This is a genomic window from Fructilactobacillus florum DSM 22689 = JCM 16035, from assembly GCF_001436645.1.
Taxonomy (GTDB): domain Bacteria; phylum Bacillota; class Bacilli; order Lactobacillales; family Lactobacillaceae; genus Fructilactobacillus; species Fructilactobacillus florum.
Genome location: NZ_AYZI01000003.1, coordinates 115,344 through 172,590 on the forward strand (window position 1 = coordinate 115,344; position 57,247 = coordinate 172,590).

Genomic DNA, 57,247 nt, shown 5'->3' on the forward strand with positions numbered 1-57,247 from the left:
CCACGCGGTGTTCCTCAATTTCAATTCCTAAGTGACCCTCAAATAAACCCGTAAGCGTTTTCATGAGTGCTACCCTCCAAAATAAAAAATTTTCGTCCCACCACCCCAACCTAAATTAAGGGTATGAGCCGAAAATCACTAGTATTACCACCAAAAATTTTAAATACTTTCACAGCTATTCACTCGATCATGATCAAAATCAATATCAGAACGATAACCGGCACTAGTTTGAACTTTTTCAGTGTTCCAGACCTTTTTTATTGAGACTTCCCACTGACCTTAATATTGCTAGTAATTCTAGCGAGAAACCAGTAGTTCGTCAATACTTAATTAACCTCTGCCCAATTAGTTAGATTCACTGGCTTCGTAAAGTAATGCTGTCGTCCGTTAATAGTAACTTTCAAGTGCTGATCAACCGTAACCATTACTGGGAAACCTAACTGTAAAGCTTGGAGATACATTCCATGAAACTTAGTCGGAATTTCAGGCATGGCTTGGTCTGCCGTTTGGTTGGCATAACTAGTTTTAATTTGACAGCCACGAACTTGTGCATAGTGGGTAAGTGACTGCCCTCGCAAGAAGGGTAATAATTGGCCTGCCCGGGTTTGGTTAGGGTGTGCGATCGTCTGAGCCAAAAATTTTTGACTTGCTGCTAACGATGACCGTAGCACTACCGGCGCTCGAGTGATTAAACCGGAGAGCCGGTGCTCGAGTTGGAGGGCTTGCTGATATAATTCAGGCGCAAGCGGGGTCTCTGGATGCGCAAGAGCAACGCTTTCATTGGCTTGCATGGCAGCTTGCAAATCGGCGGCAGTCCAGACTGGTCGATTTACAAGCGCATCCACAATCAACAAATGGACCAAATTTAGCGCCTCCGCTGAAATTCCATTGTTGCTGAACGGGTCGTCATCAAACAGCCTGAATTCAACGTACTGTGGTCCAGTTGCCTGTAACTTTGTAAGTGAATCCCCACCTTTCAACCGAACGGGACCATAAAATTCGCTGACACTAGCTAACTTTTGGGTAGCTACGGCCGCTTGTAAATCTCTAAAGAAAATTGTTGGACTAGCATAAGAAATCTGAACTTCTGATCGATTAGCATAGCCATAGCTACTAGAACGCAGGGAGCGAACTGGAAACTGCTGGATTATCTTTGACGGGAATTGACGGTTAGCATTTTCACTGACCGGCGTTGCTCCAAACAAATACGTAATCAACCAACGATAACCAACTAGTTGCTGGGCTAGAGAAAATAACAACGCCGTTTGTGCTGCTTGCCGATCAGCATAGGAACCTTGCTGTTGAAAGGCGGAAATGATCGCGGCTGTAGGTGAGTAATTAATGTGAACTCCGGCAATTATTTGTTGCAAGGATCCATACTTTTCCAACAAATAATTCAAATAATCAGCATACCATGGACGCCGTTTAGCACTACTCTTGACTAATTCTAAATCCCGATCAGTAACCGCTGGTGGCATTGATAACGGCCACATGATTTCATCAGATCGTAATGATTGTTGCAATAATGATTGCAGCGTATGTAATTGGGATAAGGCTGCTTTCGTTGATGGCTGTGGAGTCGTCACTAATTCCTCCATGCTTTCGGTAAAATCACTTTGAAAGTATGGCTGGGTTCTGCGATCGCCCAAATTAGTGGGGTGTGGATAGCGCGACAGGCGTTGTTGCTTTAAATCATAGCGTTGTGCTTCAACTTCTAAACCAAATTTACCGGCAAACCAATTTGGATTGGAACTACTCGTACCCCGTTGTCTCTGCATCATTCCTAACCCCATCATTTTGTTTTTTATAGTCTAGCAATTTAAAATTGGGTCGTCAAACTACTGCACCCCAACAAAAAAAGAATTCCGAAAACCCATGGTGTTTTCGAAATTCTTTGTTCAAATGATTAGTTGTTTTTTTGTGCGACAACTTCTTTGCCGTTGTAATAACCACAACTTGGACATACGTAATGTGATTTACGTAGCTCACCACAATTAGGACAAGGAGACATCCCCGGTACATTTAATTTGATGTGTCCCCGTCGCATATCACGCCGAGCTTTTGATGTTTTTCGTTTTGGAACTGCCATTTGCAAAACCTCCCTTAAATTTAATTTCCACAAGTGAATTATTAATGCTTGTCTGGCTTGTCAGTATAAAAACCCTGTAAGTCGGCAAGCCGTGGATCAACCTGATTAGTCCGCGCTCGTTGCTTTCGATATTCATCCTCAGAAACGACCTTCCAGTCTTCACCAGCCGGCATATCTGCACCTGCTCGTTCTGAAGGCGTAAGAACTTGCATCGGAATTTGTACAAGTACGTTGTCAACAACCGCCGTTTCAAAATCAATTGTGCCAGAATCATCAACTATCAGCACAATTTCATTATTTTCGTAGCGCCGTAAAGCTGCCTCGGCTGCAACATAAATTTCTGTCACATGAAAATCCAATGGCAAGGTAACTGGAATCAACGAGCGACTCGAAGGAACTGTTACCGAACCACTAATATCAGCATCGACAATTACATCGCCTTGATCAGCTCGTGCAACCACTGATACCTCAAAGGCGGTGGCACTGATAATCTCATCCGGATAACGTGCTTGTAGCTGCTTTTGGATTGTCAGAGTTGCTTGCTCTGTAAATGGTTGCTTGACGTAGCCTTGTAATTTTTCAAACGACCACTTCATCTTAACCCCTCCAGTCCAACGAAGCCAATTATACGAATTTTCTTTTTCGATGTCAAGGTCTACTCCTTGATGGAGTATCATCAATTCGAATTGGCTGCCGATACAAGTCCTGTCGCAGATGGGTGACTTGTTCAGTTAATAACCCAGCCTTCCACTCCAACCACAATTGGTGTTGCAATGCCCTTTTACTAACCCGCGTAATCATTGGCAAATCAGTCTGTCCATGAACTTGATGTAGGTAAGCTTGCCCCTTTGCCGTCATTCCCAAGATTCGAATACTGGCTGGTTGGTGCTCAAGGATCTGATCAGTAACTTGTAAGAGCGTGTACACCGCCAGCCGCTGTAACCGAGCATATGTATACCGCTTAGTTTTTGCTTTATTCAAAAAATCTTGAAAACTAACAGCCTGTAGCGCCGCCTGCTGCAACCGTTGCTCCAAACCTTCGGTCATTTGGTAAATCCGCCGTAATTGGGCTAATGAACTCTGCGTCAACTGATACTGCAAGAGTGGCCAAAATGCATTCCAACTAATGGCTGGTTGTGATTGCAGTGCGGTAGCGGTCACTGGCATTGCTTGACTCGCCTGCTGTAATTCTCCTTCGTAAATGGACTGCCGAATTGCGGTTCCACTAGCAATGGTACCCGCAATCGTCGCATCATTATGATGACTTTTAAGTCGTGGAAGTGGAACTAAATGCAACGGTTGCTGCAACTTTCCTACTGCTTGAGCATACCAAAAACCTAACGTATCATTAGGCTCGTCCAACTGCAAGCCGTGCTGCTGTAACAAATCTTTCTGGAAATTAGCAGCAAATGGGGCATTATAAGTAGTCTGAACAGAACTAGTAGTCAGTTTCCAAGTCGAAAACCTAGTGAAATTCCAATCGGGATGTTCACAACCAAAGGCTAAAAACTGGCAGTGTAACGCAGCCAGGCGCTGAATTGCTTGTTCCGCGAAAATACTAGCTGGTTGAACTGCAGAGCCCACGGGCAACTCGATTACGAGATCAACCCCGGCTTGTAATGCCCACCGGGCTCGCGTCCATTTGTCAAAAATTGCCGGTTCCCCCCGCTGCATCCAGTTACTACTCATAACCGCAACGGTTACGTCGGCATTGGTTTGCAGCCGGGCTTGCCGTACTTGCCAAGCGTGCCCATTATGAAAAGGATCGTACTCTGTTACAATCCCAACTGCCGTGAGCGCTGTCATGCGTTCCTCTTTTCTGCTACCACAAACCAGCGGGTTGTGGTTGGAGTTGGCTCGTTTTCCCCAAAATCACTGGTGACGATCACATGTGAAAAACCCGCAGCCTGTAACAGTCGCCGATAAGTGGTAAGCGGATAAGTACGTTCATGGTGCAACTCTTCATAACGGGCAAAGGCTTGCTTAGCCGGTTCATACTTAAAAAAAACTAGTTCGTGATCAACCGAATGTTCCTGTTTACCAGCGTAACTACTCCACAAAAAAGCTTGTTCCTCATCATGGTAATTATACATATAGCCTGGATACTTCTGGTCTGTTTGATAAGGAGTAATGACATCAAACAAAAATTTACCACCACTCTCGAGATGTTGATAGACTTGTTGAAAAACTTGTTGCATCTCAGCTTGATTAGCCAGATAACAAAGCGAATCATCGAAACAAGTTATAGCAGAAAACTGGGGAAAATCAGTTAAGTCCAGCATATTTGCTTGAACTAGCAAAACATTTTCACTGCCAGCAGCTTGTAAATGCTGATCAGCAAGCGATAGCATTTCAAACGACAGATCACAACCGGTCACAGTAAAGCCTGCGGATTGCAAACGAACCAATAATTGACCCGTTCCGCATGCTACATCTAGAACGGAAGCTGGCAAGGGAACTGTTTGTTGGACAAACCTTAACCAGCGATCGTACAGCCGTTCATCAAACAACTGATCATAGAAGCTAGCAAATTCAGCATAAATCATGAGTTAATCCTCTGTTACCCAGGCTGAAATATCTTCGTTAGTCGCATCAGCCCATAACTTCTCTAGCTTGTAAAATTCTCGCGTTTCCGTTGTAAAAATATGCACCAGAACGTCGCCTAAATCTAATAAAATCCACTTGGACTGATCCTTTCCTTCCAAGTGCTCCACTTTAATTTTTTGAATTGCCAATTCGTCAATAACGTGGTCAGCAATCGCTTTTACCTGTCGACTTGAACTTGCATCCATAATGACAAAATAACGCCCAACGATACTCAATTTTTCAATATTTAAAACTTCAATGTTGTGCGCGCGCCGATCATCGGCGGCAGTTACTACTGTTTTTAAAATTGCTTGATTATCCATAAATTCTCCCATTGATTATGACTTAGGTACCAAAGCATTATATGCTTCAAGCGCAGCCGGATAAATTGCTTGTCCCCGCTCAATCAAAAAGGTCATTGTTTGCTGATTCTGAAAAACAACTCCCTCATCTAAACTAGCCTGGGTTTTAGCACGGGCCATTTCAACCCCGGAAAATGAGCGGTTAGGCTCAAGATAGTCAGCCATATACACAATTTTGTCATACACACTCATGACCGGTGCTGCAATTGTATGATATTTCACTGCGTTTAAAATCCGAATATCATTAATTCCCAATTCCTGTTGCACTAACAAATAGCCGACATAACCGTGCCAAATCGCACGACTATACTTTAATAATTCTGGATCAAGCTGAAACCGCCGAATCAAGCCTTGAAACTCAGCCACATCCCGTTGCTTAGCATAGTCGTGGACTAACCCAGCTAACCCAGCAATCGTTTGATCAGCTCCGTTAGCAGCTGCTAACTCTCGGGCGGTAGCTTCCACACGAACACAGTGATCAAAACGATTTTTATCAAGATGTTTTTTCAATTTCGAAATAATTACGGCTCGTGAATCAGCGGCGTATTGTTCATAATGATCAGGTTCTAGACTCATATAAATTATGCTCCTTGATATATTTTCTAACCGTTTCTGGGACTAAATAGCGAATTTTCTCATGATGACGGATTTTATTGCGAATCATTGTCGAAGAAATTTCAATTTCCGGAACCGTAACCCACACAACCGCTTCCTGTAGTGCTTGTGGCACTGAGGTGCGCGGTCGCCGGACCCCCACAAATTGAACCAGTTGTCGAAGTTCGTCGCTACGATGCCAAGTCGGCAGATCAGCCACCATATCGCTCCCAATAATAAAATAATACGTAGCGGTGGGATGCTCGTCTTGCAATTTTCTCATGGTGTCATAACTGTAACTAATCCCCGTCCGCTCCAGTTCAGCTGTTTCTAACTGAAAATCCGGATTATCTTGAATGGCTAATTGCACCATCCGTTTTCGATCAGGAGCAGCAATTGCGCTTTTATGCTGATGGTGCGGCGGCAAATAGTTTGGTAAAAAACGTACTTGATCTAGGTGGAGCTGATCTAACACCTGCTCCGCCATGATAAGATGACCAAGATGAATCGGATTAAAAGTACCGCCCAAAATTCCAATTTTCTCTGTTTCCATCAGCGACTCCTACAATTGAAAGACTCCATGTGAAATAGTACGACGCGCCGGATTGCTCGATTCACAAAACAGTAGCAACGTACGTCCTAACTCTTGCACCACCGTCAGTTGACTATGTTTAGTAATGTACGCGGCCACTTCGGTTGTCGTAACGGTCGCACTTTGCTGTAAGGAAATTTTGACAAGTTCACGCCGATCAACAGCTTGCACCACTTCTGAAAGCCACGCTTGATTCAAACCGTGCTTTCCAATTGAAAAAATCGGACGAAGTCGATTCCCATGTGCCCGCAAAAAACGTTTTTGTTTCCCAGTTAATTTCAGTTGCCCTTGTACCATTAAAACATCGCCTTTCGTAACAAAACTGATACCCCAGCTGGAGCATAACCGGCCACCAAACAGCCCTTTGGAACTGTAACCCAACCCAATCCTTCAAAGACTAAATCACTCGTGTCGGTTACCTTAAATTCGTGGCGCTGTAATGGCTGCAATGTTTTATTCCCAGTCGGTGGGGTTAACAGCTCGCCCGCATGTTTAGCAAAAAAATCAGTCGCGTTTTCCAGCTTGGTACGATGAACCATTACATTATTATCAGCAAAAACCGTGAAACCGCTTTTTTGTCCCTGAATAAAGTCAAAGCGACCCAGTGCCCCTAAAAATAAGGTCTGTCCCGGGTTTAACTGATATGAGCGCGGCTTAATTCTTTTTTGGGGGGTAACATATTTTAAATCAGCTGGCTGCAAATAATGAGCCATTTGACTTTCCTGAATAATCCCCGGTGTATCAATTAATTCTCGACCATTATCGAGCGGGATTTTAATCAAATCAAGCGTCGTCCCGGGAAATTTTGAAGTCGTAATGACATCCTTGATGCCGGAACTTTCCCGAATAATTTGATTGATTAATGTCGATTTCCCAACATTAGTAACCCCCACAACGTAGACGTCACGACCGTTGGCAGCTTGATTCACCGCTGCTAGCAACTGATCAACTGCTTGATTAGTTTTAGCAGATACTAGTTCGATTGCTACCGGACGTAATCCGGCTTGGTTAAGCATTTGCCGCAACCAATCCTTCATTTTCTTAGGTTTAAAAGAAGCCGGAAGTAAATCCACTTTATTACCAACTGCTAAAATCGGATTATCACCAACAAACCGTTGGAGTCCCGAAATCAAACTACCATTTACATCAAAAATATCAATAACGTACACCACGAGGGCTTTGGTTTCTCTAATCCGGCTTAACAAGCGTAAAAATTCATCATCGGCTAATGCTACTGGCTGGATTTCATTATAATGACGGAGCCGAAAACAACGTTGACAATATAGATCCCCGCCGGAAGCCAATCCCTTCTCTAAAGCTGATTTAGGGGTATAACCAGCTGCATTAGGTGAGGTCGTCTGAATCAAAGCACCACACCCAATACACTGCAAGGGCTCCCTTGCCTGTTGCTCGAGTTCTTCAACCATTAATCAATATCACCTTTCCATCCCAATTCGGGATATCGTTTTTTAAGTTGCCAGTAGACAATGGTTTCCAAACGACGATTGACCCGAGTTGGCAACAAATCAGTTTTAACTAGGGGACGAACCCAGATGCTAGCAATCCCACAGTTATTTGCAGCCCAAACATCGGTCAAAAGCTGATCACCAACCATAACCACCTGATCTTTACGGAGTGAAAACCTTTTCAACGTTCGCTTAATTCCAATGTTCATTGGTTTAAAGGCTCGAGCTACGAATGGTAATCCCAGGTCAGCTACCGCCCGACGCACTCGTTTGGGGTTATTATTTGAAATCACAATCACATTAATCCCATATTGCTGGAGTAAGCGAACCCAATGAAGAATATCTCTATTGCTACCCGCATGATTCCAAGGAATTAGCGTGTTGTCCAAATCCGTTAGAATCGTATCAATTCCATGCTGCTGTAATTTGTCGGGGGAAATATTATAGATGCTTTGAATCATCCATGTTGGTTTAAATGATGCTAACCTCATTCAACGTCTCCTTGTTGATAGCTTGCTTTTATTTTAAAACATTTACAGTTGCAATGGGAGATTTCAAGCTAAAAAAACTTTCACCAACGGCTGCTGATGAAAGTTTTTGGCACACTCGAATTTTAAAGTGCTTTTTTGGCTGCATCAACCAAAGCGGCAAAGGCATCCGTATCATTGACAGCTAAATCAGCCAACATTTTACGGTTGACATCAATGTTAGCTTCTTTCAGACCATGCATCAACTGACTGTAACTGATGTCGTTAATTCGGGCAGCAGCGTTAATCCGTGTAATCCATAGTTTCCGGAAATTACCTTTATTGTTCCGACGATCACGGAAAGCATATTCACGTGATTTCATCACTTGATTTTTAGCAGTTTTAAATAAACGATGCTTCCCGCCGCGGTATCCTTTAGCTAGCTTTAAAACTCGTTTACGCCGATTACGTGTGGTAGTTCCACCTTTAACTCGTGGCATGTCAAAATCCTCCTAGAAATTAAATTATTTTTTCAAAAGTTCACTGTATGATTTAACCCAGATTGGATCAATCATGCGAGTTCCGCGCAAGTGACGACGTTGTTTCTTAGTTTTTCCGTGAAAACGGTGACTAGTAAAAGCATGGGCACTTTTTAAACCACCCTTAGCAGTTTTCTTGAACCGTTTGGCAACCGCCCGGTTTGATTTCATTTTTGGCATTAGTTAGTCCTCCTCGTCGTGTTAAATGTTAATTTTTAGTTTTATTGGTAGGAGCCAGCATTAAAAACATACTACGTCCATCCATCTTAGCTCGTTGCGTTACAGTGGCAATGTCACTTAGGGCATCCGCCATCCGGTTCAATACCTGACGTCCAATTTCCTTATGTGTAATGGCACGTCCTTTAAATCGAATTGAAACGCGAACTTTTTCTCCCTTGCTCAAAAATTTCTGTGCATTTTTAAGCTTAGTATTGAAGTCGTTGGTATCAATCGTTGGACTCAACCGAATTTCTTTTACGCCAACCGTTTTTTGTTTTTTTCTCGCTTCACGATCTTTTTTTTGCTGGTTGAAACGATATTTCCCATAATCTAGAATCTTGGCAACCGCTGGTTTAGCGTTAGGCGCCACTAACACTAAGTCAAGATTAGCTGCTTCAGCAATTTGAAGTGCTTCTTGCTTTGATTTTAGACCGAGCTTATTTCCCTGGTCATCAATTACCATCATCTCATGGGCACGAATGCTATCATTCACCGTCTGATCTCGTTTTGCTATGGTCCTTCACCTCCAAATATTTTTAGCAGAAAAATAGCGGATCCTCTTAACAGAGAACCCGCTATTTCTATCAATAGTAGTTGATAGATTTTGCATCGAAAGCCCAGCAACTAAGCGTTACTCAGGCGAGAAGCGGGAAACTTCTGCTTTTAACTGTTTAAGCTTATCAAGAAATCAACTACTTGTCAACTAAAGCTATTCATTTCTGGAGTAGGTTGCAATATCCTGCAAAATCTCTTTTTCAAAATCTGCCACTGAAAGTGACCGGCTGTCATTTTCACCGTACTTTCGCACAGAGACCGTCTGCTGTTGCTTTTCGTCATCACCTACCACAATTGTGTATGGAATCTTGTGAGTTTGCGCATCTCGAATCAGATAGCCCATCTTTTCACCACGTTGATCAACTGATGACCGCAGTTTCAAGGCTGTAAACTGTTCATTCAAATGATGCGCATAATCACCGTGTTTTTCTTCACTGACCGGAATAATTTGAATTTGTTTGGGCGCCAACCAGGTTGGGAAAGCTCCTTTATAAATTTCAATTAGATAAGCTGTAAATCGTTCCATGGTTGAAACTAACCCTCGGTGAATCATAACCGGACGATGTTCTTGACCATCCTCACCAACATATTTCAAATCAAATCGTTCTGGTAACATGAAATCCAGTTGAATTGTGGATAACGTTTCCTCGTTGCCAAGCGCCGTCTTTGTTTGAACATCAAGCTTAGGACCATAAAAAGCGGCTTCACCCTCGGCCTCGACATATTCAAGCCCCAAGTCATCCATGGCACCTTTCAGCATTGCTTGTGCCTTGTTCCACATCTCGTCATCATCAAAATACTTTTCTGTATTTTGTGGGTCACGATAGCTTAGTCGGAACGTGTAATTGTCAATGTCAAAATCATGATAAACATCAACCATTAGGTTTAATATCCGCTTGAATTCATCCTGAATCTGTTCGGGCGCAACAAAAGTATGCCCGTCATTGAGTGTCATCTCACGGACTCGTTGCAACCCACTCAGTGCACCAGATTTTTCATATCGATGCATCATGCCAAGTTCAGCAATACGTAATGGTAATTCACGGTAAGAACGAATGTGATGGTTATAAATTTGAATGTGGGAAGGACAGTTCATTGGTCGTAATTCAAGTTGTTCCTCATCATCCATCGTCATTGGTGGAAACATATCTTCTCGATAATGATCCCAATGACCAGATTGTTTATAGAGATCTAGGTTCGCCAATACTGGTGTATAAACGTGCTGGTAGCCATTTGCAACTTCTTTATCGGTAATGTAGCGTTCAATTGTCCGCCGAATCGTAGCTCCATTGGGCATCCAATAAGGTAATCCCGCACCAACTTTAGGATCAACAAAGAAAAGATCCAAATTATTTCCAATAACCCGGTGGTCGCGCTCATGTGCTTCTTGACGTTGTTGTAAATCAGCTTGTAAATCTGCTTCTTGATAAAAAGCCGTTCCATAAACTCGCTGTAACATCGGATTAGACGATTTTCCTTGCCAGTAAGCTCCTGCCACGGATAATAGTTTAAAGTGCTTCAAAGCTTTCAAACTAGGAGCAATCACTGTTTGAGCTAATGTCAAAACTCCATTAATTTTGTAAAACAAAAATTTAGTTTGCTGACGTGCTTCAAGTAATGCCCGTTGGTACTGATCGGAACCAATTTCTGCTAGGGCATCCTCTTGACTAAGCCAGTGCCGCTCAATAACCGCATTTTGCTTGATCATCTGTTGCATCTTTTTAGTAATAGTTGCCAACTCATCAACGCTAATTTGGCGATCTGCCTTGTCTGTATCAACATAAAAGCCATCTTCATCAACTGCTAATTGACCAAGTTTAATCTCAGAAAACTGTTGCTTAACTGCCGTCGCCAACAATTGAGCTCCCGTTGCTCGTAAAATCTGCAGTGCTTCTGGATCTTGATCTGTAATAATTTGAAGGTGTCCCCCTTGTTCTAAGGGTTGTTCCAGATCAACTAGCTGTTCATCAAGTTTACCAGCGAGGGCTTTTTTACCCAAACTAACTGCAATTGACTGTGCGATCTGAACAACCGTTACCGGCGTCTCAAATGCTCGCTGGCTACCATCTGGAAACTCAAATGTTAACTTTGCCATCGTATCTTCCTCCTATGAAAAAAGCCCCCAGTCCAAACAGACTAGGGGCGTCAGTGACGCGGTTCCACCCAAATTAATTCGTTATAACGAATATCTCAGTTAACCACTTCTTTAATTTTTACAAATACTAGCAAGGCGGTAAGTTAAAATTTATTTTAAATGACTCCCAGCAAATGCCACTCTCTCTGAAAAATAAATTATAACCCATGTCCTATAACTTAATCTTACCCAGTTAGGTGCTACCTGTCAAGCACTAGCTTTCTTGGCGACGATTCTTACCATCAATTTCAATGGGGCGGGCTAAAAAATGAATTCGCTCCAACAACCGCTTAGCTTTCAACGGCTCGACATCGCCACGACTAGTAGTTGCTAAGTGCTCATCGCCCAGCTGTTGAATTGTGAAGTTCGAGGTAAAAAAAGTAGAAAGCTCATGCTGCATACGATATTCAAGAATTACCCCTAACACCTCGTCACGAATCCAAGCAGACATTGCGTCGGCTCCGATATCATCAATAATCAAAACCGGAACTTGTTTTACTCGATTTAACTTCTCCGTGACTTGATTATTTCCAATTGCACCCTTCATGGTTACGGCAAAACTTGGAAAATGAACCAGACAGACCGTAGTCCCGGTTGCAGCTAATTGCTGCGCCATCGCTGCCATAAGGTAAGTCTTCCCGACTCCAAACGGTCCTGACAAATACAATCCGGGCAAAAAGCCATGTCCTACTTGATGCTCCTTTTCAAGGAAATCATAAACGGCTTTGATCGCCACCATCCGCTGATCAGTTGGCTCATAATCAGAAAGTCGCGCTTGTTTAACAGCGGTTGTCATCCCAATGGTTTGAAACCGTTGCAAGCTGGCTTGACGCTGCTGTTTTTCCAATTGGTTGGCCGTAGGACGATAGGCAACTTCAATTTGATGATCATTTAAGACTAATTCCGGTTCATAACCCGGAGCAAAAGTCGGCTGTCCCTTTTTAAGCTTCGCTTTTTCGGTCACGAATTCATATAATTTTGAGGCTGATTTTTGCAAAACAGCAGCGTCCAAATCTTGTTGATGAGCCGTCAAAAAATCCTGAACGTCATGATCTTGTTGTACCATCTCGACTAGCTTTCGATAGTGCGCTGTTAAACCTTGTTGATCCATAGCTGCTCGTAAATTTGTCCGGATATCATCCATCCTGATCCTCCTTTGCATGATTTATTTTAGCTAGGCGTTTGGCCAGTTCACTCTTTTCCGCACTAGAAACCGGTTTTTCACTTTGTCCAGTAGCATCACGCTTAGCCCATTGCGGTAGCGTCTCGCGAACGTTCCCTCTTTTGACCGACGTTTTTTGCTGCTTGCGTTGTTGCTGACGGTTTTTGATTGCTACTAAAGCCCCCGTTGCCGTTGTGATTTTCTGTTGCGCCCAGTCATTGGCAATGGTGTCTACTAAGTTGCGATTTAAGGTTGGATAATCACGATCAACCAAGAGCAAATAACTCAAAAGGTTGATGACCCCCGGCTCAAGTTGATGGGCCTCAACTAAACTACGCAAAACCCGCTCCTCTCCATTAGTAACAAATCCGCCTTTTTCGTGCTTTAATCCTTGCAAAAAGATCATGGGAGCAGTCCGTTCTGCAACAGCTACTAGTTGCTGCTCTTGCTGACTGAGCTTAGTGGTTGAGCTAACTTGGCTGCCGCGCTTGGCTGGTTCATCAGCGGCCGGTGCGGTCGTTTGTAATTTATTTTTGCGGGCGACCAATAACTGAAACTGTTGCGCATCAAACCGATTAGTAGTCAAGTTAGTAGCCCGCTCAATCAATTTCGCCTGCGCAACTTCATCTAAACCATACAGTTCCTTCGTGGCTAAAAACAATGGTTTTGCTTTCTTAATCGTTTGCAAATCAACAAAGGAATTTTTCAAAATGCTCAGCAATAATTCAAAATCAAAAGTTATCTGTGGCGTGGGCGTTCTTGCTGTTTGAACCGCTGCTGCATTACGCTTAACATTCGTGACCAACTGAGCGGGGGTAGTAGCTGCAAATCTAAAAACTGAAGTTAGGGCATGCGTAGTCTCCTGATAATCAGCAAGTTCCGGTTTAGCTGGCAATAAAATGCGACTAAGCTCTAAAAAGGACGATTCACCAACCATTTCTAGCAATAACTGACTTAGCAAAGGATTTTCAAAAAAAGCAACGGGCACTAGCGGTGATACTAATAGGTAATAAACCTCGTTTTGATTATTAACAAATGTCCGCAACAACCCTGCTCCCTCACACTTTTGCCGAGCTCGATAAAGGTCTTGCTTATCAAGACTAAGGCGCTCCATCAGTTGAAAATGTTCACTAACCCTTGCTGACCAACCCCACAATAAATTTAACAGCGCATAAGCTTTGGTGCCGATGATTGGTAAATACAACTGATCCAATGATTGGCGAGCATCACTGGCAAGTATCGTGTGTGCAGCTATTTTAAATTTACTTTGGGGATTAATCCCTGCTCGTTCCATCATCACTACTCATCATCCTGGCTGACATCATTATCCATCAATTCTTTCATCTTAACGTAAAACTCATTCATGTCCTTAAACTGGCGGTAAACACTGGCAAAACGAATATAGGCAATTTCGTCGATATCTTTGAGTCCATTCATGACATTTTCGCCAATAATCGCACTGGAAACCTCATGACTCTCGTTGTCTTGACTTTCAATGTTTTTTCGCGTCTGGTCAACGATCTGATTCATCTGCTCCAAAGAAACCGGTCGTTTCTCACAAGATCGAATAATCCCTCGTAGCAATTTTTCCCGATTAAATTCCTGCCGGGTCCCATTCTTTTTAACTACTAGCAGTGGTGTCACTTCAACCATTTCAAAGGTTGTAAACCGATAACCACAGTGCTCACACTGTCGTCTTCGCCTGATCTGCGCCCCATCAGCCAGTGGGCGACTTTCAATTACTTTTGAAGTTGAATTATGTTGACATTTTGGACATTTCATTTCAGATCACTCCAGCTTGGCAAGCCATTTTTGCAGCTGCTCAGCACAGCTCTTGGTCCCATGGCTACTATCAAAAACTGCATCTACCAATCCTAATTTCAAATCTTGTGGCCACTGGGTTTTAATCAACTGGTTCGCGGCACTTAATGAAATATGATTTCTTTGCTGTAACCGTTTCAATCGCAACACTGGATCACAAGTCAACAAAACAATCTGGTCAAAAAATGGATGAAATCCATTTTCAAAAAGTGCGGCGGCTTCAAAAATCGTTAAAGATCCCTTTGTTCGCTCCTCCATTGCGGCCAGTAATGCCGGAGTCAAAATCCGAACCAAGGTGCGTAATTTCTCCGGTTGCTGCCAAACAATCTCACCTAACCGATGGCGATTCACTTGGTGATTGTCAATGACTTCATCACCAAAGTGCGCCGCAATTTCGTGAATCACCGGTTGATTATGTGCCTCGATTTCATGTGTAATTTGATCCAAATCATAAACCGGCCAGCCCGCCACTTTCAGATAGCTGGCAACCGTTGATTTGCCGGTCGCAATGCCACCGGTTAAGCCAATTACCTTAGTCACTTTCATCTCCATGAACTACTTGACATTTAGGACAGTAGGTCGTTCCTCGTTGTGCTACTTTAATTTTTACTAGCGGGGTCTTGCAACGGTCACAAGGTTCTCCTTGCCGTCCATACGCATGAAGTTGGTTCTGAAATTTTCCTGCTTCCCCATACGCGTTGGAATATGAATGAACCGTGGTTCCGTGTCCTTGAATGGCTCTAGCAATTTCAGCAATAATATTAGCACGCAATGCCGTAATCGTTTGATCATTTAAATAGTTAGTGGGCTGCTCGGGGTGAATTTTAGTTAACCACAACACCTCATCACAATAGATATTGCCCAACCCTGCTACTTTAGATTGGTCTAATAAAAAAGCCTTGATCTTTCGATGCGACCCCTGCAATTTTTCCTTTAAATACGTAAAACTCAAATCATGTTCGGTTGGTTCTGGACCAATCTTATTTAAACCAGATAAATTATACACTTGATCATTTGGAACTAATGCCATCTTGCCAAACATTCGGGTGTCTTTGTATCGTAGTTCACGACCATCATTAAGTTGAAAGACAACATTAGTATGCTTAGGTCGTTCAGTTCCAATGGACTGTACCTCATACTTACCTTCCATCCGTAGATGTGAAACTAGCGTCAATCTTCCAGAAAGTCTAAACAAAAGATATTTTCCACGCCGATCGATTTTTAAAATCTCTTTATTAGTCAATTTTTTAATGAATTGATCAGCATCTAAGTTAATCATTTTTGGATATAAAACTTCAACTTTTTTGATGGTTGCTCCAACCACCAACTCGGTTAGTCCATTACGAACTGTTTCTACCTCAGGTAACTCCGGCATGCTTTCACCTACATTCTATTTTTTTATATTATACCAGTTATCACCAAAATGACTCTCAACTTTAAGTGGAACGTCAAAGGCGGTTCCAGCTTGCAGTACTGAATCCGTTTTAATGATCGAATCCATCACTTGAGGAACCAGCTGCTCTAACACGGGAATCTCTGATTTTGGGGCCTCAAAAATTAACTCATCATGGATTTGTAACAACATCTGTGCCTGCAAAGATCGTTCTCGTAGTACTTGGTTCATTTTTACCATCGCTGCTTTAATGATATCAGCTGCACTCCCCTGAATTGGTGAATTCATGGCCACTCGTTCAGCAAATTGTCGCTGTTGGAAGCGCTTAGAATTGATTTCTGGAATATAGCGCCGCCGTTTGGCAATTGTTTCTACATAACCATGCTCCTTTGCAAAAGTAACACTTTTTTCCATGTACTCTTTTACCTTTGGATATTCTGCAAAGTAACGATCGATAAATTGCTGAGCTTCTGGCTTGCTAATTCCTGTGTTATTAGCTAACCCATAAGCGCTAATTCCATAGACAATTCCAAAGTTAACCGCCTTTGCCTGCCTTCTAAGCTCAGCATCAACAGGCTGGTCAGCTGGAAGAGAAAAAATTCGACGCGCCGTTGCAGCATGAATATCATCTCCGTCAGCAAAGGCCGCCTGCATTTGCTGATCTTTTGAAATTGCAGCAAGTACTCGCAACTCAATTTGCGAATAATCAGAAGAAAATAATTGCCAGTCTGTCCTTCTGGGAACAAAGGCGGATCGAATCTGACGACCAGCCTCTGTACGAACTGGAATATTTTGCAAATTAGGATCAACCGAGGAGAGCCGTCCCGTCTGAGCTAAGGTTTGGAGATACCGGGTGTGCACTTTCCCATCTGGAAAAATATCACCAATGATCCCATCAATATAAGTCGAAATCAACTTGGTCAGTTGTCGATAATTAAGGATTTTTTCAATGATAGGATAGTCCGGCGCCAATTTTTCTAAAACATCAACGGAAGTGGAGTATCCGGTTTTAGTTTTCTTTAGAACCGGTAGCTGCATCTTTTCAAATAAAACCTCACCAAGTTGTTTAGGTGAACTAATATTAAACTGCATCCCGGCACTTTGATAAATTGACTGTTCAATTTCTGCTAATTGCTCGCTAAACTTACTTTTCAGTTCCGTTAACCGTTCAGCATTAACAGTAATGCCGGTAATTTCCATATCACTAAGAGAACGTGAAAGTGGTACTTCGAGGTTACGATATAAATTTAACTGTTCGTGCTTTTTTAAATCTGCCAACATCGTTGGTTTGAGCGTCTGAATTGCAAGCGCTTTTTGCACCATATGCTCAAACAAAACATCTGAAGCCGGAACTGCCAGTTGCTTTCCTTTGCCGTAAACATCCTGATCGGGACGAACCTGCTGATAATCATGCCGATTAGCAACTTCCCCAACATCATCGGCATTGTTTAAAGTATTAAGCAAATAAGAAGCCAATAACATATCAAAATCAACGTTAGCAAGCTGCACGCCTAACCGATGTAATCCAACAATTTGCGATTTATTATCAAAAACGTTTTTATGCATGCGCTCATCAGCCAGTATCTTGCGGAGTGGTTCGCTTTGCAGTAACTCCACTTTCTGACTAACTAACCAGCGTTGCCCGTCCCCAATCACAAATCCAATTTGATCGGCCGTATGATAGTTGCTGGTTAACATTTCCAAGTTAAAAGTAATATCATTACCCAACTCGTTAACCAGCTGTAGATTATCCTCCGTCAAAACCTGATAATCCAGTTTAGGCAAGCTCGGACTCACCTGATAATCACTTCCTAATTCCTTTAAAAATGATTTGAAATTCATTTTCCGATAAAAATCCGCTAATTCAGGAAGAATCGTTGCTTGATAGGTTAATTCTGACAAATCAATTGTAATCGGAGCCTTCCGGTTGATTGTCGCTAGTTGCTTCGAAAGGAGCGCTTGTTCATGATCCAGCTCCAGATTTTCTCGTAATTTTTTCCCACTAACTTGATCAAGCTGCTGATAGAGTTGTTCAATCGTCCCAAACTGATGAATCAATTTGACCGCTGTTTTTGGTCCTACCTTGCGAACTCCTGGATAATTATCCGATTGATCTCCCTGCAACCCCTTAACATCAATAATTTGCCGAGGCTCGATTCCCATGGTTTCTTGCACATAGGCAGGGGTATACGCCACTAGCTCACTGACTCCTTTTTTTGAAACTGAAACGGTCGTGTGATCAGAACAAAGTTGCGTTAAGTCTCGGTCACCAGTAACTACCTCTACTTGATAACCCGCCTGTTCCGCCCGAAGTGCCACCGTGCCAATAATGTCATCAGCTTCATAATCAGCCAATTCATAAGTGGCAATTCCACGAGCCTTCAATAAATCTAAAATAAAGGGGAATTGTTCGCGCAATTCTTCTGGCATCTTGGCACGACCAGACTTGTATTCAGAATACATTTTCGTCCGAAAAGTTGTTTTACCCGCATCAAAAGCCGCCAAAACTGCTGTTGGTTGCATTTTTTTCAAAAGATCATCCAGCATACGATTTAAGCCATAAATTGCATTCGTATGGAGACCATCGGCGTTCGTAAATCGATCTAATGATGGGTAAAGTGCAAAAAAAGCTTTGTAACTCAATGAATTTCCATCTAAAAGTAACAACTTCTTAGCTGCCATTGAAAAACCCCTTTATGATTGTTTGCTTGTTTTTCCAGATATTTCTATTTTACATCATTTTATAATAAAAAAAGCCCCCCGAGTTGGCAGTTAATCATGCCGACCATTAAGGGGCTTAGAATTAGATGGGCTAATTATTTTTTACAGCAAACTTAGTTAATTTTTTTACTTAAATGACTAAGTAAATCTTCATAGGTTCGTTCATATTTTTGAATATCGCCCGCCCCCATAAAAATCACTACGGCATCATGGTAATCCAATAACGGCGACATGTTTGCTTCAGTGATTAGCTGACTGCCGTTAATCTTATCAACCAAATCCTGACTGGTTACGTCTCCGTACTTCTCTCGTGGCGAACTGTATATTTTTGTAACGTAAACGTGATCAGCTTTACTTAGCGTAGCGGCAAAATCATCCAAATAGGCAATTGTTCGACTAAAAGTATGTGGCTGAAAAACTACTACGATTTCTTTATTCGGATATTCTTGTCGCGCTGCATCAAGGGTTGCCCGAATCTCAGAGGGATGGTGAGCATAATCGTCAATAATAGTCATATCACCCATTTTAACTTGTGAAAAACGGCGTTTAACCCCTTGAAAAGTCAGGAGTTCACGCTTAATTTCAGCTAAGTCGACCTCTTCAAAGTAAGCAACCGCAATTACCGCCAGGGCATTTAAAATGTTGTGTTCTCCAAAGAGCGGAATTTCAAAGCGACCAAAATCACGACCTTGAAAATGGACGTTAAACGTCGAACCCGTAGTGGTTCGTTTGACGTCTACTGCCTGAAAATCATCAGCATCTTTCGTACCATAGTAATAGATGGGCACCGCTGCTTTAATTTTGCGCAAGTATGGATCATCACCCCATGCAAAAATTCCCTTTTTAACGTGTCCGGCGAAGGTTTCAAAAGCATCGAACACATCATCAATCCCCGTATAATAATCAGGATGATCAAAATCAATGTTCGTCATAATCGCATAATCTGGATAGGTCGGCATAAAATGCCGGCGGTATTCGTCTGCTTCATACACAAAAAAACGTGCATCGGGAATGGCATTCCCACTACCATCGCCAATCAAAAAGTCAGTAGGAGCGATGCCGCTGAGTACATGCGACAAAAGCCCAGTTGTACTGGTTTTTCCATGTGCCCCGCACACCGCAATGCTAGTGTAGCCCTGAATTAGCTCACCCAAAAATTCTGGATAGCGATAAATTTGCAACCCTAGCTCACGCGCACGTTGAACCTCTGGATGATCATCACTAAAAGCGTTGCCAACGATCAAAGTCATCCCTGGCTGAATGTTATCGGGGCTAAACTGATATAACGGAATTCCAGCATCTTCTAGTCCCTTTTGTGTAAAGGTATATTTTTCAATGTCTGAACCCGCTACTTGATACCCCATCGCTTTAACCACCAAAGCCATGGCGCTCATCCCAGTTCCCTTAATCCCAACGAAAAAGTAAGTGCTATTATGATTTAATTTAATTTTTGTAGTTGTTGTCATAGTTGTTTGTGTAATCCCTTCTCAGTCCTGTTCCTCAAGAATACCAATTTCTAGAGCTAAAGTCTAAGGCTTATTAATTATTTAACTGCTGGAGTTTTTCAGGCGTCAGATAAACATCCCGTGGTTTTGCTCCTCGTTGCTCTGAAATCAGCTGATGTTGCTCTAAATCATCGATCAAACTGGCAGCTCGATTGTAGCCAATCGAAAAAACACGCTGGATTTTAGAGGTTGAAACCGTCTTCTCATCTGCCAAGTAGCGCAAACATTCAGACCACAGTTCATCATGAGCAGTGGCTTGATCGGCTTGCTTAACGAGTGATCGCGGATCAAATTCGTAATGAACCGGACCTTCCGCGCGCACAGCAACCGTAACTTTTTCAACCTCAGCATTAGTCACAAATGCTCCTTGTAGCCGTTCTGGCTTGCTAGCCCCGTTTCCAAGGTACAGCAAATCACCACGTCCTAACAAACGCTCTGCTCCTGCTTGATCAATAATTGTTCGTGAATCAATTTGACTAGCAACCATAAAAGCAATCCGAGTTGGAATATTATTTTTGATGGTTCCAGTAACGACGTCGACACTTGGTCGTTGCGTGGCAATGACTAAATGAATCCCGGCAGCCCGTGCTTTTTGCGTGATGCGTACGATATAATCCTGAACTTCACCAGCCGCAACCATCATTAAATCTGCTAACTCATCAATTACGACTAGTATTGTAGGCAACTGATCAGCCGCATGTCCCGTACTCTTGGCCTGACGATTATATTGTTCCAGATTCCGTACTCCTGCAGCACGAAGTCTTTCGTAACGCTGATCCATTTCCTCTGTTACCCATTTCAAGGCAGCTGCGGCTTCCTGTGGATCAGAAATAACTGGGGTCAACAAATGTGGAATTCCTTCATAAGGAGCTAACTCTACAGCCTTTGGATCAATCAAAAGCATTCGCAAATCTTGTGGTGTTGCATGATACAACAATGATAATAACATGCTATTGATGAAGACACTTTTACCAGAGCCGGTTGCCCCAGCAATCAATGCATGGGGCATACTAGTCAAATCACTAGCAACTGGATTGCCCGCGATGCTAACCCCCAGGGCGATTTGATTTGGTGCCTGCTCAGTTTGAAAGGCTGACGCCTGAAGAACTTCTGACAGCATAACTGGTCGGGGTTGGGGATTGGGAATCTCAATTCCAACCGTGGATTTACCGGGAATTGGTGCTTCAATTCGGATATCCTTTGCTGCCAGTGCTAATTTTAAGTCATCGTTAAGATTCGTAATTTTATTGACCTTAACCCCAAGTGCTAATTTAACCTGAAATTCAGTCACCGTTGGACCATTTGTCCAGGAAACAACTTTACCGCTCACATGAAAAGCTTCAAGCGTACGATCTAAAACTTCAGCCTGTTGTAAAATCCAGTCATCCTGTTCATCTTCTGGAAGCTCCACCGGTGGATTTAGTAATTTCAAGCTGGGAAGCTTCCCAGCCTGTGACCCAACCGCTTGCGGATTCTTGGCTGGTTTTGAAATCTCGTTTGAATCGCTTGTGCTAGGCGAAAGTGCTGCTTTTTTCGACGTTTCGGCTGTGGGCATCACAGCGTCTTGCTTCGAGGTTGAAGTCCTCTCCGAAAAGAGTGCTAATTTTTCGGCTCCTAAATCTTCATCTTGAAAAATTTCTTGAAGTGAATGCCCCAATCCCCTTCGGGTGGGAGCTGGAGTTGATTTGGCAGAGTTATCCACAGTGTTTTCATTTTCGTTTTCATGAATATCTGCAGGTAGTTTTGGCTTTTTTTCAGAAACCGTGGTGGGCAGCTTCGACCACTTTAAATGGTTTCCCGATTGATCTTTTGAGGTAACTGAGACTTCGGTCGTCAACCAAATTAAATTTGCATCATTGGTTAATGCCTGAATTGCTCGCTGATAACGGGGACTCAAAGTTGTCTTTATCCCCTGATAGTGGCGCTTGCCAGCATGATTGTGAGGCTGAAAAGCTGCAGTTTGTTGCACCAAATCATGTTGTGGCACTGCGACGGTTGATTTTAAAAAGGACGAACTCGGCTTAGTTGTTGGCGCAGGTGATCGCCGTGACTGAAAAGCTGAAGTTGCGTGTCCGGTTGACTCAGTAGGCTTTTGAAACGGAATCTTTCCATCAAAATATTTACGAAAAAAAGCGGGACCGTCATAGTGCTTCATAATCTCTCATCCTAATTAAAAATTTATGTATAAAAAAACGAATAGTAGCTATTCGTTAAACAAGGTCGCTGCTTGTTCAAAATCAAACGGATCCCCTACCTGATAATTAGCTGGTAAAATCAAGGCTCCTGGTTTATCAGGAGCATGCGGGATGCGTAGTTCACGACCAGAACAAATCATACCATCGCTTTCGACATCCTTTAACTTACTAGGCCAAATCAATTGACCGTTAGGCATCATGGCTCCAACTTCAGCTACGACTACTTTAATCCCGGTTTTTATATTTGGCGAACCACTGACGATTTGTAAAACCTTGCCAGCTTGGACTTCCGTTTCCGTAATCTGCAGATGAGTCGACTGGGGATGTGGTTTTACAACATTAACCTGTCCCACCACAAAAGTAGCCGGCGAAGTTAATGGCAATCGATCCGAGAAACCTTGACTCTGCAAGACCTCATTCAAGGTCGTAATTTCTGCTTTAGATAAACCAATGTGCCCGACCTGTCCCTTTAATTTTGGCAAAAGTTCACTCGCATTAAAAATATTATACCCGACGGTCTGACCGCCCGCTTGTAGCGCGACAACATTCCCCTTACGAACCGACCGCTGGTTAGGCTGGTCTGGACCCAGCACCAGTAGTAAAACATCCCCAATCTGACGAGGATTATAACTAGCAATCAGCATTTTGATGTACTCCTATCCTTTTAAATTAGTCTAGTCCTGCAATAAAACTTTCGATTTCCGCCTTGGTTTTTCGATCTTTGTTTACTAAGCGACCAATTTCTTTGCCATTATGAAAAGCAATGAAGCTTGGAATCCCAAAGACATCTAACTCTTTGCATAGTTCAATATTAGCATCTCGATCAACTTCAAGAAAGGTGTAGTTTGAGAAATCTTGAACAATTTCGGGCATAGCTGGTTTGATAAAATTACAATCAGGGCACCAGCTAGCGGTAAAAAAGAGTAGGTAGTTGCCATTGGCAATCTTATTTTTTAAGGTTTTTGCATCCATTACTGCTAATTCTTCCATCATATATCACTCCTATCTGTGTTATTATAACTCAGTGATTAGTAATTGTTATTTAATGAGCTTCAAAAATTACTTTAAAGGGGGATTCACTTTTGCGTAGTAAAAAATTTATTATTCCAACCTTGTTATCTTTGGCCGGAACGACTGCCCTAGTTTACTTAAAAAAACGGCAACAAGCTCATGAAAATGCTATTAAAGCAGCGTTGCTTCCAACCATTAAGACGGTTTTTAATAACCAAGAGATTAACGGCTACTGGATTGATTTTGAAAATCAGCGCGGTCTAGAATACGAGGGAGGCGTGAAAGTCACTGATCGCACTTCTGGTGTTCAAGAGGCCTATACCTTCCTTTTCAATCCAACTACTAAAGAAATCTACCACATCAAGCCGGTTACAACCGTTTAATCAACCACTTTATCAGGAAAACGGGCCTCGATTCGATAAATCGGGCCTTTTTCTTTGAATTTATCTTCATATTCAGTTGCAACGTTAGCCGCCAAAATTTCTGGATCTGCTTGATACAAATCAAGATCAATCCTTTCAAAATGCAACCCGAAGTTATTTAGACTTACCAGCGAATATTCAAATAAGGGGCGATTATCGGTTTTAAAGCTTAACTTAGCTTTTGCAGGCAAAACTTCTTGATAAATTTTTAAAAATTGGGGGGCCGTTAAGCGACGCTTTTCATGGCGCTTTTTAGGCCAAGGATCTGAGAAGTTCAGATACAGCTGTTGAACTTCTCCTTTCGCAAAATATTCAGAAATAGCCTTACCATTAGTTAGAATAAATTGGACATTTGAAACTCCCGCAGTCAATGCTCGGCGTACTGCCATGGCCAGCACGGCATCTTCCATATCGATTCCGATAAAGTTTTGCTCGGGATGCCGGCGCGCCATTTCAACAATAAAAGCACCCTTTCCCGAGCCAATCTCAATGTTTAATGGGGCGGGCTGAGCGAACCGTTCTTGCCATCTCCCCCGATATTTTTCTGGTGCTGCGACAACCAAATTGGGATGATCAGCTAAAAATGGTAACGCCCATTTCTTCTTTCTAATCCGCATACGTCTCTCTCCTATTTTTATTAAGTTGGTGGCGAACAACGGTCTTAATTAAACCAAATAGTAGCAACAAACCACCGGCTAAGGTCACCGCACCACTCCATAATGATGAAGTCCCCCACCAGGTTGCTAGACTAAATAAAATAATTTCTATCCCGATTAAGCTAACGTAAAACTGGTGGAAATTTTGAGCTTGCTCTGCACCGGTAACCGGATAAATCTGTAACAGTGAATTTTGTCGAAAGTATCCAGCAAACGGAGTCAATTGGACTCCCGTCATATAGATCAATAACCAGGCAATGATTATTGCCATTAATTGGTTGGACAAGCACAATAAGATAATCGTTCCAAGGAAAATAACTCGTACATATAAATCACTTTCAGTGGAGTTTCTAACAAATGAACGAAAATACAAGTTCAGATAAAGATGTGCTTGATCTTGTTGTAACCACCGCAACCAGGAATCAGCCCAGCGACGCCGGCGAGGTCGAGCTGGCAAAGTTGGCACATCAGTGAACAAGGCAAAAATCTGATAGAGACGTTGCATTCGGCGACTTTCAGTTCGAACGAGCCACTTCCAATTGAGTGCAACGCTTCGTTCCCTGCTCCAGTACAACACTCCCGCAAGATAACCACATCCTAGTAATAGTGATACAAGAGGCCATCCTAAAACTGCAACAGCAGTGATCCCAAATGGTAACAGCCAGGCGCCACTAATTCGAGCTATTGTTGTGAGGGGGCGGGCTAAATAAAGTTGTCCAACTTGAAAATCAAGTAAGCCCCCCTTCAAAACCAGCATCAACAATAACAGCTCCTTGAGTTGTAACGATTGAAATCCCAATGACAAACTAACAAAGGGCAACAAGACAAACCAAATGAGCAGTTGAATGCAGCCAGAAAGCGCATAACTATACCAATAAGCGCGTTTTAAATAGGACGGAAATGCAAATTCTTGGGGCGCCAAAAAAACCTGGTCGGGAGCCTGAATCAGGGTCGCTAGGTTCCCTAGTTGCAAGCCACCTACTAGTCCCAACAAAATGACCCCTTGTTCCCAGGGTTGCCCGCCACTCAAATGTTGTAATAAATTTCCGTAAGCAAACGCCAATGCTCCAATAAAAAATAGGAGCGCAATCACAAAGAAATCGTTAAAAACATATTTAAGATATTTGGTTAGTTCGGTAATATGGCTCGTCAATCGTTGCCTGAAGATCTTACTCATGTTGCCCATCCCTTGCCATCGCTAGATAAATGTCAGTTAAGGTCGAACCAGTATCTGCATAGCGTTTTTGCATGGCTGCCAATGGACCCTCATAATTAATGTGACCGTCGTTAATCAAAATAAACCGGTCACAATATTTTTCTGCCGTGTCCAGCACGTGCGTCGACATTAGGATCGCTGCTCCCTGTCGTTTTCGTTCCGTAATCAATTCTAATAAATCATCAATTGCCAATGGATCAAGTCCAGTAAAGGGTTCATCAATCACAAATAAGCGAGCATCAGTTACAAACGCACACACAATCATGACTTTTTGCCGCATTCCCTTTGAAAAGTTCGCTGGAAACCAATCCAATTTATTATCTAATCGAAACCGTCGCAACAGTTCATGAGCCCGTTTCCAAGCGGTGGTTCGATCCAGTTGATATGCCATCATGGTGACATCCAAATGTTCGCGTAGCGTTAGCTCTGGATAAAGAACTGGCATTTCTGGAATGTATGCTAATTGTTGCTTATATTGTCGTACATTTTGTTGTAGTTCAATTCCATCGACCGTAATGCTCCCAGAAAAGGGAGTCATTAGACCGATGACATGGTTAATCGTGGTTGACTTTCCTGCCCCATTCAGACCAATCAGTGACACCAGTTCCCCTGACTGCACGTCAAAGGTTTCATCTTTTATTACTGGAACGGAAGAGTAGCCCCCTGTTAAATTATTTACTTGCAAACCCATTTTTTCATCCCCTTAATTCTTCAATTAATAGTATATCATATGTAATTGTTGCAAATCAGAGCCTGCGTCCATGCTATAATCAAAGCTAGAAAGGAGTTTAACCATGTCAAATTTACATTCTGATTGTGTTTTTTGTAAGATTATTGCTGGTGATATTCCTAGTTATCCTGTTTTTGAAGACGACGTTGTCCTGGCTTTTTTAGATATTTCCCAAGCTACCCCTGGGCACACTCTCGTTATCCCCAAACAACATTTACAAGACATCTATGCCATGTCAACGGATCAGGCAGGTGCAATTTTTAGCCGCATTCCACAGATTGCACGTGCCATTCGCGCTAGTGATCCACAAATTAAAGGAATGAACATCGTTAATGATAACGGAGTCGTCGCCTACCAGTCCGTTTTTCACGCCCATTTTCACCTGATTCCCCGTTACCAGCCAACCGATGACTTTAACATTCATTTTGGAGACCACAGTACAGATTATCAACCACAGCAGTACCAAGCTCTTCAAACGGCCATCAAAAAACAGTTGCATTAATTTTTAAAATATGCTTAATTTTGTGCTAATTATTCTCTGAAAATTCTAAATGTGTTATATTTAAGCAAGTATGATTTAAAAGTTTCCAAATCAAGCAGTAAAGGATAGGATGGACAAATATGAAAATTACTAGAAAAAAAATCGCGCTCGGAGCAGCTGGAGTTTTAATGAGTTTATCATTAGCAGCCTGTGGTGCGGGTGGCAAAAGTGTTGCTACTACTAACGGTGGAAAAATTACCCAAGAAGATTTCTACAATAAACTGAAGAAATCTCCACAAGGAAAACAGCAGCTTCAGCAAATGATTTTGCATAAAGTTCTAGAAAAACAATACGGTGACAAAGTTAAAAATTCTGATGTTGATAAACAACTCAATCAATACAAATCCCAATATGGTAGTCAATTCAAGGCGCTTTTACAACAACAAGGCATGACCGAGTCAACCTTAAAACAATCCTTGAAAGATCAGCTAATGTTAAAACAAGCTGTGATGGCAAGAACCGACTTTTCTAACAAGCAATTGGAAAAGCAATTCAAATCCTTCCAGCCAAAGGTAACGGTTCAAACCATTATGACCAAGGATAAGGATACAGCGCAAAATGCCATCAACGATTTAAATAATGGCAAAAAATGGAATGATGTTGTCAAACAATATTCAGAAGACGAATCGAATAAAAATAACGGTGGAAAAACCCCTCCTTTTGACAACTCAACTCAGGGCGTAGAATCATCGGTTAAACAAGCAGCTTTCAAGCTGAAAGATGGCGACTACTCGACTGAACCAATTAAGACGCAACAAGGATATGCAGTGATTAAAATGGTTAAGCATCCTAAGAAAGGTAGCTTAAATGACCATAAAGAAGAAGTTAAACAACAATTAGCAACCAAACGCATGTCTGATAGCAATACCATGCACAAAGTTGTTTCTGAAGTGTTAAAAGACGGCGATGTTCACATTAATGATAATGATCTCAAAGATGTGCTCTCCGGTTACGTTGAAAAAAATTAAACTAAGCAACTAAAAAAGCTTCACTTTTCAATTCTGAAAAGTGAAGCTTTTTTTAATTGTTTTCCTTATTATTCGTTAATAACGTTTGCGTGGCGGGCATTAAGTCGTCTTGTAAAATACGTTCATCAGCCGTGAAATAAATTACCTGCGTTCTTTTACTTAGATCTTTCAACAATTCCAGTGCGTGTTTGGTTCGGACACAGTCAAATTCAGCAAAGCCATCATCAACCATAATTGGCATTGGATATTGGTCGCTAAATGAGCTAGTAAAAGCCAACACCAGTGAAAGATATAGTTGTTGCGTGGTTCCTCGTGATAGTTCACTCACTTTAAACCGGAATCCGTCGTTTGTAACAACTTCCATTTTATTTTTATAACTAATCTTTTGATAATGCTGATCAGTCAAAATAGCAAAATATTTTTGTGCCTGTGCTTGAACTTGCGGGAAGCGCCCATGGTTAGCCTGATTTAAAACTGCTTCAATCCAATCGTGACTCAATTGATTCACAAAGTAAATTTTAGTCTGCTGAATTATTTCAGTTTCAAGATTAGCTAGTTGCTGACGAATCTCAGCAAAGGTTCCATCTTTCGCCTGTAGTTGCAACTCTCTTTGTAATTGTGCCTGTTCCTGCGCCAATTGAGTCCCGGTGGTACTCAACTCCGTGCGCTGCTGCCGTAACTTGCTAATTTTTTGTTGCAAAGCTGATTCATCCTGGTATTGCTTCAAGCTCGCTAGTACTGTGGGCGTAAGTACTTGTTCTAACTCAGCCTGTTCCATTCTTTTTTGTTTCAACTGTTGCTGTTCCTTGTATTTTTGTTCAAAACTATGCCGACCATCCACTTGCCGTTGTTGCCAAAATTGCTGTTGATTACGTTGGAGCTGTTCAACTTTCTGCAAAGCAGTGGTGGCAGCGTGTTGAAGCTCCTGCAGTCGTTGTTGATAATTTGACTGTTTCTGAGCACAATCTTGTGCTTCAGCCAAAATTCGTTGCAATTGCTGGATTTGTGTGGCGGGGGCGTTTGCCTGCAAGCCAAAAGGTTGTGCAGCAAACTGCCAAGCAGAGAGCATCTGAGTAAGCGCTGTTTGCAAATGCTGCTGTGTCGCCTGCTTTTTTTGAAATGCTGCTTTCTGTAAATCTCGTTGATTAATTTTGGCCTGTAATACATTTGTCCACTGTGCCATTGGCACCTGACTAATGTTAAATTGGCGTCCAATCGACGTCAGCTCTTGCTCAACCTGAGCTGATTGGGTCTGTAATTCCGTCGCACTTGGAAAAGTCGATGATGCTGACCCCTGTTTTTGCTGCTGGCCGAACAATTGATAACAACTAATTCCTAGCAGAGCTAATCCTAATAGTCCTCCAATGACCAGTCCAACCCCTCCCAAGAAAATAGCACCAAGTATTAATAAAAGCCCTCCAGCGATTCCAAACCATTCCCATGAAGGAGTCGGCTTAGTGTTAGGATTTTGGGAAGGAGTTTGGGACAATTGGAGTTCCTGTTGCTGTAAAGCTTGTTGCTTTTGCAACAATTCGGCGGTTTTTTGATTAGTAGTTTGATCAAAGGGCTTACTTTGTGGTCCCCCGGCTGCTTGAGTAATTGTCGTTAATTGTTCTTCATCATTCTGCAGCTCGGTCGTAATTTGATTGAGTTGGCGCTGCTGTTCTGCGGCCGACTCAACTTGGGGAGCTAGTTGCTCAATTTGGCGCTTATGTTCAATATAGAATTGATACCAATCCGGTTGTTGCGGTGCTTGTTTTTGATAGGAGTTTACCTGTTTTTGTTGTTCTTCTAAGTTCTGAGAAGCAATTTCTAAGGAACTTTGGAGCTTGTTACTAGCCTCTAAATCAGCTGGTTCAAATCCTGCACTTCCCGTCAATTTTTGTTGTCGTAGCGCTTGGAGCTGCTGATATTTATTCCAGAGGCGTTGCTCATCTTCTAATTTAGGCAGATCAGAGGCAACTTTTGTCAATGCTTTTTGATTTTCAGCTCGCTTAGTTGCAATTACCTGTTCTTGTTGCTGATTTTCTAAGTATTTGGGATAGTCCGTTTGAGAAGTTTGAGCCTTTTTCGTTAACTTTTCATGCTCCTGTAACAGTTGGTTTAATTTTCGAGTTCGACCCCGCGGTGCATAAAGTTGTTTCGCTTCTTTCTCCAACTTTTCGGCTAGTTCCAACCACTCGTCTACGCCAACTACACCAACCCGATTGATCAATTGATTTAACTTTTGCTTAGATAGGTTAGCCACTGCCCCCAAATCTGGAAAGCTGAAATAAAATAAATTTTGGTAGGTTTTACGATCAATTGGACCTAACCATTTTTTTAGTAAATCCGCCGATTGGTCCTTACCTGCTGCATCGGTAATGGTTAAATCTCCACCATTTTTTGCATCTACCCGATGTAAATGAAAAACTTGTCCCTGCTGCTCAATCGTGAGTCCCCCACTCATTTTACTTTTATCTTTAGGCCCGTAAGGATGACTAGTGCTACGTTTCTCAAACCCAAACAACATATCCAAGATGAAACTGACCATTGTACTTTTACCAGCTTCATTTCGCCCGTACAGTGCCTGCAAGTTTTGCAACTCCAACGAAAAATGGTGAAATTTACCGTAGTTATCAATCTCAATTTGTTTAATCTTCATTAAGATCTTCCTTCCTCTGCGTTGCTGCTCTTAATAGTAGTTCACTATCTCGCTGCAAAGCCGTGTACGCCACCTCATTTTGAAATTCATTAAACAAAAAGCCTTTTTCAAATAATTTTTTACCAAGGGCAAGCACATGCTCACTACTAAAAATTTCAGGGGCAGTTGCTTCCCAGTATTCTTGATCAAGATTAGTAAAGTTCAGACTGGTTTCCTCCACTAACGAAAGCTCATACACCCACTCGGATAAATTCTGTTCTTGAAGGAGATCTTGCAAATGAGCCAGACTAATTCCCGTTAAAATATTTTGCTCGAGTGCTTGATTCAAAACTGGTTCTGTTGCACGACAAACTATATTTATTAAATGTAGCTTTTGATAGTGCTGACTTGCAAGCAGCTGCTCCAAACCATTCAGCAACTCCGAATCCTGCATTCCGGCTGTTAGTGAAAATGACAACGAAGAAAAAATAATTGGGGAAGTTTCGTGAAAGCTTTTGCTAAGATGACCGGCGCTATCATCAACCTGTAAGTAGCCTTTTTCCCCTGTTTCATTTTTATGCCGACCTTGAATGTTCCCGGGATACTCAATTAATGGCGATGCACATAGTTCCATTCTCTTATGAATATGACCCAACGCCCAGTAATCATAATTTTTTTCTAACAATTCATTCACAGTAAACGGGGCATAATTATTATTCGCGCCCGTTTTTTCTGCCCCATGAATCATCCCAATCTGATAGTCAGCTGTACCCCGGTAGGGAAAAGCAGCAGCTTTGTCAGTTGTAACTGCTCGGGTTCCGTAACTAAACCCCGTAATCGCAACAGTTTTACCATCTGCCAGCGTCAGGGTTAGCGTGGTTGGTTCTTGGGGGAAGATATGAACATTAGCAGGCAAATGAAGTCCTCGCCCATCATCAGCTTGAAAATCATGATTACCAAACGATAAATAAACCGGAATCTGAGCGTCCTGTAACCGCTCCATTTCGGTTGTAAAGGCATTTAAAGCTGTAACACTTTGATGCTGACTGTCGAAAATGTCGCCAACAATCAGCATAAAATCAATTTGTTGTTCAAGGGCATCATTTACTAATTGATGAAAAGAGTCATATGGACCCTGCCGTAGTTTTTTCCATAGTTCTTGCGGGGTGCCTGCTCCCTGCAAGCCTTGATAAGGCGTATCTAAATGAAGATCAGCCGTATGAATAAATTTCATAATTAAACTCCCATAAAACAGAACAGGAGCGCCGCAGCGCTCCTGTTCTTCAGCAACTATTCTTGATAAAGCTTGCGTAGCGGTTCCGTGATAACAGCATTGGCTTCGTCAATCAACTTACCCATGGCTTTTTCGCGTTCCATCAACTGCTTAATGGCAGGCAACTGATTCATTTTGTCAGCCAGCCCCTGCGCATGTTTCATATCATCTTGAGTGATTTCCTGACCGTTCATTTGCTTTTGACGTAATTCGTTTTGATTAGCTTGAAAGTCCGTAAAGACTTGGTAAGCTTCTTTTTCCTTTTTTAAGTCTGCAAAGGCACTTTTCAGATTCGCAAACTGTTCTGAGCTAACAATTGTTTCTTGCATTTTTTGGGCTTGTTCAATAATTTTATGATCTGACATTTTTTAATCCTCCAAGATTAAGGTTGGCTCAATTTTAACATATTTTTAGCTATTTCCCTAGAAAACTCCGCGCCCGCTCGTAAAAATCTTGAGCGACTCCAGCAGCCCGCTTTTCTATATCCTTAGTAACATCCTCAGCTTTATGAGTTAAGTCACTTCCTGAGAATGATTGTTTTTGTCGTTTTTGTTTTTGTTCAGCGCGTTGCTGAGCATCCTCCGTATTAAAGTTTGATTGATCGGTCAGTGGTAAAATTTGCTGCATCTGTTGCTTAAACAGCGAATTTACCCCCGTCCCACTTAGATTTTCCAAGTGATGGTCGGCATTAGTATTATCAAAGCCCTCCCAGGTAGCTACCACCACGTCAGGCGTGTAGCCGATAATCCATTTATCTCTAGTCGCATCAGCATCTTGACTACTGTCTGCTTCAGTACTACCAGTTTTACCAGCAACTTGATAGCCTGCTGGCTTAGCCGTTGCCCCGGTGCCGTAGTCAAAGACCCCCAGCATCATACTGGTCATCTCTTTAGCAGTCGCTGCCGACATGATCTGCGTCGTATTGCCAGAATTAGTTGCCACTGTTTTGCCAGTCGAATCAACGATTTTGGTAATGTAAAATGGTTTTGAAACTTGTCCTTGGTTAGCAAATGCGGTGTATGCTCCTGCCATTTGCTGAGGCGAAACTCCTGTTGAAAGCCCCCCTAATGCTAGTGCTAAGTTGTCATCCTTTTTTGTAACTGGCAACCCAAACTTTTGAACCGAATCAAATCCATTTTGAACCCCAATCTTGTTCAAAGTCCAAACTGCTGGGGCATTTCGACTTTCCGCCAAAGCCCGATACATCGGAACCTCACCCTCATACTGGTTATTATAATTATTTGGCGAATAATTATTTTTACCATAAGACTGTTTTTTATCAACTAACTTTGAATCATAGGAAAAACCGTGTTCGAGCGCCGGAGTATAAACCGCCAACGGTTTCATTGTTGACCCTGGCTGGCGCTTAATGTCAGTCGCTCGGTTAAAGCCTCGAAAGACATCATTGTTACGACCCCCCACCACTGCTTGCACACCACCATTTTTCGGATTCAAAGCGATACTAGCAGCTTGCACTTTTGTTCCATCTGCTGCATTTTGTGGGAAAAGATTAGGATTTTTAAAATCAGTTTGGAAGCTAGCTTGTTGCTGCTGATTTAGATTTGTATAAATCTTATAGCCGTTATTCATAATTGCTTTTTCACTAATTCCGTATTGATTAATCGCTTCGTTAATCACGGCATCAAAATAATAAGGATATTTATACCCATTTTTATTTTCAAAGGTATCCTTCGTCCCCAACGGTAAGGATTGGTAATGTTTTACCTGTGCCTTCGTTAATTTTTTATTTGCTCCCATCAATTCAAGCACTAGATTTCGTCGTTGCTTGGCTGCTGCGGGATGATCAATCGGATTATTACTAGGGTTTTGCAACATTCCTGCTAATACTGCTGCATCTTGTACTGGGAGTTCCGAAGCATTTTTGCCAAAATATTTCCGAGAAGCATCCTGAACTCCATAAATACCATTTCCAAAATAGGCATTGTTCATATACATCGTTAAAATCTGCTCTTTGGAGTACACATTTTCAATCTCAATCGAAATAAACAACTCTTTAAACTTCCGCGACAGGGTCTGCTGTTGCGATAAAAAGGTGTTTTTAGCTAGTTGTTGTGAAATGGTACTGCCCCCACCACTAATTTGATTTCTTCCCATCAGTTTATTACCGACGGCTTGAAAAATTGCTCGACCGTAACCTTTGACGGAAAAACCGTGTTCGTGATAAAAATTACGATCCTCGGTCGAGAGGATTGCCGCCGGCAAGTGTGGTGAAATTTGCTGCATGGAAACGTAGGACCCCTTTTGGGCATATAGTTTCCCAGCTTCATCATGATTTTGATCGTAAATAACCGTAGAACGTGAGAGATTGGATTGTAGACTGCGGACATGGGAAGTCTTCGCAATTACCGTCAAATAAGTAACTGATACTAAGGTGAAAAACAACACCATGACAATCAGCCACCGTGTAATTTGGAAACGTTTCCAGTATTTCCGAAAAAACCGCCAGCTCCGTTGCCAAGCAGTTTTAAAGAATGAACTCGACTGTTGTTCTTGCATATTTTTTTCTCCTGTTTGAAATTAGTCCGTATTGTACCATAATAAACAGTTAAAACGCAGCAAAACAAAAACAACGATGGTGGAAAATCCATCATCGTTGTTAAAGTTACATTTCGTCTGGAGCTTGAACTCCTAACAAACGGAGGGCTTCTTTTAAGACTAAGGAGACCGCTTGAACCAAGGCTAGCCGGTCATTAAGTTGGTCATCATCCGTCAATATCTTGGTATGGGCATAGTACTTATTGAACGCTTTTGCCAAGCGGAGCGCATATTTAGCAATCATTGACGGTTCAAATTCATGATTAGCACGGCGAACTGTTGCTGGAAAATTCTGTAGCATTTTAATGATGGTCCACGCATCATCAGTCATCGTTAACTGAGTGATTTTGGTAGGGAGTGGCTGATGAGCCTTTTTCAAAACACTTTCTGCCCTAGCATGGGCATATTGTACGTATGGACCAGTCTCTCCCTCAAATTTTAGCTGTTCTTGCAAATTAAAATCAATCGGATCAATTCGTTCATTTTTTAAATCACCAAAGATAACGGCGCCAACCCCGACTTCTTCTGCTACTTGTTCCTTATTCTTTAAATCCGGGTTTTTGGCAGCAATCTGTGCTTGCGCTAGTTTAATCGATTCTGCTAAAACTTCATTGAGTAGCACGATGTTTCCATGACGAGTTGATAATTTTTTCCCATTGACAGTAATCAATCCAAACGGAATATGATGGAGACCAGCAGCAGATTTTAGTCCCATTTTCTTAAGAACTGCTTTGAGTTGTTTGAAATAGTAAGTCTGTTCCGAACCGACCACATATAAATTCATTACTGGATGGTAAGTCTGATCCCGATAAATCGCCGTAGCAATGTCGCGAGTGATATAAAGCGAGGCTCCGTCCGACTTGAGGATTAGGGCTGGATTTAAATTATCACTGCTTAAATCAACCACCGAAGCTCCCTGGGATTTTTCCAGTAAACCGTCTTTTCGTAAGGTATCAACTACTCCTTGCAGAGCATCATTGTAAAATGACTCTCCATTATAGGTATCAAAACTAACACCTAACTTTTGATACGTCTGGTTAAAGGCCTGCAAGGAAACTTCGCGAAACCATTTCCATAGTTGAACCGCTTCTGGATCACCATCTTCTAACTTTTTAAACCATTCTCGTGCCTCTTCATCCAGAGTTGGATCTTGTTCATCTTCATGATGAAACCGAATATAGTACTGGACTAAGTAATGAATGGGGTCTCGTTTAACATCATCTTCGTTTCCCCATTTTAGGTAGGCTGTAATCAACTTTCCAAACTGCGTTCCCCAGTCGCCAAGATGATTGTCCTTGATGGGTCGATAGCCGTTTTTACTCAGCAGTTTGGCAATTGAATTCCCAATAACGGTAGAACGCAAATGTCCCATTGACATTGGCTTAGCAATGTTTGGCGACGACATATCAATCGTCACTGTTTGGTCGTGACCATCTTCATTATCACCATAATGATTTTTTTCAACGAGCACTTCTCCAAGAACTTGTTGTGCCACTTGTTGCTGATCCAAAAAGAAATTCAAGTAAGGTCCGACTACAACAACTTTGGAAAAGTTCGTCGTATCAATCTTTTCCACCAACTTCTTAGCAATTTGTTGCGGAGCAGCATGTAGCTGTTTAGCTAGTATAAAGGTTGGAAAGGCTAAATCACCATTTTGGGATGTTTTCGGTACTTCAATTTTTTCGTAAATGTCACTTGCCGTAACCTGACCGTCAGTAGCATCCGCTACCGCCGTTGCCACCAATTGTTTATAATCCATGTTAAATTACCTCCTAAATAAAAAACTCCTACATTAAAATAATGTAAGAGACGAGCAAACCCGCGGTACCACTCTAATTGGTTAGTTCCCACTTTGAATTATTCAGTTTGCCCTAAAAAGTACGCCTTCTTATCATGATTTGCCTAGCTCACACCATCCTAGACTCACTGGTTAACCATTAATAATACTACTCTCTTATCGTCAGGCGCTTCCCAAAGCGGGTGACGGGAATCGAACCCGCGACGTAAGCTTGGGAAGCTTAAATTTTACCACTAAACTACACCCGCAGTACGAATAACATTGTACCACGAATTTCAATAGCCAGCAATCATTTCTCAAAAAATATGCTAAACTTTGAACAGGAGGAATCACTATGTTAGTTAACATCCTGCGCTTGAGCTGGTTTTTATTGGCAGTCGCCTTTTTAGTTGGTATCACAAACCAACAAGATAAAAAAATTGTGAAAGCTCTAATCTATTCTAGAATTTCGTACTTAGTGGTCTTAAGTCTAGAGGTAATACTCACGATTCGTTGTTTCACTACTCAACCCGTATTGGCAACGGTCAACTTCTTACTAGTAATCTGTACCATTTCATTTGTTGACATTGCTTACCAACGAAAAATTCAAGGAACTGGCGATCGAATAATTCCAATCATTACCATCATGTTAATGATTGCTTCGTGGGGCTGGCTTCTCTTACTTCATTAAAATCAAGCTTGCTGAGTTCGTAATTGCAGCGCTCGCCGTAGCGTTTCATCTACGAGCTCACTTTGGGCATCGATTACGGGATAACCGCCATTGCCAACCCGCTGATCAGCAACGGAAAGTTCCGTACAACCTAACACAACTACATCACAGTGCTGTGTAACGATCATTTGTCGCAAAATCTTATGGTATAGATTGGGATCAACCTGATTTTGTTCCTTAACCCCAGCATAGATTAATTCCATGGTATCATGTGCGACTTCAGGACTGGGCATAACAAACTGATACCCCGCTTGTACGAGCTCTTTTTCATAGATTCGATCATGCAGCGTACCTTGTGTTGCTACTAAACCAATGCGACGAGCACTGGGAAACTTAGTTTTAATGCTTGCAACTGCTAATCGGGGCATGTGCAGAATCGGAACCGTCGTTAATTCCTGCAAATCCTGATAAAAATAATGCGCCGTATTGCAAGGTAGCGCAAAAAAAGCCGGATTCAGCAAGCTTTGCTGTTTAATATCAGTCGCCAAGGGAGGCAATGGACTGGGCTGAGTATGATCCATGATGTAGTCCGTGCGATCAGGAACCGTAGCGTGATTTACCAAAATGTAGTTCAAATAATCCTGATCTCGATGTGCCGGAGTACGTTGATTCAACAGATGCAGGTAGGATTCCGTTGCTTCCGTTCCCATGCCACCGATAATTGTAAAAAAATCTTTCATCAGTTGTCACCCTTTTCTCGTGCAAAGTATGTTGCAAAATCTTTTTTATAATTATGGTTCATCCATTTAAACAATAACCACCGCATTGGGTTGCGGTCTTTTTTATACCAAAAAGTTGTTCCAAACCGACCGGTAGCTAACAACTTTTCTGCGACAGCTTTATCTGCATTTGCCTTAGCAAATTTTTTGAAAGTTGCTGGTGGAACGCCCAACCAAAGTTGGCGATGCTGATCATCTTGATTGCCGAACACCGGCTCTCGTTTCGCTAAATTGTCATTGACATAGTCGTCAACTAACCACTGAGCCAGGTTATAACCTGCTAAGGTTACATAAAAGCTGCTCCGTCCCTGCCGTAAATTAATCTCAAACAGCTTAAAGCTGTGGTCACGAACATCCCACTTTAAATCAAAATCAGCAAAACCAGTATAGTTAATCTGCTCCAAAAAATTCTGCAGTTGCTGATAAATCTTTTCATCGTATTCTGGCAAAATTGCAACATAGTTTCCAATCGCACCGGGAGCGGGATCTTCTAGTAACGGATGACCCAAGCACATCATCTTAACATGGTGTTGCTTATCAACATATGCATTCACCACCCGCATGTTGCTATCATCACCTGGAATGAAGTCCTGCAAGATCATATCCGAAGTATAGCCATTGGTGTAGATCTTTTTGATCACCTCATTAAATTCAGCGGCACTCCGAATAATGAAAACTTTTTTGCGTCCTTCAAAGTGGATATCAACCCATTCAATGCTGTTGGCCGGTTTCAAAGCAACCGGATAAGTATCCGGTTGGGTGTACGTACCGTTTTGATAATCAATTTTAGAAATCAGTCTCGTCTTGGGATAAGGTAGCTCGTATTGATCACAAAGCTGATAAAAATTTTCCTTAGTATTCAGCTGATTTGCTAAGTCAAAATCAACATTTGGACAAACAAAGACATCTTTTAGTTCCGCTTTATGTTTAGAAATCAGCTCAGAATAGCCATCACTACAGGCGATTAAGATAACTGGTTCTGGGTGGTTACGATATTCTTCTTTTAGTTTACGAAGTTCAGCAATCCAAACCGGATCTTCACTAAAATTAGGAATCAATTCCACGTTAACGATTTTGGAATAACGAGTTGGAGCCAGTTGAACTTCTGCCAGTGCCCGTACTGGTTGCTGGTTAATTTCATAAAAAGAACGGGCCATTCCATAAACATTGAAGTCACTGCCAAAGAGAATTGGCGTAAATTTTGGGGCTGTATTCTGCATAGCTATCATTCACTTTCTAATTATCATCATTGAGTTTAAGCAGCGCGGTTAGTCAAGTTGAAGCTGTTTTTTGACTACTGAGGAATCCGTCGGATAGGGAGTGTCAACCCCCTTGATTTTTTGATAGGGATCTTGTCCTTTGCCAAGAACTGCCACTAGATCATCAGGGCCAGCTTGTTCAATTGCTGTCTGGATTGCCTGGATTCGATCCATTTCAAAATGAACCTGCACCCGCTGATGATCAATATGGTGATCAATTTCATGGGCAATTTGTTCCGGGTCTTCAAAAGCAGGATCGTCAGTGGTCAGATAAACCTCGTCTGCTTCCTCACTTAGTGCCTGACCAAATCCAGCTCGGCGATCGATTCCCTTGTTACCAGGACTTCCCAAAACCACAATTACTTTCCCAGCTGGATGATGGTCTTTTAAGAAGCGCAGAACAGCCTTTGTACTCGCATAATTATGAGCATAGTCCACATAAACTGTTCCATGGGTCGCGCTTTGATATGCTTCCATGCGACCTGGAATTTTGGTTGTGGCAATCCCAGCGGCTAACTGGTCATGCTGAAATCCTAATATTCCACCTGAAATAATGGCATCTACTGCATTGGCCTCATTGTAATCTCCCGTGATTCCTAATGTGTAAGCACCAGCAATCCCTAAAGCCTGAGCTTTTTCGCTAAGGGCATTCAGCGTGATTTGATTTTCACTAAGCGAATCAGCCGTGCTGTCAAACGTAAAGTCAACCATTTGCTTTAATTGAAGCTTAGCGCTACTTCTTGCAAACAAATAAATTTGATCAGGATCCGTCGTAGCTTTGGCAGCATCATATATCTCAGCCACATGTGCAGTTTCTGCGTTAATGATCACCCGTTTGGAATTAATTAGCAGCTGCTCTTTACAATGAAGATAATTTGCGAAGGTGGGATGTTCATTCGTTCCAATGTGATCAGGAGAAATATTCAAAAATGAACCAACATCGTATTTAAGACCATAGACGCGCTGCTTCAGATACGCCTGCGAGGAAACCTCCATTATTAAGTAACGCATCCCGTTTGCAACGGCCTGTTGCATCTGTGCAAATAAATCTAGTGATTCCGGGGTTGTCAGCTGTGATTTGAATATCTGCTGTGGTTCAGACCCAAGAACGGTATTAACTGTTGAAAATAAGGCCGTCTTTTTGGCCGTTGGTTGCTGAAGTGCCTGATATAAAAAGTAGGCAGTCGTGGTTTTCCCCTTTGTTCCAGTAATTGCCACAATTTTCAAATGATTTTGAGGATAGTCAAAAAAAGCCGCTGCTAATAGTGACATTGCCTTTTGCACATCCGTTACGATAATCTGACAAGCCTGCTGTTCCAGATCAACCGGTTGTTCCGTTACAATCGCCGTAGCTCCCCTAGCAAGCGCCATGGTAACGTAACTATTTTTAAAATCACCCTTACAAAAAAACAGCGTGTCAGGCTGGACTCGACGTGAATCATAGCTAACATGCTGAAAAACAAGGGGCTGTTTTTCTTGGATTGATCGTAAGATGTGATGTTCATTTAAGATAATTTGCAGTTGCTCCATTGAAAGTGTCACAATAAAATCCTCATTATGCTTTTATTTGCGGAAGTACGCTTACCGCTACCCCGCTTTTAAATTCTCTTTCATTCTATCAAATCGCGTTATAATGCACAAAAAAAGAACCGATTCGCATCGGTTCTTCCAAGTTATTTTGCAACTTTTAATGCTTGCGTATCAACTTCATCAAGTTTGCTGCTAACCTTATCGATCACTTTCAACGCGGCAATCATTTCAGTTTTACTCATACCCAAAATTTCAAAACAAGTTTGCACATGATCGGAAATTTCTTGATGCATCGCTTCACCGTGCTCGGTCAAACTAATGTTAACAACTCGTTCATCTTTTTTAGAACGAGACTTCGTAATCCAGCCCTTACTTTCCAAACGTTTTAATAGTGGTGTTAAGGTTCCACTATCCAGGTTCACGTATGAACCAAGTTCGCGTACCGTAATTGGTGCATGCTCCCATAATACTAATAATACAAAGTATTGTGGATAAGTAAGGCCATACTGAGACAGCACATCTTGGTAAAAACGATTGAACTTTTTGTTGGCATTGTAAATCCCGAAACAAAGTTGCTCATCGAATTTAATGATTCCATCCATTTTAAAACCCTCTTTCCAACATAACTTACAACAAAATAGCTATCAAAAACTCGACTTCCAACGAGTTTTGTATATCTTATCATATTTGTTATGAACCAATGACTTTTACAAATGGCAAATTTTTTGAAATACACTGCTAGATTAGAAAATAAAGATGATGTTACTCAACTACAACTTATCCTTGCAATTAAACCACGAAATATTATATAATTAGACTCATACGCCCCGGTGGCGGAACTGGCAGACGCGCAGCGTTCAGGTCGCTGTTTGATTTTATCGAGTGCGAGTTCGAATCTCGCCCGGGGCATTTTTTGCGGACGCTGAACCTTGCTATTACGGCATTTGTTGTGAATTATCCCTAGCAATTTTCAGTCCAAGCACTTATTTTCAATAAGTGCTTTTTCTTTTGAACAAAGATAATAATTGCTATTTACGCGATTTTTCAAACTAGAAATATCGGACTTTAACGGCTGTTTATATTAATTATCATGTAATATAAAAATATTTTATTTTTTTGTGAAATACTGTTACAAATTCCAAAGTTTGTAACATTTATCACAATCTCAGAGGAGCTTGATTCTCGCAAAACCCCTGATAACAGTAATTTAAAATGTCAGTATCAAAACATTATTTTTTAAGCTTTATAGCTCATTTTAAGTCACAACATTATAAAATAATACGTTAAGATTAATTATAAATGATCAAAATAATTAAATTGTTAGCAAAGGAGTATGAGAAGTTATGAACAAAGCAAGAGTAGAAAATCTAACTGATGCAATTGTTGGTATTATCATTACCATCATGGTCTTAGAAATTAAAGTTCCGAACACTGCCTCCCTCACTGCCATCATCAGTGATTTCCCTTATCTAATCGCCTATATCGTCAGTTTTATCCTGATGGGTGATGCTTGGTACAATCACAATTACATGTTTGCTCAAATAAAAACCATTAATCGTAAAATTTATTGGCTTAATAATTTGTGGATTTTCTGGATGTCCTTGATCCCAGTGGCAGCCGCCTGGGCAGGAAAGTTCATCGATTCAGTTGGACCTGAAATATTCTTTTTCTTAATATTTTTCGCTTGGAGTCTTTCATATGCAATCCTAAGCCGAGCAATTGTTGTGCAGCTTGAACGGGAAAAATTAGTTACCGGGCAAAAAATTAAGGGGATGTTTGTCTACCGATTTTTCACCAGTAAATGGTTTTTTATCGCTGCAGTAGTTAATTTTATGGTAATTTTTATTTATCCCCCCATGGGGATGGCATTGACCTTTCTAGGATTAATCTCTGATCAAATCAGAATTAATCCTTATGATGAACGCTAAGCATATCAAGGAGCATCATTATGAATAAAACCCGTGTTGAAAATTTAACCGATGCAATTGTAGCAATTATTTTAACCATTATGGTTCTGGAAATTAAAGTTCCGGATACACCTCGGCTAAGCGAAATTTTGCATGACCTCCCCTACCTAACAGCATATGCTGTTAGTGTGATTTTTATCGGGGTTGCCTGGTATAACCATCACTACATGTTTTCTTTAGTTAAAAAAGTTAACAAAAAAATTTTCTGGGTAAATAATCTTTGGCTATTTACAATGTCCCTAATTCCAGTGGCTGCTGCTTGGGTTGGCCGTTTTATGAATTCAACTGGTCCCGAATTGTTTTATCTGATCATCTTTATCTCATGGAGTCTTGCCTTTTTCTTGCTATCTAAAACGATTGCTGATCAGCTCCAAACTGAAAATTATCAAGAAGCTGCCAAAATTAAAAACATGTTTATTTATCGTTTTCTTCGTAGTAAATGGTTCCCCATTACTTCCATAATCATGGTCCTTGGCATCTTTATTTTCCCACCTAGTGGCCTTTTACTAGGTTTTCTTGAATTAGTCGTTAATGGTTGGAAAAGCCCCCAGCAAGGATAGCTAGCGCACACAAAGATCTGTTCTAGAAACATTGAGAACAGATCTTTTTTTGCTTGAAAAATTAGCAAGCATCCTACTGTAAAAAAAGAAATAGATTGTTTACAATTGAAAATATGGTCTACAATGTGCCAATTATAGTTTAACTAACCTCGAAAGGATTTGTTATGGGAACTCGATTTGTATTTGGGGCTGGTCTCCTTGGAGGACTAGCAAGACTAGAAATCACTCAGTTGATCAACTATCATCAATTTCCAATTGCCACTCTCTTAATCAACTTAACGGGAGCATTTCTTCTACCAATTTGGACAAACTATGGTTGCCAGCGATTAGGCTTATCAGCACGGTGGAATCAGGTGATTGGAACCGGTTTGATTGGCTCCTTTACCACCTTTTCTGGAATAATTCTCGACAGTTTGAAATTGCTTGAGGTTCACAATTATAGCGGTTTCACGCTTTATCTTTCTTTCAGTATTATTTTAGGGCTGTTGGTAGCTGTCGTTGGTGACCAATTTTCACATATTCTGGCCAAAAGGATGTGGAACTAATGGGAAATATTCTATTTTTTCTCGGTGGAACCGGGGTCGGCGCAATTCTGCGCTTTTCAATCACGAATCACTTCAAACAAAGCAATCACGGACGGCTCGGAACTTTTCTGGTAAACATGATTGGCTGTTTTATTGCTGGAATGCTAGCCCCAGTGGCAGTAGTAAGTGGCGGTACAAACCTGCTGTTAGGATTTATTGGCGGCTTTACTACTTACTCAACTTTTAACAGCGAATTAGCTAATTTGTGGTCTAATCATGCTTATCGACAACTATTTATCTATTTAATAGGGAGTTATGGCATAGGTCTGATGCTTGGTTTCATTGGATTTTTCAGTTCCAGTTATTTCTAACTGGCAAGCATTATAAAAACTAAACGATCTTTTTAACTGATCGATATAGATATAAATAATTAAAAAATTTGTTTGCCTTGATCGGAACAACTGCTCACATTGGTTGCCGGTTAATCTACAATATCCCGTAAATTAAGGATTATCAGCAAAAATATTTTGACATTGTTTAACTAATTTGACACCATTTTCAAAGACTTCAATTTCAATTATCATAATATTCCATTTTATTTATTGAATTGTTTTCATCATAAATATTATAATAAAAAAGCCAACATCATTTTCGAAAACAATCATATGGAGGCTATTTTTATGTTAAACAAAAAAATGAAAACTAAGAATGGAACCTTTAATTACTTCATAAATGAAAATTTCGATCGTAAAAATCCAACTATTTTCTTTTGGGCAGCAATGGGCATCAATAGTTCCTACTTTGATTATTTCAATCTATTTAAATACATAAATACTGAAAAAATCAATCTCATCAGCGTAGACCAATTAGGAAGCGGATTTAGTGGCTATCCAAATAATAATAAAAGAACCCTAGAAAACTATTCAACAGAAATGAAAGAATTTATTGGATGTTTTAATCTTAAAAAAATTTTTATAGTCGCACATAGTTTTAGTGGAATATACTCTTTAAATATATTGAATAATATCAACGTAGCTGGTTTTATCGGAATAGATCCAACATCTCCCAAAATTATAAAAAAATATGAGAATCAAATTCAAAAAAACCTGAACGAAGCTCTAGAAAGCAAAAATAATAATCAGCATATGGATACAGATATAAATCCATCCCTACCTTCAAATATAAAATCAGAAGCGATGGTTCTTTATAAAAACATTTCTGGAAATGAATTTGAAATAAATGAATTACAAGAAGCCCATAACACCATAAATAAAATGTTATCGTCATCTATTAGTGACAAAATTCCGACACTGACTTTTTTATCTACTTTAAATTTAAATTCATACAAAAAATATGGTAACCCATATTTTAATAAAAACGTTAATTCATCTGAAATAATTTTAAATGGACATCATTTTTTACAATGGCTCCATCCAAAACTTATGGCAACATATATTGCTACATTTATAGATAATATTGTTTAATTTGACTGCCCTTAGTCAACTGTTGTTGGAATTTATTATCAAGAACGTCGTGCAAAGATTTGCGAAGACTATTTTAATCCGATCATAAGGAGCTTTAGCCATTAATTTAAAATAATGAGTTAGGATTGATTCTCTTTTTCCAATTTCTGGATCATCAGTAATATTTTCATTTGAGTCAACTAAAACTTCTTTACCAGCCATTTGAGTAAGCATTTGATAAATGTTAAATAAAGTAACTTTATCCCAATCGTTATTACGTCTTGCTAAATCAATTTGTGCCAAAATCAAGGCATTTAACAAGTTAGAAGATGAATTAGCCCAAAATGGATCACTTCCCCCGGCACTTTTAGTTTGATAAATAGAGGTGGAAATTTTATTAACTTCCATTTGGACCTGATCTGTATATCCTTTTTTGGCATAGTCAATAATTACATTAAGTGGATTATAACTAGCTGACTTATACATATTACTTAAATCAATAATCACTACTTTATATCCACGTTTAATCAAAGTAAAAAAACTTGACCGAGAAAGCTCTCCTTTAGGGTCATTAACAAAGATAGATACTTTTTTCTTTGCTCGAGATAAAATGTCGATTAAAGGAAAAACAAATGTTTCACCTTTACCAGATCTTGTAATCCCATAAATTAAGGTATTATTAGTTGCTTGGTCTATCATATATTTGCCTAGAATTTTAGACTTCTTAAAAGCTTTTTGAATAAATACCTGAATTTTATTGCTTGGAATATTGACCCGATTAGCCTTAGGTACAACAACATACGTAAATATTTGCATCAACTTACCAAACAAATTGTTTTTATGCAAAACGGGAATTCCACCATAACAAGAAAATGATTCATTACGGTCTGGGATATTAGTATATTGTTTTGAAACTTTTTTGTTATCTTCAAAGCTTTCATTACCATATTCAAAAGTATTGTATGTTATATAAGATCTAAAGATTCTATACCAAACCGTACTTAAACCAAATGCAATAAAGATAATCCAATAAATCAAAGACGGATAAGCTAAATCATTAAAAATCCAAAAACCTCGAAGGTCTAAAATATCGTGTAATTTTATAGGATTTGGCTTATCAACATTAAAATATAATCTTAAATATTTTAAATATATCCACAATTTATAAGTAATCTGAGACATATATCCCGCAATAGACATTCCAACGATTGCCGTTACGATTAAAGCAATAATTAACTGACGTTTTGACTGTGACCACCATGGCCCTTGAGCTTGTGTTCTCTTATTTTTACCATTACCTAAACTCTTTCCAAACAAAAAAAGTGCCTCCTATAAGTTATTTCTACTAACATAACAACTGATAGTTAAAGGTACTTTTTAATGCATTAAAAATAATAATTTCCTAGATAAACAAAGACAACCATAGATATAATTTCTAAAGTTAGTTTGATGATACATATTTAAATTCTAAAGTAGAATTAGTTTTTTCACCAATTTCATTTAACAATTGAAAAGATGGATTCATTTCTCCTGTTTCAATTCTTGAAATTGTTGATTGTGGTTTCCCAACTAAAGTAGCAAAATCTCTTTGAGATAATCCCAATTTAGTTCTAAGCTTATGTACTTCGTAAGCTGCTTGCGTTGCTAATTTTTCTTGTTCTACCACCTTTTTGAATTCTGGACTTTTTTCAGATCTTTTAGCAATATATTCATCAATTTTACTCATTGTCATTATCTTTTCCTCCTATTTGAACGCGATAAATAAATATCTCTTAAACTTTTACCTTTTTTTATTTCTCTAGATGGAGTTTTTTGTGTCTTCTTTGTAAAGCCATGAGTAATTACAAATCTATCATTTTCAACATGAAAATATAATGCTCTTTGAATATTAGAAGCAAATTTTGATCTAATTTCAAATAAATTATTATCTAACTTTTTTACCCACTGCATTTTACGAGATTCTAACATTCCCTTATTTTCAATTTCAGATATTCTAACAACTAATTTAGCTGCATCTTTATCATTTAAAGAATCCAAAAATTTTTCAAATTTTGGATAATCATAATAATCAAATTTGAATTTCTTTTTATTTTCCATACACTTATTATAGCACATTTGCTATCAGAAGCAACTGTAATTTGTTTTTATCACTATATATAGTTTCTTGATGATGTAAGCCTTTTTCAAAATATTTTTTTAATTCATTTTAAGCAAATGCAGTTAAAACATAAGGTTTATTAACCTCTCCATAAAACATAGAAATTGAAGAAACAATACTTAGACTTTGAGGACTAAATATCATTCCAAAATATGCTAATGTACTAACATTTAAATTATTTATATTCAAATTAACTGGATTACCTTCACTATTGTAAAGATCTTCTAATATAATTCTTTTGTTATCATCTTCCATAAATTCTTCTAATTTTTTTCTTGCTTTTCTTTTAGACATTTTTTCACTGACCTATATTTATATTCAAATAAAGCAATAGTTATAAAAAGAATAAATAGAAATAAAATAAAAACATTATAATTACTTAAAATTCCAAATTGCTTTTGTAATACGTATATAACAAGAGTAATTGCAGAAGCAAATCCAAGTGCATAAATCAAAGATTGCTTTTTTAAGATTTTCATTAACTGTTCTAAAAAAGCATAAATACCATTATTCATTTTATCTCCTTTTAATTAGTCTAAAATTATTATTAATTATATAAGCAACCACCAATAATAAATTGTAACTTTGTTTATAATATTTTCAATCAATATTTTTATGATAATTATTAATTTTATAATGATAACAAACTGTAATCACTATCAAAATCAAATCAATTACACCCACCATCAAAAAGGCCGGTAATAATGTAGTAGCTAAGAAAAGGACTATCTCAACAATAAAAAAGCCAAGTCCTGCCGTTGAATCTGGAATTTTATCCGAGGTTAACGCTTGAATAATCCGCATCACTAGTAAAGTGAAAAACAAAATAATTACTAATGCCAGCTTAAATGCATATTTATTTTCTTCAAAAGTTAGCTGCAACAGAATTGAATCTAAAACAATTAAATAAATTTCCAATAAAAATAACCAGCGAATGCCCATTACCTGAATTGGGCTCTTCATTTTGACGTGCAATTCTCCAATTACTTGATAATAAACAGCGGCTATCATAGCTGCAAAAACAATCCCCATAGCAAATTCAAATAAAACTTTTGGCTCAATATGGTCAGCCATTCCATATAAGCCTGCAATCATTTCGCCTAAAGCAATCATAGTCATTAGACCATAACGTTCTAAAAGCGAATCTTTAAGTTCATAATTCATGTTGATTCGCTGATATTCTTGTTCTAATTTAGAATTAGCAAAGAAAATTGCACAACAATTTAAAACCAAAGCTGCAATTAATAAAATTAACTTAAAGGGTTCGTTAACTATTAAACTAAGAAGCAAAACAATAAACGAACCACAAAAAACCAATGCATATCTTCGTGAGGCTGGACCATGATCATAATCGACAAAACCAATCATTGTCCAGGCCGTAGTCAATATAAATTGGATGGGAAGCAATGCCATAACCAATAGCTGAAAGTTTCCTAACATAGCTTGCGGAATAAAGATTGCCGCAATTCCAGTAAAAATCATTTGCAGATTGATAATGATAATATTAATAGCTGAATCATTACCATGATTATCAAAATACCCAGATGTTTCATGCCAGCTCCAAAAGAACCAGCTAAAGATAATTACCGAATTTAAAATTACACTTAATGAAAAATCTGCTACAACACTATCCGTGATTCTTTCAACTACTACTGCAAAAATCAAATCATAAAATAACTCCAGCCAACTAATTTTTCGATGACGAATAACGTTAGTAATCACACGTGGTTTTCCAAAAAGATTAAACATAAATTCAACTCCTCAATAGTTTTAATAATTTTATTCTACCACTTGCAAATAAATTAAATTTCAAAAATAGACGCATTCAATTAATTTAGAATGCGTCTAATTCATTAATATTGATTATATTTTAAAATACTGGCTGATCACCTTCAGTACCTGGTCTGTTAACACCGATACTTTCTTTATCATACAATTTAGGGTCTAAGATAATCCCAGTTACCAATTTGGCAACCCCTTTACGATTAACCGTCGTTCCTTTAAATGGTTGACCCTTTTGAGTTGTTTCAAAATCTGAATCATCACCATTTCCAAGCCATGCCAAGCGAAGCGTGGTATAGTCTAATCCTGATTTCTCTAATAATTCATCTGATTCTTTTCCAACTGACAAACCACTACCAACCATTGATTGGTTCCATTTTCCAAATTTACCAGGCACTTCACCATAAATTCCTAAATCATTGATTGAGATTACTCGTTTCACATTTTCAGCTTTCATAGCTGTAATCACATTTTCAATCAATTTAGGGGTACTGGTTGCTCCCATGGCCACAAATACTATATCTTGCCCCTTCATGGCAACTTGTAATTTAGCTTCATCTAAAACATCGCCCTCCACAAGGGTTACTTGGGAGTTATCAGAAAGATTTTCTAAACGTTTAGAATCACGTAAGTATAAAGTTAAATGTTGATCTGGTTTAGCCAATAAATCTGCTTCTACCATTTGTGCAATTGAACCATTAGCTCCTAAAATTAAAGTATTAGTCATTTAAAATTCCCTTCTAGTGTAAATTAATTAAACGTTTAATTGCTTCGGGATCACGATGATCAAAGAATTGACTTTCTTCTTTATCAAGACTAGCAATTTTTTGCATATCATTATCAGATAATTCAAAGTCAAAAATACTAATATTTTCTTCCATTCGTGATTTATGAGTCGATTTTGAAAGTGGAATAATTCCACGTTGTACGTCCCATCTCAAAATAACTTGTCCCACACCTTTATTATACTTGTTAGCAATTTCAGTCAAAATCGGATTTTTGAAAATATCATGTTTTCCTTCAGCAAATGAAGCCCATGCTTCTGGTTGAACGCCAAATTTTTCTAAGTATTTAACTGATTGCTTTTGTTGATCCCAAGAATTAATTTCGATTTGATCAACTGCAGGCTTAACCTCGTTAAATAATGCCAAATTAGTTAGTTGATCGTCAGCAAAGTTAGAAACTCCGATTGACTTAACTTTTCCTTCTTTTTGTAAATCTTCCATCGCACGCCATGAACCAAATACATCACCATAGGGTTGGTGAATCAAATATAAATCTAAATAATCCAATTTTAATTTTTTTAAAGTTTCTTCAAAAGCAGCCTTAGTCTTATCATAACCGGTGTCATTTAACCAGAGTTTAGAAGTAATAAATAAGTCTTCACGAGCCACTCCAGATTGTTTAATTCCTTCGCCCACTGCTTCTTCGTTAAAATAAGATTGAGCGGTATCAATCAACCGATAACCGACTTGAATGGCATCTGAAACTGCTTGAGCACATTCTTTAGGGTCACGAATTTGAAAAGTCCCAAATCCAACCGCTGGAATTTTGTTTCCATCATTTAAAGTAAAATATTGCATAAATAATCTCCTCCTACTCAGTATATTTTCATGTTATACTTTCAAGTGCACTTGAATGCAAGAGAAAAGTTTTATACTTTGCATTAAAGTGCACTTAAAGATTTATAATGATTTAAAAGAAAGGAGTTTATTATGAATATTGAAACAGTTAGCAAAGAATTCAAGCTACCCAAGGCAACTTTGCGTTATTGGGAAGATGCTGGTTTATTACCAAAAGTAAACCGAAATCAGAGTGGTTATCGAGACTATCAGCAAACTGATTTAAACTGGATTTTCTATGTACAAGCCTTACGAAAAGCCGGAATGCCAGTTGAAAAATTAAAAAAATTTATCAGTACGTATCGTGACCCCAAAGCTGATAACGACCGAAAACAAATGTTGATTGAACAACGCAATGAAATGTTAAAGCAAGTTAATGAAATGCAAAAAACCATTAAATATCTCAATTATAAAATTGATAACTTTGGATATCATATGTTGAATTATGAAAATGAAAAATTAATATACGAACAAGCAGAAACCGAAGAAAATGTCTAATAAAAGAGACAATTCACTTTAAAAGTGAATTGTCTCTTTTATTAGTTTAAGCAATTTGGTTAGTGGGACGAATCACGATTTCATTAATACTAGTATCTTCTGGTAAATTAATTGCTTCAACAATAGCTTTAGCAATTCGTTCAGGAGAAATGGCATAATTTTTGTAAAATTCTTCCGTTCCCTTTTTAACTTCTGGATCAGTCATGTTAGCTACTAACTCGGTATTAACCGCACCAGGAGAAACAACGGTAACTCTGATACCTGATTTAGCAGCTGCCTCTTCTTGACGCAAAGCATCACTAATCATCAAAACCGCTGCTTTTGTAGCACTGTAAACTCCACCATTAACATGAGTTAAATGAGCAGCAATCGACGCAATATTAATATATTGGCCAATTCCTTGTTTTCTCATAATTGATAAAGAACTATCAATTCCGTTCAAAACACCTTTAATATTAACATCAATCATCATATTCCAGTCTTTTACCCGACCTTCAGAAAATGGTGATTGTGGCATCAACCCGGCACCATTCATCCAAACATCAATGCGACCAAATGCATCTAGTGCTTTTTGCGCTAACCCATTAACACTGTCCAGATTAGTCACATCTGTCTCTGAATAAACAGCTTGACCGCCAACATTTTTTATATCTTTTACTATTTTTTCCAGCCGGTCTGCTCGTCTAGCTCCTAAAACAATCTGGTTTCCTTGTTCTGCTAATAACTTAGCAGTAGCTTCGCCAATTCCTGATGATGCTCCTGTAATTACAACTACTTTACTCATAATCTTTCTCCTTTCAAAACTATAAAACTAACTTATTCCTTAAAGTGCACTTTATAGCAAATAAAAAGCTATTTTTTAAATTAAAAAGCTTGGATTTTGAATAACTTTTACAATCAAATCTGCAATACTTTTCTGTGAAATAACAGTTTATTTATTAATTAATTTAGCATGTAATTTGTTAACCTCTACATCATCAGAAGCAATTCCAACAAAATTAAATCCAAAACGATCAGCTACATGCTTTAAAGTATGATAGGTAGATTGACGCGCATCGTTTTGATTAGTTTGTTGTCCTTGAACGATGACGTATAAATCAGCACCCTTTAAATCATCATTAATTTCTAAATGATCAATAAAAGTTTTTAAATACCCAGACATATTAGACCAATAAACCGGGGTACCAATTACTATAATTTTAGCACCTTTTAACTTATCAAATACCGTTTGAAAATCACCATTGCCCTGACCAACTTGAGGAATTTTATAAGCAGCTAGATTTATTTGCTCATATGATTTATTTCCGAATAATTTTCGTGCCATTTCAGAAGTATTTCCATCTTGATTTTGACTAGCATTTAAAAATACTCGTTTTCCTTTTGTATCATTATTTTTAGGCTTACTAAATTGCATACTAGATGAACTTGAACGTGAAGCTGCCGAATAAGAATTATAATTATTAATTAAAAAGGCACCGTTCCCGCCAATAACCACTCCAATAATTAGAGTACTGACTACCACCAGCAATTTATTCTTTATTAAAGTTTTCATAATAGACCTCTTTTCTAATTTTTTTAATCATATAACTTCAAGTGAACTTGAAAGCAATAGTTTGAAAATAAAAATTGCAAAAATAACATAGACCTCTTAAGCTGGGTAATAAATTTAACCTAAAAAGATAGTTAATTATTAGGTTAAAGATTAAAGTTGTTTATCAATCCCTTAAATCTCTTGGTAAATTATACTAACTATCAAGTATGTTCTTTAAATCAAAAAAGTTTTGTACATACTTTCCTTTTATTGATAAAAATGAATCTAAAAGAAAAACTAGATCCTGTACTTTAAGATCTAGCTATGAAAAAATAGTAATTAGTAATGACCAACGAATTCAAGTTCTAACAACTTCAAGCTTTGCTAAACACTTTAATAAAATCGACCATGGAATTAGACAAAAGTACACCAACATCGTAATTGTAATTTAAAGTAATTGTAATTTAAATAAGTAGTTTAAACTAATTGTAATAAATATGATATTCGTTGATAGCAATCATTATCAAAATAATCAAAATGATAATTAGTAATGGATTTATCTTTTTCATAATTTAGTTTTACTTGATTTTTTAGGAAGAATAAACAATATCGTAACAACGACCACAATTAAAAGTAAAATAGAAATCCACTTCATCGACATACTAAATTTAATTACAGGATTATGGATTCCAACAGTTAAACTAGTAACTAATGAAATTCCAAATGCAGCACCAATTTGATGCATCACATTTACAACTCCTGAAGCTGCACCAGCATTTTTATCATTTACTTCAAAAATTCCAGCAGCCGTTAAAGGAGCAAAAGCCAATCCTTGTCCAACGCCTACAATCATCATTGGGACAGCTAATTCTAACCAATATCCGTGTTGATAAAAAATCACTGTTACCATTCCAATTAAAGTAATTGTGATTCCTATTAATAACAACATTCCGTTACCAAGTTTATTAGTTAATTTAGGAACTTGTAATGAAAAAATAAACGTGACAATTGTTAATGGCAAGAATGCAATTCCAGCAGCAAAGGGTGAATAATGCAAATATTCTTGTAACATTTGTGGTGTAAAGAACCAAAAAGCCATCATAGCTCCTGTAAAAGCGATTCTTCCAATATAAGCACCAACTCGAAACCGATTAAGAAAAACTTTTAAGGGCATAATTGGTTGACTAGCTTTGCTTTCTACTAAAATAAATAACAATAAGGAAACTAGTCCAATAACACCAAATAAAAGTGGTTCCTTTGCCCCATCAATTGCATAAATTAAACTTGAAACAGCAATTAATGAAAAAATAGCCCCCAACCAGTCAAATTTACCTGGTTGCTTATTTCCTTCTGGAATGAATTTATATGACATAATTATCATAGCAATAGCAATTGGAACATTAATAAAGAAGCCAAACCGCCAGCCAACGGTCGCTGCAAAGAAACCGCCTAAAATTTGAGAAACTGATGCACCAACTCCAGCCATAGAACCATACCAAGCAACTGCTTTAGTTCTCTCTTTACCAACAAAGTTGTCCATAATTAAAGCCAAAGTAGTTGGTGCAATGATTGCCGCTCCAATTCCTTGAAATGCTCTAAAAATAATCATAAATTCACCAGTTGTTGCCAAACCAACTAAAAGTGAACCAATGGCAAAAATAAATAAACCTAATTCAAAAATTCTTTTTCGACCAAAAATGTCTCCAGCTCGACCTCCTAGAAGCATGAATCCACCAAAAAACAATGCATATGCATTCTGAATCCACGATAACTGAACTTCATTTAAATGCATGGTTTGTGCAATCTTGACGGTCCCAGTAAAGATAATTGAATTATCAAGAATGATCATAAAATAACCAACTAAAATAATCCCTAAAATAATTCGTTTCTTTTTAATCATAAGAACTCCTTCTATTTCTTAAAATATTAATCATTCAATATATTTAAAAGTCTAATCCTTAAAGTTAACTTTAATGCAACAATTATTTTTATCCTTGCCTTAAAGTACACTTTAGGCAGTAAAATAATTTCATATTTAAATAAAGAAAGAAGAATTAACTTATGGAAAATGAAAAAGCATTAATTACTTACTACACACGTACCGAAAACACTAAAACAGTTGCTGAATTAATTTGCAATGATGTTAATGGTACTTTATTCCCGATTGAAACAGTTACTCCGCAACCAAATAACTATCAAACGCAAGTATCACAAAACTCCGAAGAACAGGAACAAAATTTTCTCCCTAATTTAAAAAATAAGGTTAATGATTTTGATTCATATAAGTATGTTTTCATCGGAACTCCTACATGGAATATGGCTTTGCCACAAGCTGTAAAATCATTTTTAAAACAATATGACTTTACTAATAAAGTCATAATTCCTTTTAATACTAATGGAGGATTTGGTACAGGAACTACTTTTTCACAAATCAAAGATGCAGCAACTGGAGCAACTATGTTAAAGGGTTTATCAGTAAAGGGTGGTCAAGAAACTAATGGTATTTTTTTGGCTATTAAGGGTAAAGAAAAAGAGCAAGTTAAAGACGAAGTAAAAACCTGGTTATCACAAATTGGGTTTTAAACATTATATATAGGTTTTCATAAATTATCAGGATATTCAAAATGACTCAAGACTATTTTTATACTTTTAGCTGACTTAAGAAATAGTAATAATTTTTAAACTACTTTTCAAATATTCTAAGTATATTTATAAATAAGGTATATAAAAAATACCCCATAAAATTAGATTTTGTCTAACTTTTATGGGGTATTTCAATATGATCTTTTAATTTAAGTGTTCCATATCAACTACTATTTTCCCCGTTGCATGTTTTGATTCCAGTAATTGATAAGCTTCGTCAACTTTACTAAATGGATATACCTTATCAATGACTGATTTTACTTTTCCGGATTCAATGAGTTTAGTAATAGTTTCTAATTGCTTCCCACTTGGATGCATAATAAAAAAGCAGTAATTAACTTGATACTTTTTAGCCAATCTTCGCAATGGCAAACTGGCTATTTCAAATAAAATTGATTTAAATACCCCTAAATGATGTTGTTGTCCAAATTTAAAATCTGGAATTCCATTAATAGTTATTAACTTTCCTCCTGGTTTTAATATTTCAAAACTTTCTTTTAAAGATTTACCACCCATAGTATTAAAAGCAATATTATAATCATTTAATACCTTTGCAAATTGACATAGAAGCAATAGGTAGAATTAATTAATAAAATTTATATTTGATTTGCTGTTATATAGGTGTTTTTTGTAATTTATTAAAATATAAATTATCTTTGAAAACTCTTTTTGATATCTCTATCTTTTTTTTAAATTAGGATATTTTATTTTTCTAGTACTTGTTCCTTGAATTCCATTATCATAAGTCCATTTTTTTAATTTATTGATATTGCCTGTACGATAATAATCACTAATTAATGTATTCCATTCTTCCCATTTATTTAGTGGTATATTAATTAAACCTGAACCACCATCAATCATAATCTTATTTGCTATTAAGATTGCTGTTCGTTTATTTCCGTCCCAAAACATTTGATTTCTCATATTATGATACATAACATCTAAGGCTTTTTCAGTGGTTGTTAATTTGGAATCATTCATTTTTTTATTCAAAAAATCTGATTCCTGATTTTCATCAATCATTGGTGGATCAAATGATTCACCGTCACCTAAATCAATATTTCCTGATCCAGTTCTAAATTCTCCTGGTTCTAAAGAATCTTCTGCAGCAACAATCTTATTAATGTTTTTCTCTAAATCTAAGTCTAGCTTTTTATCAGAACTTAAAATAAACTGCCAACCACGTTTTAAGTTAACGATTGTCAAAATATCTTCAACAGATACACCAGTAACACTCATTCCGTCAATAATAGTTTTTGTTTGAGGTAGAGTAGTTTTAACTCCTTCAAATCTAGAACTTGTATGTACTAATCTTGCAAGATTAGCACGAGCAAAACGTTTGTTTTCTTCAACTGTAAATTTGTATTTATCTCTTATTTCTTTCATATCATTATCTCCTTATCAAATAATGATTTTCTAGTTTCTTCTATTATAATAGAAATTTATAACGGGAGTTTTTTTAGTTGTTTAAATCTTCTTTGTTGAGTTCTAACACTAATTCCTGTTTTTCGTTCAATCATTTTATATGTCATTCCTTGTTTTCTTAAATCATAAGCAAATCTAATTTGTTCGTCCGTATAGGTTTGAGGACGCCCCTCTCTAAAGAACGGATCATGTGATTTTGCATAAAGTTTACCTTCTTGAGTACGAGTGACAATCATATCCCGTTCAAATTGAGCAAAAGCACTAAAGATTGTAAAAACCAATTGCCCCGTTGGAGTGTTATCAATCACTCCCATATTTAAAATGTTTACTTTAACGTTTCTTTTAAATAATTCTTGAATTATTTCTAATGCTTCTCTAGTATTTCTAGCAAACCGATCTAATTTAGTTACTATTAGAGTATCACCAGAATTAACATCAGCTAATAACTTATTAAATTCTGGCCGCGTTGTCGTTGTTCCTGTAAATTTTTCTTTGTAAATTTTATCTGCACCAGCAATTTTTAAAGAGTCTATTTGATTTTCTAATTTTTGATCGGTGGTACTTACTCGGGCATATCCATATTTCATTTTTATTCTCCTTTAATTAAAAACTAATTATAATTAGTCTCCCTCTTACGTTAATTTAATATTAAAGGTTGAATTA

Annotated in this window: 63 protein-coding genes, 2 tRNA genes and 1 other annotated feature (1 of these 66 running past the window's edge); of the genes, 12 read left to right on the forward strand and 53 right to left on the reverse strand. The window is 38.9% G+C overall.

Annotated elements, in window-relative coordinates; genetic code table 11:
* The 26 genes from FC87_RS02430 to FC87_RS02550 form a co-directional block, all read right to left on the reverse strand.
* Positions 1–64: the start of a hypothetical protein gene (locus FC87_RS02430; RefSeq protein WP_056961503.1), read on the reverse strand. 1,358 nt of this gene lie to the left of the window's left edge; only the first 64 of its 1,422 coding nucleotides appear in the window; its start codon is at positions 62–64; its stop codon lies beyond the left edge, outside the window.
* A gap of 262 nt (positions 65–326) precedes the next feature.
* Positions 327–1,781, reverse strand: a complete 1,455-nt coding sequence (locus tag FC87_RS02435; protein ID WP_056961505.1) for a hypothetical protein — start codon at positions 1,779–1,781, stop codon at positions 327–329.
* A 125-nt stretch (positions 1,782–1,906) separates the two neighbouring features.
* The gene (rpmF, locus tag FC87_RS06810) at positions 1,907–2,089 is read right to left on the reverse strand and encodes a 50S ribosomal protein L32 (RefSeq protein WP_009166762.1); all 183 of its coding nucleotides are present in this window, start codon (positions 2,087–2,089) and stop codon (positions 1,907–1,909) included.
* Positions 2,090–2,130: 41 nt separating this feature from the next.
* Entirely contained in the window at positions 2,131–2,685 is a 555-nt protein-coding gene (locus FC87_RS02440) for a YceD family protein (protein WP_056961507.1), read from the reverse strand.
* A 52-nt stretch (positions 2,686–2,737) separates the two neighbouring features.
* On the reverse strand, positions 2,738–3,895 hold the full coding sequence (locus tag FC87_RS02445) for a nucleotidyltransferase (protein WP_054689576.1): 1,158 nt from the start codon (positions 3,893–3,895) through the stop codon (positions 2,738–2,740).
* Complete coding sequence (locus FC87_RS02450; protein ID WP_056961509.1) at positions 3,892–4,635, reverse strand: class I SAM-dependent DNA methyltransferase; 744 nt, start codon at positions 4,633–4,635, stop codon at positions 3,892–3,894. The genes FC87_RS02445 and FC87_RS02450 overlap by 4 nt, the downstream gene beginning before the upstream one ends.
* 3 nt (positions 4,636–4,638) lie before the next feature.
* Positions 4,639–4,998 (reverse strand): ribosome silencing factor, encoded by a 360-nt coding sequence (gene rsfS, locus FC87_RS02455; protein ID WP_054689572.1) that lies wholly within the window; start codon positions 4,996–4,998, stop codon positions 4,639–4,641.
* A gap of 15 nt (positions 4,999–5,013) precedes the next feature.
* Positions 5,014–5,613, reverse strand: coding sequence for a bis(5'-nucleosyl)-tetraphosphatase (symmetrical) YqeK (gene yqeK, locus FC87_RS02460; protein WP_054689568.1), 600 nt, complete (start codon positions 5,611–5,613; stop codon positions 5,014–5,016).
* Positions 5,597–6,184: a nicotinate-nucleotide adenylyltransferase gene (locus FC87_RS06910; RefSeq protein ID WP_009166756.1), complete on the reverse strand. Its 588-nt coding sequence runs from the start codon at positions 6,182–6,184 to the stop codon at positions 5,597–5,599. The genes yqeK and FC87_RS06910 overlap by 17 nt, the downstream gene beginning before the upstream one ends.
* A gap of 9 nt (positions 6,185–6,193) precedes the next feature.
* Positions 6,194–6,520 (reverse strand): YhbY family RNA-binding protein, encoded by a 327-nt coding sequence (locus FC87_RS06915; RefSeq protein WP_009166755.1) that lies wholly within the window; start codon positions 6,518–6,520, stop codon positions 6,194–6,196.
* Positions 6,520–7,650 (reverse strand): ribosome biogenesis GTPase YqeH, encoded by a 1,131-nt coding sequence (gene yqeH, locus FC87_RS02475; RefSeq protein WP_056961510.1) that lies wholly within the window; start codon positions 7,648–7,650, stop codon positions 6,520–6,522. Before yqeH ends, FC87_RS06915 begins: the two co-directional genes overlap by 1 nt.
* On the reverse strand, positions 7,650–8,180 hold the full coding sequence (locus FC87_RS02480) for a YqeG family HAD IIIA-type phosphatase (RefSeq protein WP_009166753.1): 531 nt from the start codon (positions 8,178–8,180) through the stop codon (positions 7,650–7,652). The genes yqeH and FC87_RS02480 overlap by 1 nt, the downstream gene beginning before the upstream one ends.
* Before the next feature lie 122 nt (positions 8,181–8,302).
* The gene (gene rplT / locus FC87_RS02485) at positions 8,303–8,656 is read right to left on the reverse strand and encodes a 50S ribosomal protein L20 (protein WP_009166752.1); all 354 of its coding nucleotides are present in this window, start codon (positions 8,654–8,656) and stop codon (positions 8,303–8,305) included.
* A 24-nt stretch (positions 8,657–8,680) separates the two neighbouring features.
* On the reverse strand, positions 8,681–8,875 hold the full coding sequence (gene rpmI / locus FC87_RS02490) for a 50S ribosomal protein L35 (RefSeq protein WP_009166751.1): 195 nt from the start codon (positions 8,873–8,875) through the stop codon (positions 8,681–8,683).
* A gap of 28 nt (positions 8,876–8,903) precedes the next feature.
* Positions 8,904–9,407, reverse strand: coding sequence for a translation initiation factor IF-3 (infC, locus tag FC87_RS02495; protein WP_268872348.1), 504 nt, complete (start codon positions 9,405–9,407; stop codon positions 8,904–8,906).
* A 43-nt stretch (positions 9,408–9,450) separates the two neighbouring features.
* Positions 9,451–9,583, reverse strand: a sequence feature (ribosomal protein L20 leader region).
* Positions 9,584–9,623: 40 nt separating this feature from the next.
* The gene (thrS, locus tag FC87_RS02500; protein ID WP_056961512.1) at positions 9,624–11,564 is read right to left on the reverse strand and encodes a threonine--tRNA ligase; all 1,941 of its coding nucleotides are present in this window, start codon (positions 11,562–11,564) and stop codon (positions 9,624–9,626) included.
* A 253-nt stretch (positions 11,565–11,817) separates the two neighbouring features.
* Entirely contained in the window at positions 11,818–12,747 is a 930-nt protein-coding gene (gene dnaI, locus FC87_RS02505; RefSeq protein WP_054689561.1) for a primosomal protein DnaI, read from the reverse strand.
* Positions 12,740–14,062 (reverse strand): DnaD domain protein, encoded by a 1,323-nt coding sequence (locus tag FC87_RS02510; protein ID WP_054689560.1) that lies wholly within the window; start codon positions 14,060–14,062, stop codon positions 12,740–12,742. The genes dnaI and FC87_RS02510 overlap by 8 nt, the downstream gene beginning before the upstream one ends.
* 2 nt (positions 14,063–14,064) lie before the next feature.
* Positions 14,065–14,547 (reverse strand): transcriptional regulator NrdR, encoded by a 483-nt coding sequence (gene nrdR / locus FC87_RS02515; RefSeq protein ID WP_056961514.1) that lies wholly within the window; start codon positions 14,545–14,547, stop codon positions 14,065–14,067.
* Positions 14,548–14,553: 6 nt separating this feature from the next.
* Positions 14,554–15,126, reverse strand: coding sequence for a dephospho-CoA kinase (coaE, locus tag FC87_RS02520; protein WP_054689805.1), 573 nt, complete (start codon positions 15,124–15,126; stop codon positions 14,554–14,556).
* Positions 15,119–15,961: a DNA-formamidopyrimidine glycosylase gene (gene mutM, locus FC87_RS02525; RefSeq protein ID WP_056961516.1), complete on the reverse strand. Its 843-nt coding sequence runs from the start codon at positions 15,959–15,961 to the stop codon at positions 15,119–15,121. Before mutM ends, coaE begins: the two co-directional genes overlap by 8 nt.
* A gap of 15 nt (positions 15,962–15,976) precedes the next feature.
* Complete coding sequence (gene polA / locus FC87_RS02530) at positions 15,977–18,661, reverse strand: DNA polymerase I (protein ID WP_056961518.1); 2,685 nt, start codon at positions 18,659–18,661, stop codon at positions 15,977–15,979.
* Between the two features lie 152 nt (positions 18,662–18,813).
* Positions 18,814–20,166, reverse strand: a complete 1,353-nt coding sequence (murC, locus tag FC87_RS02535) for a UDP-N-acetylmuramate--L-alanine ligase (protein ID WP_054689559.1) — start codon at positions 20,164–20,166, stop codon at positions 18,814–18,816.
* Positions 20,167–20,239: 73 nt separating this feature from the next.
* On the reverse strand, positions 20,240–22,360 hold the full coding sequence (locus tag FC87_RS02540; RefSeq protein ID WP_056961520.1) for a DNA translocase FtsK: 2,121 nt from the start codon (positions 22,358–22,360) through the stop codon (positions 20,240–20,242).
* 48 nt (positions 22,361–22,408) lie between these two features.
* Positions 22,409–23,044: a YtpR family tRNA-binding protein gene (ytpR, locus tag FC87_RS02545; RefSeq protein WP_009166740.1), complete on the reverse strand. Its 636-nt coding sequence runs from the start codon at positions 23,042–23,044 to the stop codon at positions 22,409–22,411.
* Between the two features lie 25 nt (positions 23,045–23,069).
* Positions 23,070–23,390, reverse strand: a complete 321-nt coding sequence (locus tag FC87_RS02550; protein ID WP_054689557.1) for a thioredoxin family protein — start codon at positions 23,388–23,390, stop codon at positions 23,070–23,072.
* Between the two features lie 92 nt (positions 23,391–23,482).
* Here FC87_RS02550 and FC87_RS02555 point away from each other — a divergent pair, with 92 nt between their 5' ends.
* Complete coding sequence (locus tag FC87_RS02555) at positions 23,483–23,794, forward strand: hypothetical protein (protein WP_009166738.1); 312 nt, start codon at positions 23,483–23,485, stop codon at positions 23,792–23,794.
* Here the strand turns inward: FC87_RS02555 and trmB are convergent.
* The 3 genes from trmB to FC87_RS02570 are packed head-to-tail and all read right to left on the reverse strand — an operon-like array spanning position 23,791 to position 26,396.
* Positions 23,791–24,450 (reverse strand): tRNA (guanosine(46)-N7)-methyltransferase TrmB, encoded by a 660-nt coding sequence (trmB, locus tag FC87_RS02560; RefSeq protein WP_009166737.1) that lies wholly within the window; start codon positions 24,448–24,450, stop codon positions 23,791–23,793. The genes FC87_RS02555 and trmB overlap by 4 nt on opposite strands.
* Positions 24,440–25,666, reverse strand: coding sequence for an ABC transporter permease (locus FC87_RS02565; protein WP_056961522.1), 1,227 nt, complete (start codon positions 25,664–25,666; stop codon positions 24,440–24,442). The genes trmB and FC87_RS02565 overlap by 11 nt, the downstream gene beginning before the upstream one ends.
* Positions 25,659–26,396, reverse strand: a complete 738-nt coding sequence (locus FC87_RS02570; RefSeq protein ID WP_009166735.1) for an ABC transporter ATP-binding protein — start codon at positions 26,394–26,396, stop codon at positions 25,659–25,661. The genes FC87_RS02565 and FC87_RS02570 overlap by 8 nt, the downstream gene beginning before the upstream one ends.
* A 103-nt stretch (positions 26,397–26,499) precedes the next feature.
* Between FC87_RS02570 and FC87_RS02575 the strand changes: the two genes are divergently transcribed.
* Both FC87_RS02575 and FC87_RS02580 read left to right on the forward strand, forming a co-directional pair.
* Complete coding sequence (locus FC87_RS02575; RefSeq protein ID WP_054689550.1) at positions 26,500–26,937, forward strand: HIT family protein; 438 nt, start codon at positions 26,500–26,502, stop codon at positions 26,935–26,937.
* Between the two features lie 119 nt (positions 26,938–27,056).
* Complete coding sequence (locus FC87_RS02580; RefSeq protein WP_056961524.1) at positions 27,057–27,944, forward strand: peptidylprolyl isomerase; 888 nt, start codon at positions 27,057–27,059, stop codon at positions 27,942–27,944.
* 52 nt (positions 27,945–27,996) lie between these two features.
* Here FC87_RS02580 and FC87_RS02585 read toward each other — a convergent pair whose 3' ends face one another.
* From FC87_RS02585 to FC87_RS02610, 6 genes are all read right to left on the reverse strand, one after another.
* Positions 27,997–30,588, reverse strand: coding sequence for an ATP-binding protein (locus FC87_RS02585; protein WP_056961526.1), 2,592 nt, complete (start codon positions 30,586–30,588; stop codon positions 27,997–27,999).
* On the reverse strand, positions 30,578–31,801 hold the full coding sequence (locus tag FC87_RS02590) for a metallophosphoesterase family protein (protein ID WP_056961528.1): 1,224 nt from the start codon (positions 31,799–31,801) through the stop codon (positions 30,578–30,580). The genes FC87_RS02585 and FC87_RS02590 overlap by 11 nt, the downstream gene beginning before the upstream one ends.
* 56 nt (positions 31,802–31,857) lie before the next feature.
* Complete coding sequence (locus FC87_RS02595; protein WP_009166731.1) at positions 31,858–32,205, reverse strand: YlbF family regulator; 348 nt, start codon at positions 32,203–32,205, stop codon at positions 31,858–31,860.
* 49 nt (positions 32,206–32,254) lie between these two features.
* The gene (locus FC87_RS02600) at positions 32,255–34,357 is read right to left on the reverse strand and encodes a transglycosylase domain-containing protein (RefSeq protein ID WP_056961530.1); all 2,103 of its coding nucleotides are present in this window, start codon (positions 34,355–34,357) and stop codon (positions 32,255–32,257) included.
* Positions 34,358–34,463: 106 nt separating this feature from the next.
* Positions 34,464–36,155: an arginine--tRNA ligase gene (gene argS / locus FC87_RS02605; RefSeq protein ID WP_056961532.1), complete on the reverse strand. Its 1,692-nt coding sequence runs from the start codon at positions 36,153–36,155 to the stop codon at positions 34,464–34,466.
* Positions 36,156–36,371: 216 nt separating this feature from the next.
* Positions 36,372–36,442, reverse strand: a tRNA-Gly gene (locus FC87_RS02610).
* An 86-nt stretch (positions 36,443–36,528) separates the two neighbouring features.
* On the opposite strand from FC87_RS02610, the gene FC87_RS02615 reads away from it, so the two are divergent.
* On the forward strand, positions 36,529–36,864 hold the full coding sequence (locus FC87_RS02615; protein ID WP_009166728.1) for a DUF1516 family protein: 336 nt from the start codon (positions 36,529–36,531) through the stop codon (positions 36,862–36,864).
* A 2-nt stretch (positions 36,865–36,866) separates the two neighbouring features.
* Here the strand turns inward: FC87_RS02615 and FC87_RS02620 are convergent, their stop codons facing one another.
* The 4 genes from FC87_RS02620 to FC87_RS02635 form a co-directional block, all read right to left on the reverse strand.
* The gene (locus FC87_RS02620) at positions 36,867–37,583 is read right to left on the reverse strand and encodes an aspartate/glutamate racemase family protein (RefSeq protein ID WP_009166727.1); all 717 of its coding nucleotides are present in this window, start codon (positions 37,581–37,583) and stop codon (positions 36,867–36,869) included.
* Positions 37,583–38,842, reverse strand: coding sequence for a carboxylate--amine ligase (locus FC87_RS02625; RefSeq protein WP_009166726.1), 1,260 nt, complete (start codon positions 38,840–38,842; stop codon positions 37,583–37,585). Before FC87_RS02625 ends, FC87_RS02620 begins: the two co-directional genes overlap by 1 nt.
* 48 nt (positions 38,843–38,890) lie before the next feature.
* Positions 38,891–40,423: a UDP-N-acetylmuramoyl-L-alanyl-D-glutamate--2,6-diaminopimelate ligase gene (locus FC87_RS02630; RefSeq protein ID WP_009166725.1), complete on the reverse strand. Its 1,533-nt coding sequence runs from the start codon at positions 40,421–40,423 to the stop codon at positions 38,891–38,893.
* 131 nt (positions 40,424–40,554) lie between these two features.
* Complete coding sequence (locus FC87_RS02635; protein WP_009166724.1) at positions 40,555–41,013, reverse strand: MarR family winged helix-turn-helix transcriptional regulator; 459 nt, start codon at positions 41,011–41,013, stop codon at positions 40,555–40,557.
* Between the two features lie 222 nt (positions 41,014–41,235).
* Here FC87_RS02635 and FC87_RS02640 point away from each other — a divergent pair.
* From FC87_RS02640 to FC87_RS07095, 6 genes are all read left to right on the forward strand, one after another.
* Positions 41,236–41,320: transfer RNA gene (locus tag FC87_RS02640), tRNA-Leu, on the forward strand.
* Positions 41,321–41,754: 434 nt separating this feature from the next.
* Entirely contained in the window at positions 41,755–42,339 is a 585-nt protein-coding gene (locus FC87_RS02645; protein ID WP_009166723.1) for a TMEM175 family protein, read from the forward strand.
* 20 nt (positions 42,340–42,359) lie between these two features.
* The gene (locus FC87_RS02650; protein ID WP_009166722.1) at positions 42,360–42,938 is read left to right on the forward strand and encodes a TMEM175 family protein; all 579 of its coding nucleotides are present in this window, start codon (positions 42,360–42,362) and stop codon (positions 42,936–42,938) included.
* Between the two features lie 164 nt (positions 42,939–43,102).
* Positions 43,103–43,483 (forward strand): fluoride efflux transporter FluC, encoded by a 381-nt coding sequence (locus tag FC87_RS02655; RefSeq protein WP_035422201.1) that lies wholly within the window; start codon positions 43,103–43,105, stop codon positions 43,481–43,483.
* Positions 43,483–43,833, forward strand: coding sequence for a fluoride efflux transporter FluC (locus FC87_RS02660; protein WP_054690928.1), 351 nt, complete (start codon positions 43,483–43,485; stop codon positions 43,831–43,833). Before FC87_RS02655 ends, FC87_RS02660 begins: the two co-directional genes overlap by 1 nt.
* A 309-nt stretch (positions 43,834–44,142) precedes the next feature.
* The gene (locus FC87_RS07095) at positions 44,143–44,946 is read left to right on the forward strand and encodes an alpha/beta hydrolase (RefSeq protein ID WP_056961534.1); all 804 of its coding nucleotides are present in this window, start codon (positions 44,143–44,145) and stop codon (positions 44,944–44,946) included.
* A 15-nt stretch (positions 44,947–44,961) separates the two neighbouring features.
* On the opposite strand, the gene FC87_RS02670 is transcribed toward FC87_RS07095, so the two are convergent.
* From FC87_RS02670 to FC87_RS02705, 8 genes are all read right to left on the reverse strand, one after another.
* The gene (locus FC87_RS02670) at positions 44,962–46,242 is read right to left on the reverse strand and encodes a type IV secretory system conjugative DNA transfer family protein (protein ID WP_056961537.1); all 1,281 of its coding nucleotides are present in this window, start codon (positions 46,240–46,242) and stop codon (positions 44,962–44,964) included.
* 124 nt (positions 46,243–46,366) lie between these two features.
* Positions 46,367–46,657, reverse strand: coding sequence for a helix-turn-helix domain-containing protein (locus FC87_RS02675; protein WP_420864875.1), 291 nt, complete (start codon positions 46,655–46,657; stop codon positions 46,367–46,369).
* Complete coding sequence (locus FC87_RS02680) at positions 46,657–47,022, reverse strand: type II toxin-antitoxin system RelE/ParE family toxin (RefSeq protein WP_056961539.1); 366 nt, start codon at positions 47,020–47,022, stop codon at positions 46,657–46,659. Before FC87_RS02680 ends, FC87_RS02675 begins: the two co-directional genes overlap by 1 nt.
* Before the next feature lie 109 nt (positions 47,023–47,131).
* On the reverse strand, positions 47,132–47,377 hold the full coding sequence (locus FC87_RS02685; protein ID WP_054690934.1) for a hypothetical protein: 246 nt from the start codon (positions 47,375–47,377) through the stop codon (positions 47,132–47,134).
* The gene (locus tag FC87_RS02690; protein WP_054690935.1) at positions 47,347–47,598 is read right to left on the reverse strand and encodes a hypothetical protein; all 252 of its coding nucleotides are present in this window, start codon (positions 47,596–47,598) and stop codon (positions 47,347–47,349) included. The genes FC87_RS02685 and FC87_RS02690 overlap by 31 nt, the downstream gene beginning before the upstream one ends.
* A gap of 85 nt (positions 47,599–47,683) precedes the next feature.
* On the reverse strand, positions 47,684–48,832 hold the full coding sequence (locus FC87_RS06820) for a low temperature requirement protein A (protein WP_082619203.1): 1,149 nt from the start codon (positions 48,830–48,832) through the stop codon (positions 47,684–47,686).
* A gap of 121 nt (positions 48,833–48,953) precedes the next feature.
* Positions 48,954–49,592: an NAD(P)H-binding protein gene (locus tag FC87_RS02700; RefSeq protein ID WP_054690939.1), complete on the reverse strand. Its 639-nt coding sequence runs from the start codon at positions 49,590–49,592 to the stop codon at positions 48,954–48,956.
* A 13-nt stretch (positions 49,593–49,605) separates the two neighbouring features.
* On the reverse strand, positions 49,606–50,448 hold the full coding sequence (locus tag FC87_RS02705) for an aldo/keto reductase (RefSeq protein ID WP_056961543.1): 843 nt from the start codon (positions 50,446–50,448) through the stop codon (positions 49,606–49,608).
* A gap of 132 nt (positions 50,449–50,580) precedes the next feature.
* On the opposite strand from FC87_RS02705, the gene FC87_RS02710 reads away from it, so the two are divergent.
* Positions 50,581–50,985 (forward strand): MerR family transcriptional regulator, encoded by a 405-nt coding sequence (locus tag FC87_RS02710; RefSeq protein ID WP_056961545.1) that lies wholly within the window; start codon positions 50,581–50,583, stop codon positions 50,983–50,985.
* 46 nt (positions 50,986–51,031) lie between these two features.
* On the opposite strand, the gene FC87_RS02715 is transcribed toward FC87_RS02710, so the two are convergent.
* The 3 genes from FC87_RS02715 to FC87_RS02725 form a co-directional block, all read right to left on the reverse strand.
* Positions 51,032–51,769 (reverse strand): SDR family oxidoreductase, encoded by a 738-nt coding sequence (locus FC87_RS02715; RefSeq protein WP_054690941.1) that lies wholly within the window; start codon positions 51,767–51,769, stop codon positions 51,032–51,034.
* A gap of 147 nt (positions 51,770–51,916) precedes the next feature.
* Complete coding sequence (locus tag FC87_RS02720) at positions 51,917–52,537, reverse strand: flavodoxin family protein (protein ID WP_054690943.1); 621 nt, start codon at positions 52,535–52,537, stop codon at positions 51,917–51,919.
* 544 nt (positions 52,538–53,081) lie between these two features.
* Positions 53,082–54,416, reverse strand: a complete 1,335-nt coding sequence (locus FC87_RS02725; protein WP_056961547.1) for an MFS transporter — start codon at positions 54,414–54,416, stop codon at positions 53,082–53,084.
* 161 nt (positions 54,417–54,577) lie between these two features.
* Here FC87_RS02725 and FC87_RS02730 point away from each other — a divergent pair, with 161 nt between their 5' ends.
* Positions 54,578–55,099 carry a flavodoxin gene (locus FC87_RS02730; protein WP_054690947.1) on the forward strand — a complete coding sequence of 174 codons (522 nt, stop codon included), beginning with the start codon at positions 54,578–54,580 and terminating at the stop codon, positions 55,097–55,099.
* 204 nt (positions 55,100–55,303) lie between these two features.
* On the opposite strand, the gene FC87_RS02735 is transcribed toward FC87_RS02730, so the two are convergent.
* The 3 genes from FC87_RS02735 to FC87_RS02745 form a co-directional block, all read right to left on the reverse strand.
* On the reverse strand, positions 55,304–55,732 hold the full coding sequence (locus FC87_RS02735; protein WP_268872349.1) for a zinc-binding dehydrogenase: 429 nt from the start codon (positions 55,730–55,732) through the stop codon (positions 55,304–55,306).
* A 105-nt stretch (positions 55,733–55,837) separates the two neighbouring features.
* Positions 55,838–56,545, reverse strand: a complete 708-nt coding sequence (locus tag FC87_RS02740) for a Fic family protein (protein WP_056961551.1) — start codon at positions 56,543–56,545, stop codon at positions 55,838–55,840.
* Positions 56,546–56,601: 56 nt separating this feature from the next.
* Complete coding sequence (locus tag FC87_RS02745) at positions 56,602–57,171, reverse strand: recombinase family protein (RefSeq protein WP_054690951.1); 570 nt, start codon at positions 57,169–57,171, stop codon at positions 56,602–56,604.
* Positions 57,172–57,247 lie beyond the last annotated feature (76 nt).

Bases quoted from the DNA above. Each gene is read 5' to 3' on its own strand.
- FC87_RS07095 (WP_056961534.1), top strand. From the start codon at position 44,143: ATGTTAAACAAAAAAATGAAAACTAAGAATGGAACCTTTAATTACTTC.
- FC87_RS02650 (WP_009166722.1), top strand. From the start codon at position 42,360: ATGAATAAAACCCGTGTTGAAAATTTAACCGATGCAATTGTAGCAATT.
- FC87_RS02680 (WP_056961539.1), bottom strand. From the start codon at position 47,022: ATGGAAAATAAAAAGAAATTCAAATTTGATTATTATGATTATCCAAAA.
- FC87_RS02620 (WP_009166727.1), bottom strand. From the start codon at position 37,583: ATGAAAGATTTTTTTACAATTATCGGTGGCATGGGAACGGAAGCAACG.
- FC87_RS02655 (WP_035422201.1), top strand. From the start codon at position 43,103: ATGGGAACTCGATTTGTATTTGGGGCTGGTCTCCTTGGAGGACTAGCA.
- FC87_RS02675 (WP_420864875.1), bottom strand. From the start codon at position 46,657: ATGACAATGAGTAAAATTGATGAATATATTGCTAAAAGATCTGAAAAA.
- murC (WP_054689559.1), bottom strand. From the start codon at position 20,166: ATGACAACAACTACAAAAATTAAATTAAATCATAATAGCACTTACTTT.
- FC87_RS02720 (WP_054690943.1), bottom strand. From the start codon at position 52,537: ATGAAAACTTTAATAAAGAATAAATTGCTGGTGGTAGTCAGTACTCTA.
- FC87_RS02725 (WP_056961547.1), bottom strand. From the start codon at position 54,416: ATGATTAAAAAGAAACGAATTATTTTAGGGATTATTTTAGTTGGTTAT.
- FC87_RS02585 (WP_056961526.1), bottom strand. From the start codon at position 30,588: ATGAAGATTAAACAAATTGAGATTGATAACTACGGTAAATTTCACCAT.
- FC87_RS02575 (WP_054689550.1), top strand. From the start codon at position 26,500: ATGTCAAATTTACATTCTGATTGTGTTTTTTGTAAGATTATTGCTGGT.
- FC87_RS02510 (WP_054689560.1), bottom strand. From the start codon at position 14,062: ATGATGGAACGAGCAGGGATTAATCCCCAAAGTAAATTTAAAATAGCT.
- FC87_RS02615 (WP_009166728.1), top strand. From the start codon at position 36,529: ATGTTAGTTAACATCCTGCGCTTGAGCTGGTTTTTATTGGCAGTCGCC.
- ytpR (WP_009166740.1), bottom strand. From the start codon at position 23,044: ATGCTGATTGCTAGTTATAATCCTCGTCAGATTGGGGATGTTTTACTA.
- dnaI (WP_054689561.1), bottom strand. From the start codon at position 12,747: ATGGATGATATCCGGACAAATTTACGAGCAGCTATGGATCAACAAGGT.
- FC87_RS02705 (WP_056961543.1), bottom strand. From the start codon at position 50,448: ATGCAATATTTTACTTTAAATGATGGAAACAAAATTCCAGCGGTTGGA.
- FC87_RS02600 (WP_056961530.1), bottom strand. From the start codon at position 34,357: ATGCAAGAACAACAGTCGAGTTCATTCTTTAAAACTGCTTGGCAACGG.
- mutM (WP_056961516.1), bottom strand. From the start codon at position 15,961: ATGCCGGAGTTACCTGAGGTAGAAACAGTTCGTAATGGACTAACCGAG.
- yqeH (WP_056961510.1), bottom strand. From the start codon at position 7,650: ATGGTTGAAGAACTCGAGCAACAGGCAAGGGAGCCCTTGCAGTGTATT.
- FC87_RS02565 (WP_056961522.1), bottom strand. From the start codon at position 25,666: ATGAGTAAGATCTTCAGGCAACGATTGACGAGCCATATTACCGAACTA.
- FC87_RS02550 (WP_054689557.1), bottom strand. From the start codon at position 23,390: ATGGAAGAATTAGCAGTAATGGATGCAAAAACCTTAAAAAATAAGATT.
- argS (WP_056961532.1), bottom strand. From the start codon at position 36,155: ATGGATTATAAACAATTGGTGGCAACGGCGGTAGCGGATGCTACTGAC.
- FC87_RS02435 (WP_056961505.1), bottom strand. From the start codon at position 1,781: ATGATGCAGAGACAACGGGGTACGAGTAGTTCCAATCCAAATTGGTTT.
- rplT (WP_009166752.1), bottom strand. From the start codon at position 8,656: ATGCCACGAGTTAAAGGTGGAACTACCACACGTAATCGGCGTAAACGA.
- FC87_RS06915 (WP_009166755.1), bottom strand. From the start codon at position 6,520: ATGGTACAAGGGCAACTGAAATTAACTGGGAAACAAAAACGTTTTTTG.
- rsfS (WP_054689572.1), bottom strand. From the start codon at position 4,998: ATGGATAATCAAGCAATTTTAAAAACAGTAGTAACTGCCGCCGATGAT.
- nrdR (WP_056961514.1), bottom strand. From the start codon at position 14,547: ATGAAATGTCCAAAATGTCAACATAATTCAACTTCAAAAGTAATTGAA.
- rpmF (WP_009166762.1), bottom strand. From the start codon at position 2,089: ATGGCAGTTCCAAAACGAAAAACATCAAAAGCTCGGCGTGATATGCGA.
- FC87_RS02580 (WP_056961524.1), top strand. From the start codon at position 27,057: ATGAAAATTACTAGAAAAAAAATCGCGCTCGGAGCAGCTGGAGTTTTA.
- FC87_RS02480 (WP_009166753.1), bottom strand. From the start codon at position 8,180: ATGAGGTTAGCATCATTTAAACCAACATGGATGATTCAAAGCATCTAT.
- FC87_RS02445 (WP_054689576.1), bottom strand. From the start codon at position 3,895: ATGACAGCGCTCACGGCAGTTGGGATTGTAACAGAGTACGATCCTTTT.
- FC87_RS02700 (WP_054690939.1), bottom strand. From the start codon at position 49,592: ATGACTAATACTTTAATTTTAGGAGCTAATGGTTCAATTGCACAAATG.
- FC87_RS02540 (WP_056961520.1), bottom strand. From the start codon at position 22,360: ATGAAGCACTATGACGGTCCCGCTTTTTTTCGTAAATATTTTGATGGA.
- yqeK (WP_054689568.1), bottom strand. From the start codon at position 5,613: ATGAGTCTAGAACCTGATCATTATGAACAATACGCCGCTGATTCACGA.
- FC87_RS02635 (WP_009166724.1), bottom strand. From the start codon at position 41,013: ATGGATGGAATCATTAAATTCGATGAGCAACTTTGTTTCGGGATTTAC.
- FC87_RS02730 (WP_054690947.1), top strand. From the start codon at position 54,578: ATGGAAAATGAAAAAGCATTAATTACTTACTACACACGTACCGAAAAC.
- rpmI (WP_009166751.1), bottom strand. From the start codon at position 8,875: ATGCCAAAAATGAAATCAAACCGGGCGGTTGCCAAACGGTTCAAGAAA.
- FC87_RS02570 (WP_009166735.1), bottom strand. From the start codon at position 26,396: ATGGGTTTGCAAGTAAATAATTTAACAGGGGGCTACTCTTCCGTTCCA.
- trmB (WP_009166737.1), bottom strand. From the start codon at position 24,450: ATGCGGATTAGAAAGAAGAAATGGGCGTTACCATTTTTAGCTGATCAT.
- FC87_RS02690 (WP_054690935.1), bottom strand. From the start codon at position 47,598: ATGAATAATGGTATTTATGCTTTTTTAGAACAGTTAATGAAAATCTTA.
- FC87_RS02625 (WP_009166726.1), bottom strand. From the start codon at position 38,842: ATGCAGAATACAGCCCCAAAATTTACGCCAATTCTCTTTGGCAGTGAC.
- FC87_RS02645 (WP_009166723.1), top strand. From the start codon at position 41,755: ATGAACAAAGCAAGAGTAGAAAATCTAACTGATGCAATTGTTGGTATT.
- polA (WP_056961518.1), bottom strand. From the start codon at position 18,661: ATGGCAGCTAAGAAGTTGTTACTTTTAGATGGAAATTCATTGAGTTAC.
- FC87_RS02450 (WP_056961509.1), bottom strand. From the start codon at position 4,635: ATGATTTATGCTGAATTTGCTAGCTTCTATGATCAGTTGTTTGATGAA.
- FC87_RS02590 (WP_056961528.1), bottom strand. From the start codon at position 31,801: ATGAAATTTATTCATACGGCTGATCTTCATTTAGATACGCCTTATCAA.
- FC87_RS02715 (WP_054690941.1), bottom strand. From the start codon at position 51,769: ATGAGTAAAGTAGTTGTAATTACAGGAGCATCATCAGGAATTGGCGAA.
- FC87_RS02440 (WP_056961507.1), bottom strand. From the start codon at position 2,685: ATGAAGTGGTCGTTTGAAAAATTACAAGGCTACGTCAAGCAACCATTT.
- thrS (WP_056961512.1), bottom strand. From the start codon at position 11,564: ATGGCAAAGTTAACATTTGAGTTTCCAGATGGTAGCCAGCGAGCATTT.
- FC87_RS02660 (WP_054690928.1), top strand. From the start codon at position 43,483: ATGGGAAATATTCTATTTTTTCTCGGTGGAACCGGGGTCGGCGCAATT.
- FC87_RS02745 (WP_054690951.1), bottom strand. From the start codon at position 57,171: ATGAAATATGGATATGCCCGAGTAAGTACCACCGATCAAAAATTAGAA.
- FC87_RS02710 (WP_056961545.1), top strand. From the start codon at position 50,581: ATGAATATTGAAACAGTTAGCAAAGAATTCAAGCTACCCAAGGCAACT.
- FC87_RS06820 (WP_082619203.1), bottom strand. From the start codon at position 48,832: ATGTTTAATCTTTTTGGAAAACCACGTGTGATTACTAACGTTATTCGT.
- FC87_RS02595 (WP_009166731.1), bottom strand. From the start codon at position 32,205: ATGTCAGATCATAAAATTATTGAACAAGCCCAAAAAATGCAAGAAACA.
- FC87_RS02740 (WP_056961551.1), bottom strand. From the start codon at position 56,545: ATGAAAGAAATAAGAGATAAATACAAATTTACAGTTGAAGAAAACAAA.
- FC87_RS06910 (WP_009166756.1), bottom strand. From the start codon at position 6,184: ATGGAAACAGAGAAAATTGGAATTTTGGGCGGTACTTTTAATCCGATT.
- FC87_RS02685 (WP_054690934.1), bottom strand. From the start codon at position 47,377: ATGTCTAAAAGAAAAGCAAGAAAAAAATTAGAAGAATTTATGGAAGAT.